This window comes from Herbaspirillum sp. (genome assembly GCF_017744395.1).
GTDB lineage: Bacteria > Pseudomonadota > Gammaproteobacteria > Burkholderiales > Burkholderiaceae_D > Herbaspirillum.
Genome location: NZ_JAGIBI010000001.1, coordinates 1 through 56545 on the forward strand (window position 1 = coordinate 1; position 56545 = coordinate 56545).

The 56545-nt window shown below is 63.4% G+C and carries 54 protein-coding genes, 1 tRNA gene and 1 pseudogene (1 of these 56 cut by a window edge); 41 read left to right on the plus strand and 15 right to left on the minus strand.

All coding sequences use genetic code 11. The features are described from left to right. From J7548_RS00005 to J7548_RS00030, 6 genes and pseudogenes are all read left to right on the plus strand, one after another. Positions 1-309: pseudogene (locus J7548_RS00005) on the plus strand (ketol-acid reductoisomerase); the annotation flags it as partial. A gap of 250 nt (positions 310-559) precedes the next feature. After that, the gene (locus J7548_RS00010; RefSeq protein ID WP_290968554.1) at positions 560-1330 is read left to right on the plus strand and encodes an SIMPL domain-containing protein; all 771 of its coding nucleotides are present in this window, start codon (positions 560-562) and stop codon (positions 1328-1330) included. 117 nt (positions 1331-1447) lie between these two features. Further along, complete coding sequence (locus tag J7548_RS00015; protein WP_290968557.1) at positions 1448-1969, plus strand: vesicle formation protein; 522 nt, start codon at positions 1448-1450, stop codon at positions 1967-1969. Positions 1970-2148: 179 nt separating this feature from the next. Further along, positions 2149-2793, plus strand: coding sequence for a phosphatidylserine decarboxylase (locus J7548_RS00020; RefSeq protein WP_290968560.1), 645 nt, complete (start codon positions 2149-2151; stop codon positions 2791-2793). Positions 2794-2870: 77 nt separating this feature from the next. After that, positions 2871-3737, plus strand: coding sequence for a CDP-diacylglycerol--serine O-phosphatidyltransferase (gene pssA, locus J7548_RS00025; RefSeq protein ID WP_290968563.1), 867 nt, complete (start codon positions 2871-2873; stop codon positions 3735-3737). Between the two features lie 190 nt (positions 3738-3927). Further along, positions 3928-4413, plus strand: coding sequence for a hypothetical protein (locus tag J7548_RS00030; RefSeq protein ID WP_290968566.1), 486 nt, complete (start codon positions 3928-3930; stop codon positions 4411-4413). A 15-nt stretch (positions 4414-4428) separates the two neighbouring features. Here J7548_RS00030 and J7548_RS00035 read toward each other — a convergent pair whose 3' ends face one another. From J7548_RS00035 to J7548_RS00045, 3 genes are all read right to left on the minus strand, one after another. Beyond that, positions 4429-5154, minus strand: coding sequence for an alpha/beta hydrolase (locus J7548_RS00035; protein ID WP_290968569.1), 726 nt, complete (start codon positions 5152-5154; stop codon positions 4429-4431). Positions 5155-5156: 2 nt separating this feature from the next. Continuing rightward, positions 5157-6662 carry a sensor domain-containing diguanylate cyclase gene (locus J7548_RS00040; protein WP_290968572.1) on the minus strand — a complete coding sequence of 502 codons (1506 nt, stop codon included), beginning with the start codon at positions 6660-6662 and terminating at the stop codon, positions 5157-5159. A 162-nt stretch (positions 6663-6824) separates the two neighbouring features. Continuing rightward, complete coding sequence (locus J7548_RS00045) at positions 6825-7190, minus strand: hypothetical protein (RefSeq protein WP_290968576.1); 366 nt, start codon at positions 7188-7190, stop codon at positions 6825-6827. A 175-nt stretch (positions 7191-7365) separates the two neighbouring features. Here J7548_RS00045 and J7548_RS00050 point away from each other — a divergent pair, with 175 nt between their 5' ends. Continuing rightward, positions 7366-8892, plus strand: coding sequence for a PLP-dependent aminotransferase family protein (locus J7548_RS00050; RefSeq protein WP_290968580.1), 1527 nt, complete (start codon positions 7366-7368; stop codon positions 8890-8892). Between the two features lie 136 nt (positions 8893-9028). Continuing rightward, positions 9029-10378, plus strand: a complete 1350-nt coding sequence (locus J7548_RS00055; RefSeq protein WP_290968583.1) for a tetratricopeptide repeat protein — start codon at positions 9029-9031, stop codon at positions 10376-10378. Between the two features lie 30 nt (positions 10379-10408). Here J7548_RS00055 and J7548_RS00060 read toward each other — a convergent pair whose 3' ends face one another. Beyond that, positions 10409-11329, minus strand: a complete 921-nt coding sequence (locus J7548_RS00060) for a sugar kinase (protein ID WP_290968586.1) — start codon at positions 11327-11329, stop codon at positions 10409-10411. A gap of 26 nt (positions 11330-11355) precedes the next feature. Then, positions 11356-12648: an amino acid deaminase gene (locus J7548_RS00065; RefSeq protein WP_290968589.1), complete on the minus strand. Its 1293-nt coding sequence runs from the start codon at positions 12646-12648 to the stop codon at positions 11356-11358. A gap of 106 nt (positions 12649-12754) precedes the next feature. Between J7548_RS00065 and J7548_RS00070 the strand changes: the two genes are divergently transcribed. The 4 genes from J7548_RS00070 to J7548_RS00085 all read left to right on the plus strand — a co-directional run bounded on the left by J7548_RS00070 (position 12755) and on the right by J7548_RS00085 (position 17098). Then, positions 12755-13639, plus strand: a complete 885-nt coding sequence (locus tag J7548_RS00070) for a MurR/RpiR family transcriptional regulator (protein WP_290968594.1) — start codon at positions 12755-12757, stop codon at positions 13637-13639. Between the two features lies 1 nt (position 13640). Next, positions 13641-15128: a D-aminoacylase gene (locus J7548_RS00075; protein WP_290968597.1), complete on the plus strand. Its 1488-nt coding sequence runs from the start codon at positions 13641-13643 to the stop codon at positions 15126-15128. A gap of 99 nt (positions 15129-15227) precedes the next feature. Further along, complete coding sequence (locus J7548_RS00080) at positions 15228-15611, plus strand: RidA family protein (protein ID WP_290968600.1); 384 nt, start codon at positions 15228-15230, stop codon at positions 15609-15611. A gap of 134 nt (positions 15612-15745) precedes the next feature. Next, positions 15746-17098, plus strand: a complete 1353-nt coding sequence (locus J7548_RS00085) for a GntP family permease (RefSeq protein ID WP_290968603.1) — start codon at positions 15746-15748, stop codon at positions 17096-17098. A 96-nt stretch (positions 17099-17194) separates the two neighbouring features. Here J7548_RS00085 and J7548_RS00090 read toward each other — a convergent pair whose 3' ends face one another. After that, positions 17195-17719 (minus strand): hypothetical protein, encoded by a 525-nt coding sequence (locus J7548_RS00090; protein WP_290968606.1) that lies wholly within the window; start codon positions 17717-17719, stop codon positions 17195-17197. A 202-nt stretch (positions 17720-17921) separates the two neighbouring features. On the opposite strand from J7548_RS00090, the gene rpsO reads away from it, so the two are divergent. From rpsO to J7548_RS00105, 3 genes are all read left to right on the plus strand, one after another. Beyond that, the gene (gene rpsO, locus J7548_RS00095) at positions 17922-18191 is read left to right on the plus strand and encodes a 30S ribosomal protein S15 (RefSeq protein WP_290968609.1); all 270 of its coding nucleotides are present in this window, start codon (positions 17922-17924) and stop codon (positions 18189-18191) included. Positions 18192-18422: 231 nt separating this feature from the next. Beyond that, positions 18423-20561, plus strand: a complete 2139-nt coding sequence (pnp, locus tag J7548_RS00100) for a polyribonucleotide nucleotidyltransferase (RefSeq protein WP_290968612.1) — start codon at positions 18423-18425, stop codon at positions 20559-20561. A 269-nt stretch (positions 20562-20830) separates the two neighbouring features. Further along, complete coding sequence (locus J7548_RS00105; protein ID WP_290968614.1) at positions 20831-22120, plus strand: NAD(P)/FAD-dependent oxidoreductase; 1290 nt, start codon at positions 20831-20833, stop codon at positions 22118-22120. Between the two features lie 116 nt (positions 22121-22236). Here J7548_RS00105 and J7548_RS00110 read toward each other — a convergent pair whose 3' ends face one another. From J7548_RS00110 to pxpB, 7 genes are all read right to left on the minus strand, one after another. Continuing rightward, entirely contained in the window at positions 22237-23184 is a 948-nt protein-coding gene (locus J7548_RS00110; RefSeq protein ID WP_290968616.1) for an EAL domain-containing protein, read from the minus strand. A 293-nt stretch (positions 23185-23477) separates the two neighbouring features. Then, positions 23478-24479, minus strand: a complete 1002-nt coding sequence (locus J7548_RS00115; protein ID WP_290968619.1) for a DUF2891 domain-containing protein — start codon at positions 24477-24479, stop codon at positions 23478-23480. A 72-nt stretch (positions 24480-24551) separates the two neighbouring features. Then, entirely contained in the window at positions 24552-25538 is a 987-nt protein-coding gene (locus J7548_RS00120; protein ID WP_290968621.1) for a DUF979 domain-containing protein, read from the minus strand. After that, positions 25535-26263, minus strand: a complete 729-nt coding sequence (locus tag J7548_RS00125; RefSeq protein ID WP_290968624.1) for a DUF969 domain-containing protein — start codon at positions 26261-26263, stop codon at positions 25535-25537. The genes J7548_RS00120 and J7548_RS00125 overlap by 4 nt, the downstream gene beginning before the upstream one ends. Positions 26264-26453: 190 nt before the next feature. Next, positions 26454-27194, minus strand: coding sequence for a 5-oxoprolinase subunit PxpA (gene pxpA / locus J7548_RS00130; RefSeq protein ID WP_290968626.1), 741 nt, complete (start codon positions 27192-27194; stop codon positions 26454-26456). 20 nt (positions 27195-27214) lie between these two features. Then, positions 27215-28249: a biotin-dependent carboxyltransferase family protein gene (locus J7548_RS00135; protein WP_290968629.1), complete on the minus strand. Its 1035-nt coding sequence runs from the start codon at positions 28247-28249 to the stop codon at positions 27215-27217. After that, on the minus strand, positions 28246-28899 hold the full coding sequence (gene pxpB / locus J7548_RS00140) for a 5-oxoprolinase subunit PxpB (RefSeq protein WP_290968632.1): 654 nt from the start codon (positions 28897-28899) through the stop codon (positions 28246-28248). The genes J7548_RS00135 and pxpB overlap by 4 nt, the downstream gene beginning before the upstream one ends. Before the next feature lie 170 nt (positions 28900-29069). Here pxpB and J7548_RS00145 point away from each other — a divergent pair, with 170 nt between their 5' ends. From J7548_RS00145 to J7548_RS00245, 21 genes are all read left to right on the plus strand, one after another. Then, entirely contained in the window at positions 29070-29633 is a 564-nt protein-coding gene (locus J7548_RS00145) for a winged helix DNA-binding protein (protein ID WP_290968635.1), read from the plus strand. A 28-nt stretch (positions 29634-29661) separates the two neighbouring features. Then, a complete protein-coding gene (locus J7548_RS00150; protein ID WP_290968638.1) occupies positions 29662-30639 on the plus strand; it encodes an NAD(P)H-quinone oxidoreductase in 978 nt (325 codons plus the stop codon). A gap of 106 nt (positions 30640-30745) precedes the next feature. Beyond that, positions 30746-31495 (plus strand): triose-phosphate isomerase, encoded by a 750-nt coding sequence (tpiA, locus tag J7548_RS00155; protein ID WP_290968641.1) that lies wholly within the window; start codon positions 30746-30748, stop codon positions 31493-31495. An 81-nt stretch (positions 31496-31576) separates the two neighbouring features. Beyond that, positions 31577-31945, plus strand: coding sequence for a preprotein translocase subunit SecG (secG, locus tag J7548_RS00160; RefSeq protein ID WP_290968644.1), 369 nt, complete (start codon positions 31577-31579; stop codon positions 31943-31945). Between the two features lie 109 nt (positions 31946-32054). Beyond that, positions 32055-32139 (plus strand) — tRNA-Leu (locus J7548_RS00165). A 118-nt stretch (positions 32140-32257) separates the two neighbouring features. Further along, positions 32258-32617, plus strand: coding sequence for an NADH-quinone oxidoreductase subunit A (locus J7548_RS00170; protein WP_290968647.1), 360 nt, complete (start codon positions 32258-32260; stop codon positions 32615-32617). Positions 32618-32620: 3 nt separating this feature from the next. Next, positions 32621-33097 (plus strand): NADH-quinone oxidoreductase subunit B, encoded by a 477-nt coding sequence (locus J7548_RS00175; RefSeq protein WP_006712940.1) that lies wholly within the window; start codon positions 32621-32623, stop codon positions 33095-33097. A 9-nt stretch (positions 33098-33106) separates the two neighbouring features. Beyond that, complete coding sequence (locus J7548_RS00180) at positions 33107-33703, plus strand: NADH-quinone oxidoreductase subunit C (RefSeq protein WP_290968688.1); 597 nt, start codon at positions 33107-33109, stop codon at positions 33701-33703. Then, entirely contained in the window at positions 33703-34956 is a 1254-nt protein-coding gene (locus J7548_RS00185) for an NADH-quinone oxidoreductase subunit D (RefSeq protein WP_290968691.1), read from the plus strand. The genes J7548_RS00180 and J7548_RS00185 overlap by 1 nt, the downstream gene beginning before the upstream one ends. A 105-nt stretch (positions 34957-35061) precedes the next feature. Next, on the plus strand, positions 35062-35553 hold the full coding sequence (gene nuoE, locus J7548_RS00190; RefSeq protein WP_290968694.1) for an NADH-quinone oxidoreductase subunit NuoE: 492 nt from the start codon (positions 35062-35064) through the stop codon (positions 35551-35553). After that, a complete protein-coding gene (gene nuoF / locus J7548_RS00195; RefSeq protein WP_290968697.1) occupies positions 35550-36845 on the plus strand; it encodes an NADH-quinone oxidoreductase subunit NuoF in 1296 nt (431 codons plus the stop codon). Before nuoE ends, nuoF begins: the two co-directional genes overlap by 4 nt. An 81-nt stretch (positions 36846-36926) precedes the next feature. After that, positions 36927-39254, plus strand: a complete 2328-nt coding sequence (nuoG, locus tag J7548_RS00200) for an NADH-quinone oxidoreductase subunit NuoG (protein ID WP_290968699.1) — start codon at positions 36927-36929, stop codon at positions 39252-39254. After that, positions 39254-40324, plus strand: a complete 1071-nt coding sequence (gene nuoH, locus J7548_RS00205) for an NADH-quinone oxidoreductase subunit NuoH (protein ID WP_290968701.1) — start codon at positions 39254-39256, stop codon at positions 40322-40324. The genes nuoG and nuoH overlap by 1 nt, the downstream gene beginning before the upstream one ends. 21 nt (positions 40325-40345) lie before the next feature. Further along, positions 40346-40834, plus strand: coding sequence for an NADH-quinone oxidoreductase subunit NuoI (gene nuoI / locus J7548_RS00210; protein ID WP_050468350.1), 489 nt, complete (start codon positions 40346-40348; stop codon positions 40832-40834). A gap of 130 nt (positions 40835-40964) precedes the next feature. Then, entirely contained in the window at positions 40965-41621 is a 657-nt protein-coding gene (locus J7548_RS00215; RefSeq protein WP_290968708.1) for an NADH-quinone oxidoreductase subunit J, read from the plus strand. 18 nt (positions 41622-41639) lie between these two features. Beyond that, entirely contained in the window at positions 41640-41948 is a 309-nt protein-coding gene (gene nuoK / locus J7548_RS00220) for an NADH-quinone oxidoreductase subunit NuoK (RefSeq protein ID WP_290968710.1), read from the plus strand. A 104-nt stretch (positions 41949-42052) separates the two neighbouring features. Next, positions 42053-44134 (plus strand): NADH-quinone oxidoreductase subunit L, encoded by a 2082-nt coding sequence (gene nuoL, locus J7548_RS00225; RefSeq protein ID WP_290968714.1) that lies wholly within the window; start codon positions 42053-42055, stop codon positions 44132-44134. A 20-nt stretch (positions 44135-44154) separates the two neighbouring features. Next, positions 44155-45645 carry an NADH-quinone oxidoreductase subunit M gene (locus J7548_RS00230; protein WP_290968722.1) on the plus strand — a complete coding sequence of 497 codons (1491 nt, stop codon included), beginning with the start codon at positions 44155-44157 and terminating at the stop codon, positions 45643-45645. 174 nt (positions 45646-45819) lie between these two features. Beyond that, positions 45820-47328 (plus strand): NADH-quinone oxidoreductase subunit NuoN, encoded by a 1509-nt coding sequence (gene nuoN, locus J7548_RS00235; protein WP_290968724.1) that lies wholly within the window; start codon positions 45820-45822, stop codon positions 47326-47328. A gap of 13 nt (positions 47329-47341) precedes the next feature. After that, complete coding sequence (locus tag J7548_RS00240) at positions 47342-47656, plus strand: DUF2818 family protein (RefSeq protein ID WP_290968726.1); 315 nt, start codon at positions 47342-47344, stop codon at positions 47654-47656. 99 nt (positions 47657-47755) lie between these two features. Next, positions 47756-48325, plus strand: coding sequence for an NUDIX hydrolase (locus J7548_RS00245; RefSeq protein ID WP_290968728.1), 570 nt, complete (start codon positions 47756-47758; stop codon positions 48323-48325). An 87-nt stretch (positions 48326-48412) separates the two neighbouring features. Here the strand turns inward: J7548_RS00245 and J7548_RS00250 are convergent, their stop codons facing one another. Together J7548_RS00250 and J7548_RS00255 are read right to left on the minus strand one after the other, a co-directional pair. After that, positions 48413-49231: an alpha/beta fold hydrolase gene (locus J7548_RS00250; protein WP_290968731.1), complete on the minus strand. Its 819-nt coding sequence runs from the start codon at positions 49229-49231 to the stop codon at positions 48413-48415. 146 nt (positions 49232-49377) lie between these two features. Then, entirely contained in the window at positions 49378-51054 is a 1677-nt protein-coding gene (locus J7548_RS00255; protein WP_290968737.1) for an electron transfer flavoprotein-ubiquinone oxidoreductase, read from the minus strand. A 361-nt stretch (positions 51055-51415) separates the two neighbouring features. On the opposite strand from J7548_RS00255, the gene J7548_RS00260 reads away from it, so the two are divergent. The 5 genes from J7548_RS00260 to J7548_RS00280 all read left to right on the plus strand — a co-directional run. Next, complete coding sequence (locus J7548_RS00260; RefSeq protein ID WP_290968740.1) at positions 51416-51859, plus strand: thioesterase family protein; 444 nt, start codon at positions 51416-51418, stop codon at positions 51857-51859. 138 nt (positions 51860-51997) lie between these two features. After that, a complete protein-coding gene (locus J7548_RS00265; protein ID WP_290968741.1) occupies positions 51998-53149 on the plus strand; it encodes an ABC transporter substrate-binding protein in 1152 nt (383 codons plus the stop codon). A 188-nt stretch (positions 53150-53337) separates the two neighbouring features. Next, on the plus strand, positions 53338-54228 hold the full coding sequence (locus J7548_RS00270; RefSeq protein ID WP_290968743.1) for a branched-chain amino acid ABC transporter permease: 891 nt from the start codon (positions 53338-53340) through the stop codon (positions 54226-54228). Between the two features lie 4 nt (positions 54229-54232). After that, positions 54233-56209, plus strand: coding sequence for a branched-chain amino acid ABC transporter ATP-binding protein/permease (locus J7548_RS00275; protein ID WP_290968744.1), 1977 nt, complete (start codon positions 54233-54235; stop codon positions 56207-56209). Positions 56210-56211: 2 nt separating this feature from the next. After that, positions 56212-56545, plus strand: the 5' portion of a protein-coding gene (locus tag J7548_RS00280) for an ABC transporter ATP-binding protein (RefSeq protein WP_290968746.1). The gene runs 395 nt beyond the window's last position; 334 of the gene's 729 nt are visible here — the first part of the coding sequence; the start codon lies at positions 56212-56214; the stop codon falls past the right edge of the window.

A 56545-nucleotide genomic window follows, 5' to 3' on the forward strand; every position in this document is an offset into this window, starting at 1 on the left:
CTGATCTACGAAGGCGGCATCGCCAACATGAACTACTCGATCTCGAACAACGCGGAGTACGGCGAATACGTGACCGGCCCGCGCATCATCAACGAAGAGAGCAAGAAGGTCATGAAGCAGGTGCTGACAGACATCCAGACCGGCGAATACGCCAAGAGCTTCATCCTGGAAAACAAGGCCGGCGCGCCGACCCTGCTGTCGCGTCGCCGTATCAACGCCGAGCACCAGATCGAAGTCGTGGGCGAGAAGCTGCGCGCCATGATGCCCTGGATCAAGGCCAACAAGCTGGTTGACCAGACCAAGAACTAAGATTGGTGATTGGTTTAGTCGCAGTACAAAGAAAAGGACGCTTCGGCGTCCTTTTTCTTTTTTGCGCAGAACCAGAACGATAGGCGCGCACGGATGCCGTGTTCGATGGCATCCTCCCTATTTGTAGTTACGCCTTGTTGCACAAGAAGCAAGAACTAAATCCCGCCTGATGCCATCGAAGTGCCGGGATCGTCGCTGCAACATGGCAGCATGCAAAGCCCACTTCACTAACAACACCAAGCGAGGACATATGACACCTACCCGCAAACTGATGCTCGGCGCAGCGCTGGCCACCGCCTGTATCGCCGCCCAGGCGCAGGCCATCCAGACCACCGGCAGCATGGTGGTGGTGCCGGCCACCGGCGAGCTGAGCGTACCCAACGACCAGGCGCGCGCGACGCTGCAGGTCGAGGAACAGGACAAGGACAAAACCGTCGCCGCTTCGCGCGTGAACCAGAAAATGAAGCAAGGCATCGATATCCTCAAGCGCCAGGATCCGCAGGCCACGCTCAAGAGCTACGGCTACTACACCTACGCCGTCTATGCCGAACCGCAGCCGGTGACGCCGCAGCAGCCGCACGTCGCCCCCAAGGCGCGTCCCATCGTAGGCTGGCGCGTCGGCCAGTACCTGGAGATGACGACGCAGAACCTGGCCAACCTGCCCAAGACGGTCGCATCGGCGCAGAGCCTGCTGAACCTGAACGGCCTGCAGTTCGGCCTGAGCCCGGCCGCCACCAAGAAGCTGGACGCGGCGCTGTTCGACGCCACCTACAAGAACCTGGAAGAGCGTATCGGCTTCATCGCCGGTTCCATGCACCGTTCGCCGTCGGATGCGGTGCTGGAAACGCTGGACTTCGAAGGTTCCGGCAACTACGCGGCCAATGAGCGGGCGATGCCCAAGGCGGCGATGATGATGCGTTCGGACATGGCGCCGGAAGCGGCATCGGTGGCCGAACCCAGCTTCGAGCCGGGCGAGTCCACGGTCAGCATGCGCCTGGTCGGCAAGGTGCGCTTCAAATAAGAGGGAAGAGGGCGCGGCGCCGCTCATTTTTTGCCTCGCCGCGACCGGCGAGGCGCCATGGAAAGAGAGGCTATAATCGGCCTCTTTTCCGTTTTTAAGGCCCCACTCATGCGGGTAATGAAAAATCTCGCCGTGTTCATGGCAACCGGCCTGCTCTCCATCGGGATGGCGCGGGCCGATATCTGCGCGGACCTGGGCGCCATCCACACGCAGTCGCAATCGCATTTCGACGGCTGGAAAAAGGAGGGTGCGGAAGGCGCCGCCGGGAAGGAATACGATTCCAACTTCCTGCTGGACGGCGCGCGCAGTTGCGCCATCAGCCGCGACTCCGCCGGCTATTCCTGCATCTGGCGCTTCGCCACGCCGGCCGAGCTGGGCCAGGCCTACCAGCGCATGGTGGGCGAGATCAAGGCATGCCAGCCGTTGCTGAAGCAGGCGCCGGGCATCATCAGCGACAAGCCCGAGGAGCGCATCCAGGGCAATCTCCGGCGCACCATGGAAGTGACCGGTTTCGACTACGGCGACGCGGGAGTGGTCGTGATGCTGGGGCAGATGCAGATCACCAGCATCCAGTCCGGCACCAACGTGTCGCGCAATGAGCTCAAATTCTCCTTCGTCAGGGCCGCGGCACGTCCCTGATGCCCCTGAACGGCCTGCGGCCATGCATTTGCGGGCCGATTTCTCCCAAACAGCGGCAAATCCGGGCGCAAAGCCAGTTCTTTGCGCCCGCGGAGGCTGCATTTCGTTGCATTTGGCAGGGGCTGGACTAGAATAAGCACGCTTTTACTTTTGAAATTTCCGCGATCACTGGAGCAACGTTGAACAATAACCACTATCCCCACCCCATTATCGCCCGTGAAGGCTGGCCGTTCCTGACGATCGCCGTCGTGGTCGCATTGCTGGCGACCTTCTATTGCGGCATCTGGTCGCTGCCCCTGTGGATCATCGCGCTGTTCGTGCTGCAATTCTTCCGCGATCCGCCGCGCGTGATCCCGCAGCAAGCCAATGCCGTGCTGTCGCCTGCCGATGGCCGCATCGTGGTGGTGGCGCGCGCCCATGATCCCTATACCGACCGCGAAGCGCTGAAGATCAGCGTGTTCATGAACGTGTTCAATGTCCACTCCAACCGTGCGCCTGTGGATGGCAAGATCGAAACCGTGCAGTATTTCCCCGGCAAGTTCGTCAATGCCGACCTCGACAAGGCATCGCTGGAAAACGAGCGCAACGCGCTGGCCATCACCACCACCGACGGCCACAGCGTGACCTGCGTGCAGGTCGCGGGCCTGATCGCGCGCCGCATCCTGTGCTACGTGAAGGCCGGCGATACGCTGGCGCGCGGGCAGCGCTACGGTTTCATCCGCTTCGGTTCGCGCGTGGACGTGTACCTGCCGCTGAGCGCCACTCCCAAGGTCACCGTCGGCGAAAAGGTCTCGGCCACCGAAACCATCCTGGCCGAACTCTGAGCGCCGGCGCGCTGATCGCTGTGCGCGGGGAAAACTGTCCCCGCGCGGTTTTCTGCAATATCAAACGATAGACATCAATGGCAACTTTCCGACGACGCAAAGCCAAAGGCGGCATTCCTTTCCCCAAATCCCTGCGCGGGCCCAAGGCCTATTCCGCGCAGTCGGATGAGCCGGGGCAGGGCGTGGTGCGCCGCCGGTCGCGTGGCATCTACCTGTTGCCCAATGCGTTCACCACCGCCGCCTTGTTCTGCGGCTTCTACGCCATCGTGATGGCGATGAACCTCAAGTTCGACTACGCCTCCATCGCCATCTTCGTGGCCATGGTGCTGGACAGCCTGGACGGCCGCGTGGCGCGCATGACCAATACCCAGAGTGAGTTCGGCGCGCAATACGACAGCCTGTCCGACATGGTGTCGTTCGGCGCCGCGCCGGCGCTGGTGGTGTACGAATGGTCATTGCGCGGCATGGGCAAGCTCGGCTGGCTCGCCGCGTTCGTGTATTGCGTGGGCGGCGCACTGCGGCTGGCGCGTTTCAATACCAACATCGCCGTGGTCGACAAGCGTTACTTCCAGGGCTTGCCCAGCCCGGCGGCGGCGGCGCTGGTGGCCGGCTTCGTTTGGCTGATGGACGACCTGCGCTTCGCCGGCACCGACCTCAGCTGGACGGCCTGGGCCATCACCCTGTATGCCGGCATCACCATGGTCACCAATGTGCCGTTCTACAGCTTCAAGGACCTCAACTTCCGCAAGCCGGTGCCGTTCATCGCGGCCCTCTTGGTGGTGGTCCTGCTGGTGGTGATTTCCAGCGACCCGTCCAAGGTGCTGTTCGGCCTGTTCGTGCTGTATGGCCTGTCGGGCTACGCGATCTATATCTGGCGCCGGGTGAAGGGCAAGCCGGTCAGCATCGTCCAGACCGAGGATGAGCATGGAGACGACAGCCGTTAAGAACCTGGTCATGCTCCCCGAAAACGCCCGCTTTGCCGGGCGTTTTTTGTTGGGCGGCAACGGCGGCATCCGGACGGGCCTCAGGCCTTGTTAAGCTGTTCGATTTTTCCTAGAATTTTGCAAGGGTGCCGGTGCTTTCCCATACCATACCGGCAACAGACCTGAGACGCTTTCCGCATCGCTGATCCACATGGCCATCGATACTTCGCTCAATACGCTCGGCAGCCTGGCCGCCTACGACGGTTCGGGCAGCCAGGGCAGTGCTTCCGTAGCCGCGGTCGATAATCCGGTAGCGGTGCAGCAGGCGGTCGCATTGACCTCCGAGGCATCGATCGTCGTCAGCCTGGGCAATTCGATCGGCGTCAATGGGCTGGTCTACAATGCCGCGGGCGTATTCGACAGCATCGTCGAGGCCGGCACGGCCCAGGACGCTCCCGCCGACACGACCCAGAACCAGGCCACGCAATCCCTGGACCAGGGCATACTTTCCGGCGTGGCGTCGCCGCCTACCGCTCCTGGCATCTATAACGGCAGCGGTGAATTCACCGGGCTGGGCACCGGCCTCACTTCGCAACTGAGCGCGCTGCTCAAATCCAATCCGGGCATGACCGACAGCATCGTCGGCGATCTCGTCACCCAGGGCATCGTCGGTTCGCTGTTCTCCGCGACGGCCTGAGCGTTTCCCTCTGCGCTAATCTGCAATCAGCCGGGCGAGCAATTCGCGCAAGGAGGCGTCTTGCGCGCAACGTTCGCTGACGCGGTGATCGATGCCGGGCAATTCGACGATGCGGCATTGTTCGGCCGTATGCGCATTGGCGGCTATCAGTTCCGAGACTTCCTTTGGAATGACCTGGTCGTCGCTGGCCCGGATTAGCGTGATGCGGCCGCGATAGCCGCGGATCTGCGCCAGCGTGTCGGCATCGCGCCAGCTATCGGGGCGGCGCAGCGCGGCGCTGAAGCCGGGGCCGAAGGGGATGTCGAATGCGGCGCCATCGTAGATGGCGCCGACGATGGTCACCAGGTGCGCGATCCGGTTTTCCGGACGGCAGGCCAGGCGCATGGCGATCTCGCCGCTCATGCTCACGCCCACGACCGTGCGCGGCGCTTCGGTGAAACGGTCCAGCGCGGCCTGGGCTTCATCCATGCGTTTGGCCAGGGAGTTGGGCGCCAGCGCGGTGCTGCCGCCATGTCCGGAAAAATCGATGGCGGCGCTGGCGCATCCCCGCAAGGCCAGCGCCTGCCGGAGCGGCCGCTGGCGCTCCCGGGTGCTTTGTCCTGCGCCGTGCAGGAACAGGATGCGCGCCGGGCCGCAGCCGTTTGCGGTGGTGATGTCGCCGGCCAGCGTTTCCGCGCCGGCCGGCAGATCGAAATCGTCCCTGATGATGCGATTGGCGTCGCCGGCCGCTGTCACAGGCATGCTCAGTCCAGCGGGTGGCGGCGTTCCAGGCCGGGGGTGTTGGCGTAGTACTGGCGCTTGGCTTCGTACATCAGCGTATCGGCGCGCTGCACGACGTTTTCCAGGCGCTCTCCCGGCATGGCCGTCACCGCGCCCATCGACAGGCTCAGGGTGACGCCGGAATAGAACTGGTTGTTGAGATCGGTCAGCGTCTGGATCTGCTCGATCAGCGCGGCGCAGCCGCGTTCGTCGGTGGCCGGCAGCAGGATGGCGAATTCGTCGCCCCCGGTACGCGCCACGCTGCCCGGGCGTTCCACCGCCTTGCCCAGCACTTCGCCCACGCGGCGCAGCAAGGCATCGCCGGCGGCGTGGCCGAGCTCGTCGTTGACCTCCTTCAAGCCGTTCAGGTCAGCCACGATCACGCTCACCGGGAAGGGACCCTTGCGCTCCAGCCGGTTCAGTTCGTCGACCATGTAGGCGCGGTTGTACAGCTTGGTCAGTTCGTCATGCTTGCCGAGGAACTCCAGGTAGGCTTCGGCCTTCTTGCGCGCGGTGATGTCGGTCAGCGCCACCAGCACCAGTCCCCAGCTATCCTCGTAGCCGGGGAAGACCGAGAATTGCAGGTGCACGTGCAACTGGTCGCCGTTGAGCGAATAGTTCACCACTTCACGCTGGTGGAACAGGTTGCCGTTCCACAGCTCGATCAACTGTTCGTTGAAATGCTGGTGCATGTCGTCGCGGAAGATGTCGGACAGGCGCGACAGCAGCGTCGCCTTGTCCGGCGCGCTGAACATGGAGAGCGTTTGCAGGTTGACGTCGATGACCCGGATTTCCTGCATGCAGCGTTCCACGAATTCCGGATGGACATCGGTGAAGGTGCGGAAATCGGTGATGCCGATGCGTTGCAGGTCATTGAACAGGCGCTTGACCTGGCTGAAGTCTTCCACCCACAGCGAGATAGGCGAATACTCGAACAGGCCGCGCGCATAGTTTTCGCTGCGCGAGAGTTTCTTGCGCGCGGTTTCACGTTCGGTGACGTTCTCGATGGCCAGCAGGATGTAGTCCCAGCTCTCTTCGCTGCCGGGCATGATGCGCCCGCTTAGCTGGATGTCCAGCCGCTTGCCGCCCAACGTGTAGTTGACCGTGTAGCTGGAGAAATTCTGCTTGCCTTCCCACAACTGCACCAATTCGTCGATGAAGGTGTCGATCATGTCGTCGCGGAACACCTTGTCGAGGTTGGCGACCAGGTGTTCCAGGTCGTTCGCCTCGTACCACTCCAGCGTGCGGCGGTTGACGTCGACCACGCGGATCTGGCGCGCGCAGGCCTGCGCGCGCGCCGGGTCTTCCTTCAGGTAGGCCCGCAAATCGACCACGCCTTGCGCGCGCCATTCGTCGAACAGGCGCTTCATGCCGCTGTAGTCCTCTTTCCAGAGGGAGACGGGGGTCAGGTCGAAGGTTTCCTGCTCGGACAATGCCTGGGCAGGTTTGCTGGAGGCCGGGGACGAATTGGAGAGATGGTTGTTTTGCATAACACTTCATCTTTTTGATGTTGATCGAAGTGTAATGGTTTTACTGAAGTTTCTGCAGTAACTTCAGGTGCTGGATCAAAGTATTTGCACAAAAACAGGTCATCGGAAGCGTGGCGCCGGCAGGAGTTGGCGACGGGAAATGTTTCCCCGCCGCCTGCGATGTCACCGGCCGGCAGGCGCGGCGCGCTGCCGCCACTGCAACAGCCGCTTGCATGCCGCCAGCAAACTCTCTGGCCAGGAAGGCGCTTGCGGTTGCAGGCACAGGACTTCGCCTCCTTGCGGCGCGGTGATTTCGACCCAGCCGGCATGCTCGATGCCCATGGCTTGCCCATCGCCCAGGTCGCTGCGCTGTTCGACCAACTGATCGCATATCCATTGCGGCGCCTGGAGGATTCGCGCCGAGGGGGCGTGGCAGACCAGCAGGCTGCCACCGGGCAGCCACACCTGCATGGTCTGGCCGCTCGCCAGCCGGACGGTTTGGCTGGCCGGCAGGGTGTCGGATGTCGGGGCTTGCCAGGGGCTTTGCATGATGGTTCTCCGTCTGTTGGGTATGCCTTGCAGTCTATGGAGAGCCGCAAAAGCGCAACAGGCACAGGCAAAAACAGACTGCGCCGTAACAGGCAGGGAATTTTGAATCTGTTATCGTATTTTTTCGAATACTCTGTATCTGTTCCGGTTTTTGCCGCAAGAACATGATGCTGTTATGGATACCAGCCTACTTATTCCCGCCCCTGCCGATACCCTGCCTTCGCCGGCCATGACGCCCGCTGCCGCCGATCCCGACGCCGGCGCCATCCGCATGCCGCTGTACCGCAAGCTGGCCGAACACTACCAGGGCGCGATACAGGACGGCACTCTGGTGGCGGGCGACCGCATGCCGTCGGTGCGCGACCTGATGCGCCAGCACCAGGTCAGCCTGTCGACCGCCCTGCAGACCCTGCGCCATATGGAAGAGGGCGGCTGGCTGGAGGCGCGGCCCCGTTCCGGCTACTTCGTGCGCCAGCCGCGCCGTTCGGCGATCCGTCCGGTGCAAGAGCCCAAGAGCCTGATGGCGATCGATCCGGCCCAATATGCCGGCATCCATGAAAAGGTTTCCAAGTACATCGCGCAGCGCCAGAAGGGCGCGCCCCGCATCGATCTTTCCGGCATGACCTGCGCGCCCGAGCTGTATGCCGTCGATACCTTGAAGCAGGCCGCCATGCGCGCCTTGCGCGACCGTCCCGAGCTGCTCACCAGCGCCATGCCGCACAACGGCAACCAGGTGTTCCGGCAAGTGGTGGCGCGCCGCGCGCTCAACGCCGGCATGCGCATCGACGCCGACGAGGTGGTGGTCACCCACGGCTGCATCGAAGCCCTCAACCTCGCGCTGCGCGCCGTCGCCGGCCCCGGCGACACCATCGCAGTGGAGTCGCCGACCTACTTCGGCCTGCTGCAGGCGCTGGAGAACCTGGGCATGCGCGCGCTGGAGATTCCCACCAGCCCGCATACGGGGATCTCGGTCGAGGCGCTGGAACTGGCGGTGCGCACCTACGGCAACATCAAGGCCGTGGTGGTGGTGCCCAACCTGCAAAACCCGCTCGGCTGCATCATGCCCGAGGCCAACAAGGACAAGCTGGTGCGCCTGTGCGAAGAACTGCGCCTGCCGCTGATCGAGGACGATGCCTACACCGAGCTGGCCGACGGCAATGTCGCGCCTTCCACCCTCAAGAGCCGCGACCGCAGCGGCAATGTGATCTATTGCGTCTCGCTCAACAAGGTGCTGGCACCGGGCATGCGTTTGGGCTGGATGAACGGCGGCCGCTGGCATGAGCGGGTGATGATGCTCAAGTTCACCCATACCCGCGCCAACGAGGAGTGGACCCAGATCACCGCCGCCGATTTCATGGCCAGTCCGGGTTACGACCGCCACTTGCGGCGCTTGCGCGGACTGCTCAAGGAACAGCGCGAGCGCATGGCCGAATCGATCGCCGCCTATTTCCCGGAAGGCACGCGCCTGACCGTGCCCAACGGCGGCGTCGGCATGTGGGTGGAACTGCCGCAGCAGGTGTGTTCGCAGCGCCTGTTCGAGCAGGCGCTGGCGGAGGGCGTCGGGGTGTCGCCCGGGGCGATTTTTTCCAATTCCAACCGCTACGGGCATTTCCTGCGGATTTGCTGTGGCCATCCCTTCACGCGCGAACTGGATCAGGCCCTGCGCCAGCTGGGGCGGATCGGGCATAGCCTGGCGGCTTGACCGGCCGCCGGGACATTTCTGCTTCATTGCCGCTTGCGCCGCCGGCCGGAAGGGCTTTACATGAGTAAAGGCAGTGTAAAGAAGCTGTACACTAGTGCAACTTGAACAACATCACTGCCATCGATCGGAATTCCTGATGCAATCTCATGAGTCGCTTTCTGGCGGCAGCCCGGCGCAATCGGCCGCGCTGCAGCAGGCCATCGATACCCACATGGCGGGACGCCTGGACGAAGCGGCCGCCATCTACGAGGCGGTGCTGGAGCAGGATCCGATCCAGCCGGTCGCGCTGCATTACTTCGGCATCTACCTGCACCAGGTCGGGCGGCACGAGGAAGCCGTCGAAAAGCTGATGCTGTCCTGCGCCCTGGAATCCGAGGATGCCGGCTGGCAAAACGACCTCGGCAATGTGCTGTTCGCGCTTGGCCGCTTCGACGAGGCCGAGCAGGCCTACGGCGATGCGCTGGCCGTCGCGCCCGGCGACCACATGGTCTGGAACAACCTGGGCGCGGCCTTGCTGCAGCAGGGCAAGGTGGAAGAAGCCACGCAATCTTTCCTGCGCGCGGTCGGGATCGCTCCCGACTTCGCCCCGGCCTTGCAGCACCTGGGCGGCATCTATGAAGCCGCCGGCGACAAGATGCAGGCATCCCATTACCAATGCCGCGCTTACGTGCTGCCGCCGCTGGAGGGCAAGTCCAAGCAGATGCTGGGGATCTCCTTCTATTTTCTCGGCCGCCAGCAGGAAGCCGCGCAGGCTTACCGCGAGTGGCTGGCCGAAGAGCCGGACAACCCGATCGCGGCCCACATGCTGGCCGCATGCTCGCAACTGGATGTGCCCGCGCGCGCGTCGGACCGTTACGTCGAGTCGCATTTCGACCACTATGCCGAGACCTTCGAATCCAACCTGCTGGAAAGCCTGGGCTATCGCGGCCCCAGCCTGATCGCCGAGGGCCTGGCCCTGGTGGCGCAGCCGGCGCGCCAGTTCGAGGCGCTCGACATCGGTTGCGGCACCGGCCTGTGCGGCCCTTACCTGGCGCCGTTCGCGCATACGATCACCGGCGTCGACCTGGCCGGCAAGATGCTGGAGAAGGCGAAGTCGGACCGGCAATACTCCCGCCTGGAAAAGGCCGAGATCGGCGACTACTTGAGCCGCCATCCCTTGTGCTGCGACCTGATGACGGCGGCCGACACCATGATCTACTTCGGCGACCTCAGCGCCGTGTTCGGCCAGGTCGCCGGCGCGCTGCGCCCGGGCGGCTATTACATCTTCACGGTGGAGGCGCTCACGCCGCAGGACGCGGCGCCGTCAGGCTTTTGCCTGCACGCCAGCGGACGCTACCGGCACAGCCGCGACTATGTGCGGCGGCACCTGCAAGAGAACGGGATGGAAGTGGTGCACGACAGCGACCAGATCCTGCGCGAGGAAATCCGGCAATCGGTGGCGGGGATGTTGTTCGTTGCGAAGCGTACCGCGCAGGCGGCCGGCTGAAGCGGCCGCCTGCAGGTGATGCGGTAGATATCAAGCGGCCGTCAGGGCCGCTTCGACTTTCCGGCGGAAGGGTATCGGCTCGACCGCGCCGTAGCCGGTGGTCGACAGCGCCGCCGCCACATTGGCGTAACGCGCCGCGCTGAAGGGATCGCGCCCGGCCACCAGTTCCGCCACGAAGGCGCCGCCGAAGCAGTCGCCGGCGCCGGTGGCGTCCAGCGCCTGCACCGGGTAGGGCGCCACCATGCGGCGTTCGTCGGGAGTGGCGACATAGCAGCCTTCGCTGCCCAGCTTGAAGGCTACCAGCTTGACGCCGTACGCCAGCAACTGGTCGACGATGGCGTCGCGGTCTTCCAGGCCGGTCAGCATGGAGACGTCTTCCCAGCTCGGCAGGCAGATGTCGCACAGCTTGAACGCTTCGACCATCTTTTCGCGGGCGTGCTCCAGCGGCCACAGGCGCAGCCGCAGGTTGGTGTCCAGCGAAGTCAGTACGCCGTGCCGGCGCGCATGCGCCATCGCCGCCAGGCCGCTGTCGCATGCGCTTTCGCTGATGGCCAGGCTGATGCCCGACAGGTGCAGCACGCGGGCGCCGGCGATGGCGTCCAGCGGCAATTGCTGCGGCGTGTAGCGGCTGGCGGCGGAACCGGCGCGCCGGTAGTGGAAGTGGTGGCCGGCCTCGTCATGGGTGACGAAGTAGATGCCGGTCGAGCCGTCGGCGACGACGCTGACATGCTCGGTAGCCACTTGTTCGGCCCGCCACAGTTCCAGCAGGTTCTGGCCGAAATGGTCGTCGCCGACCGCGCTGATGTAGGCGGTGTCGGCGCCCTGGCGGGCGGCGGCGATGGCGAAGTTGGAGGTGTCGCCGCCAAAGCCTTCCAGGTAATTGCGCGGTTGGGAAATGCTCTGGTTGAATTCCACCATGGCTTCGCCGTAGGCGAGGATCTTGTTGCTCATGTTCTTGGCTCGGCTGGTACGGATGCTCAGAAGAAGGTCTGGACGATGTCGATCACGTCGAACTTGCCGTCCACCACCGCCAGGTGGCGCCACTTGTCGAAAGTCAGGCAAGGGTGCGAGATGTCGAAGGCGATCATGTCGCCGACCTTGATGTCGTCGCCGGCGGTAATCTTCAGGTAGGCGTGCTGATCCATCATGCCGGTCACTTCCCAGTGCGCCGGCGAAGCCGACGGCTGGCTGTCGGCGCCCGGGCGGAAGCGCGCCACCGGCAGCGGCAGGCCGGCGTCGAAGGCAGCGTCGCGCTTGCCCAGCGCGATGATGGCCTTGTCGGTTTCCGGGATCGATTGCACGTAGGCCCACAGTTGCAGCGCCGGCTGCAACTGGCTGCGCATGCTGTGCGCGACCGGGTTGCGCACCTGGATCTGCGCCTGCGCGGCGCGGTAGATGCCGACGTCGTGCGTCAGGTAGCAGCCGGGGCGCAGCACCACGTCCAGCGGCACGCCGATGTCGGCCTGGGCGAACTCTTCGGCCACCACGTCGTACCAGGCCGAACCGGCGCCGGTCAGCACCGCCGGGCCGCGCGCCACGCGGCGCGCCAGCAGGCCTTGTTGCGCCAGCTGTTTGGCGCAGGCCACCGCGCGTTGCAGGAAGCGGCGGATGTCCACCTCTTCCTTGAGCACGCCTTCATACACTTCCACGCCGGCCAGCGCGATGCTGTCCCAGCGCTTGACGGCTTCCAGCACCGAGGCTTGTTGCGCATCGTCGCGCACGCCGGTGCGCCCGCCCGTGGGCCCCAGTTCCAGCAGCACGTTCAGGGTTTGCTTGCGATCGGCGAAGAAGCGGCCGAGCTGGTCGACCAGGTCAGCCGAGTCCACCAGGCAAAAGAATTCGAAAGAGGGATCGGCCAGCAATTCGGAAATGATCGCCATGTTGCGCTTGCCCACCAGCTGGTTGGCCATGATCACGCGGCGCACGCCGTGGCGGTAGGCCGCCAGGGTCTGGTGCGCGGTGGCCAGGGTGATGCCCCAGGCGCCGGTATCGAGCTGGCGCTTGAACAGCTTGGGCGCCATGGTGGTCTTGCCGTGCGGCGCCAGCTTCACCTTGTACTGGCCGACGAAATCCTGCATCCATTTGAGATTGTGGGCGATCTTTTCCTCGTACAGGACGGCGGCCGGCAGGCTGATGTCCTCGTTGAGCAGGTTCCACTTGACCGCGCCGGCCTGTTGCGGCGCCAGCGGTTGTTCCAGCACGCCCAGGCCCTTGTTCACAGGGTCGATGATGCCGGTCTGATAAGCAATTTGGTAGTTTGTATCATTCATCGCAATTGTTCCTGTAAAAATTGGATTGACGTAATAATACCCTTGAATTTACTATGTTTCGAACGTGTTAGTAAATAACATAAATAATTTAGGGAAAACTGCCCCCATGGCGCACACTTTCGATATCGTCTCCCGCATCAGCGAGCGCAGCAGCACCTTGCGCCTGGCCGAGCAAAAGGTGGCCGAAGCCATCCTGGGCGACTTGTCGTCGGCGGCCAGCGCCAGTATCGGCGAACTGGCGGCCAAGGCCGGCGTGTCTGTCGCCAGTGTGACGCGTTTTGCCAAGGCCATGGGCTGCCGCGACGTGCGCGAATTCAAGTTCCTGCTGGCGCAGGCGGTGGCGGTGGGGCAGCGCTTTTTCGACGGCGCCCGCGACGCGCCCGCCGCGCAGCCGCCGGAGCTGGCCGATGTGGTCTACAACGATATCCACGCGGTGTTGAAGCTCAACCGCGCCATGCTCAACCCGGACATGCTGGTGGCCGCCGCCGGCCTGTTGCGCGATGCCCGCATGATCTACTGCTTCGGCATGGGCGGCGGCTCCACCATGATGTCCGACGAGGCGCGCTACCGCCTGGTGCGCCTGGGGCGCCCGGTGGCGACCTATCACGACGCCATCCTGCAGAAGATGGTAGCGGCCACGCTGGACAAGAACGACGTGCTGCTGGTGTTCTCGACCACCGGCAACGTGCCGGAGTTGCTGGCCAATTGCGAGGTGGCGCGCGAATATGGCGTCAAGGTGATCGCCATCACCGCGCTCGGTTCGCCGCTGGCAAAACTGGCCGATGTGTTGCTGCCGATCAAGACGCTGGAAACCGACCTGATTTTCAAGCCGTCCTCATCACGCTATGCCATGATGGTGACGCTCGATATGCTGGTGCTGGAGTTGGCCCTGCTGCAGAAAGAGAGCAGCCAGGAACGCCTGCGCCGGTTGAAGTACGTTCTCGACACGCATCGCGGCGGGGGCGATCGCCACCAGCCGCTGGGAGACTGACATGACCTTCGCCAATTCCGCAGCCGCCGCCGGCCGTTGCGACACGCTGATCCGCAATGCACTCATCATCGACGGTTCCGGCGCCGAGCCTGTCGCCGCCGACGTGGCCGTGGCCGACGGCCGCATCGCCGCCATCGGCCAGCTCTCCGGCTGGCAGGCCGAGGAAGTGATCGACGCCACCGGCCGCGTGCTGTCGCCGGGCTTCATCGATGTCCACACGCATGACGACACCAACGTCATCCGCACACCCGAAATGTTCCCCAAGCTGTCGCAGGGCGTGACCACCGTGGTGGTCGGCAACTGCGGCATCAGCGCCGCGCCGGTGACGCTGAAGGGCGATCCTCCCGATCCGATGAACCTGCTGGGCAAGTCGGAAGCCTTCCATTACCCGACCTTCGCCAGCTACGTCGAAGCGATCGGCGCGGCGCGGCCTTCGATCAACGTGGCCGCGCTGGTAGGGCACACCGCCTTGCGCAGCAACCACATGGACCGCCTCGACCGCGCCGCCAGCGAGCAGGAGATCGCCGGCATGCGCGCGCAATTGCGCGAGGCGCTGGAGCATGGCGCGCTGGGCCTGTCCACCGGCCTGGCCTACGGCAACGCGATCAATGCGCCCACGACCGAAGTGCTGGCGCTGGCCGAGCCGCTGGCCGAGTTCGGCGCCATGTACGCGACCCACCTGCGCAGCGAATTCGCCGACATCCTCGAGGCGATGGATGAGGCATTCCGCATCGGCAAGCATTCGCGCGTGCCAGTGGTGATCTCGCACCTGAAATGCGCCGGGGTCGAGAACTGGGGCCGCAGCGGCGAAGTGCTGCAGGCGCTGGAACTGGCGGGCAAGCACCAGCATGTCGGCTGCGACTGCTATCCCTATACCGCCAGCTCGTCCACCCTGGACTTGAAGCAGGTCACCGACGCCTACGATATCCAGGTCACCTGGTCCGATCCGCATCCGGAGCAGGGCGGCAAGATGTTGAAGCAGATCGCCGCCGAATGGCAGGTCGACCTGCATACCGCCGCCGGCCGCCTGATGCCGGCCGGCGCCGTCTACCACTGCATGTCGGATGACGACGTCAACCGCATCCTGTCGCACCCGGCCACCGTGGTCGGTTCCGACGGCCTGCCCAACGATCCGCTGCCGCACCCGCGCCTGTGGGGCGCCTTCCCGCGCGTGCTGGGCTATTACAGCCGCGAGCAGAAGCTGTTCTCGCTGGCGGCGGCGGTGCGCAAGATGACCGGCCTGTCGGCCGAGCGTTTCGGCCTGCACGAGCGCGGCCTGGTGCGCGAGGGCTATTGGGCCGACCTGGTGCTGTTCGACGCCGACACCGTGCGCGACGCCGCCAGCTTCACCGACCCGATGCAGCCGGCGCACGGCATCGATGCCGTGTGGGTCAACGGCCGACTGGCGTATCGCGGCAGCGACAAGAAAGCCACCGGCCATCGCGCCGGACGCTTCCTGGCCCGCCAGCCAAGCGCGGCCGCGGCCTGAATCCGGAAGAGATAAAGCAAGAACATCAAGAACACCAAGACCAACCAGGAACGGAATGCCCTGCCAGGCGCATTCATTTTTTAGAGTAAAGGAGCAGTAATGAGCATTCAACGATATGGCGTGGAAGGCGGCAGCGGTACCGGCGGCCAGCATTTGCCGTTCGCCCGCGCAGTGGCGGCCGACGGCTGGCTGTACGTGTCGGGCCAGGTGGCGATGGTCAATGGCGAGGTGATCGACGGCGGTATCGTCGCGCAGTCGCACCAGGCCATCCAGAACGTGCTGGCGATCCTGAAGGAAGCCGGCTACGGCCCGGAACACGTGGTGCGCTGCGGCGTCTGGCTGGACGATCCGCGCGACTTCCAGTCCTTCAACAAGGTGTTCAAGGAATACTTCGGCGCCAATCCGCCGGCGCGCGCCTGTGTGGTGTCGAGCATGGTGGTGGATTGCAAGGTCGAAGTCGATTGCGTGGCGTTCAAGCGCTGATCGGCAGCGGACCGATGGCGAAGCGGACTCGGGACGCTTCGCATCAGATGCAGATGAGTTGGAGATGTAAATAAAGAGCCGGCAGGGGAGCAATACGCCGGCAGGTGTTTTTACCTTCAGAAGAGGAGAGCCACATGGAGGCTGTACAAGGAACCGCGCTATTGGTGTACGCACTGGTAGCGGTGATCGCGCTGATCGTGCTGATCGCAAAATTCAAGATGAACCCGTTCATCGTCCTGATCGTCGTGTCGCTGGTGCTGGGCCTGTCCGTGGGCATGCCGATGGGCAATATCGTCAAGGCCTTCGAAACGGGCGTCGGCAACGCGCTGGGGCATATTGCGCTGGTGGTGGGCCTGGGTACGATGCTGGGCAAGATGATGGCCGAGTCGGGCGGCGCCGAGCGCATCGCCAATACGATGATCAAGGCCTTCGGCGAGAAGAACGTGCACTGGGCGATGATGGTCGTGGCCTTCATCGTCGGCTTGCCGGTGTTCTTCGAAGTCGGTTTCGTACTGCTGGTGCCGATCGCCTTCAACGTGGCCAAGCGCACCGGCACCAACATGGTGCTGGTGGGCATCCCGATGGTGGCCGGCCTGTCCGTGGTGCACGGCCTGATCCCGCCGCACCCGGCGGCGCTGCTGGCGGTGACCGCCTATAGCGCCGATATCGGCCGCACCATCCTGTACGCGCTGATCGTCGGCATCCCGACCGCCATCATCGCCGGCCCGATCTTCGGCAAGCTGATTTCCAAGGTGGTCATTCCCAACCCGGACAACCCGCTGATCGCGCAATTCGTCGAAGAGCACAAGGAAGGCCGCCAACTGCCGGGCTTCGGCATCACGCTGTTCACCATCCTGTTGCCGGTGGTGCTGATGCTGATCGGCAGCTGGGCCGACCTGTTCTTCGCGCCGAAGAGCTTCGCCAACGACTTCCTGCGCCTGATTGGCAACTCGGTGATCGCGCTGCTGATCGCCACCCTGGTCAGCTTCTGGACCTTCGGCCGTGCGCGCGGTTTCAACGCCGACCAGATCCTGAAGTTCTCCAACGAGTGCCTGGCGCCGATCGCCAGCATTACCCTGGTGGTGGGCGCGGGCGCCGGCTTCGGCCGGATCCTGATGGATGGCGGCGTGTCCAAGGCCATCGTCGGCATCGCCACCGATGCGCACCTGTCGCCGCTGCTGCTGGGCTGGTTCGTGGCGGCGCTGATCCGCGTGGCGACCGGTTCCGCGACCGTGGCGATGACTACCGCCTGCGGCATCGTGGCGCCGATCGTCGCGAGCGTCCCGGGCACCCGTCCCGAACTGATGGTGCTGGCCACCGGCGCCGGTTCGCTGATCCTGTCGCACGTCAACGACGGCGGTTTCTGGCTGGTCAAGGAATACTTCAACATGACCGTGCCGCAAACCTTCAAGACCTGGACCGTGATGGAGACCCTGGTGTCGGTCGTGGCGCTGCTGTTCACGCTGGCGCTGGCGACCGTGCTCTGACCGCAGGCTGTTAGCAAGAAAAAATGCCGTCCGGCGCAAGCCGGGCGGCATTTTTGTTTTGGCGCGTATCGACGGCGCTGCGGCCGGAAATCGAAATCAGAACCGGAAGCGCGAATCGTCGAAGCGCGGATCGGGGCCGTTCTCGACCTTCTGCACGATGCCTTCGTCGTTGAAATACACGGTCATCTGCGAATTCCACACGCCGCTTTCCTTGAAGCCGTAATTCCATGCCTCGAAGGGAATGCGCGCATAGCGGGTGATCTCGGTCGGCCGGCCGACGCGGTTCAGCACGTCTTGTTTGGTGTCCTGCTTGACCCTGATGGCCTGGAAGTTCTGGAGCGTCCACACTTGCTCATAGGAAACCAGCCGATGGTCGGGGCCGATGCGCGCCATGTACTGGTATTGGCCGAAGGCGCCGGCGGCGTATTCGAACAGGCGGGTATTGCCATCCTGATACACATTGGTCGGCGCCCCGAGGCGCGCCAGAACCTGCTCTTCAGGCTCGCCGGGCGCGACCGGCGGCTGGAACAGGGAAGCGCATCCGCCCAGCAGCGAAGCGGCGGCGAGAGCGGCGGCCAGCATCAGGCGCGGGCGGCGGGACAGGGAAAATCGGGTGTGCATTGCGGGATATCCTGGGTTTGTTGCCATTCCGGCAGCATGGTACGCCGGAGAATGTTCAAATAGAAGCTTGTAAGTGTTTGAATAAGCGGGTTTTTGCTATATACTCTCGCGTCTGGTCGTTTTGGCCGGAATTCAATTTTTGTTCACGGTATGCAGGGCCGCGCATCGTCGCTCCGCACACCGCTTGTGAAAGGTAAATAGCATGTCCATCGAAAAAGCAGCCAAGGCTGCCATTATCTCCGAAAACGCCCGTGGCACGAACGACACCGGTTCTCCTGAAGTCCAGGTTGCGCTGCTGACCGCACGCATCAACGACCTGAACGGCCACTTCAAGGAACACACCAAGGATCACCACTCCCGCCGCGGCCTGATCAAGATGGTTAACCGTCGCAAGAGCCTGCTGTCCTACCTGAAGGGCAAGGACGCCGACCGTTACCGCGCACTGATCGAAAAACTCGGTCTGCGTAAGTAATTTGACTCCGCGTTTCCATCCGGTTTCCGGGTCATAGCAAAAATGCCTGCGTCACTTGTTGACGCGGGCATTTTGTTTTTTGCGATTCCGCAGTTGTAGCGATTCTGTAAGTTGCCGGTGTTGCCGGCAACTGTGGTGAGGTGAACGACAGCGCCTGAAAATCTGTCGGCAAAAGGATGCCGCGCACCGTGGACACAGTCGGGGCGGGCTCCATAAAAGAAAGGAAATACCGTGTTTAATAAAGTGACCAAGACCTTCCAGTACGGCCAGCATCAAGTCACGCTGGAAACCGGCGAAATCGCTCGCCAGGCCTCCGGCGCCGTGCTGGTGTCGGTGGAAGACACCGTCATCCTGGCGACCGTCGTGGCGAAGAAGGATGCCAAGCCCGGCCAGGACTTCTTCCCGCTGACCGTCGACTACATCGAAAAGACCTACGCGGCCGGCCGTATCCCCGGCGGTTTCTTCAAGCGCGAAGGCAAGCCTTCGGAAAAGGAAACCCTGACCTCGCGCCTGATCGACCGTCCGATCCGCCCGCTGTTCCCGGAAGGCTACCTCAACGAAGTGCAGGTGATCGTGCACGTGCTGTCGGTCAACCCTGAAATCGACCCGGACATCCCCGCGATGATCGGCGCCTCGGCTGCGCTGTCGATCGCCGGCATCCCGTTCGCAGGCCCGGTGGGCGCTGCGCGCGTGGCTTACATCGACGGCCAGTACGTCCTGAACCCGACCCAGACCCAGCTGAAGTCCTCGCAGCTGGACCTGGTGGTGGCCGGTACCGAAGCCGCCGTGCTGATGGTGGAATCCGAAGCCGAGCAACTGTCCGAAGAAGTGATGCTGGGCGCGGTCGTGTTCGGCCACGAGCAGTCCAAGGCCGTCATCAACGCCATCCATGAACTGGTGCGCGACGGCGGCAAGCCGGAAGTGCAATGGACCGCCCCGGCCAAGAACGAAGCGCTGATCTCGCGCGTGTCGCAACTGGCCGAAGGCCCGCTGCGCGAAGCCTACCAGACCAAGGACAAGCAAGCCCGCACCGAGAAGCTCAAGACCGTCTCGGCGCAAGTCAACGAAGCGCTGGTGGCCGAAGCCGCATCGAACGGCACCGTTGCCGCCGACGCCGCTGAAGTCGGTTCGATCCTGTTCGACCTGGAAGCCAAGATCGTGCGTTCGCAGATCCTGGAAGGCGAGCCGCGCATCGACGGCCGCGACACCCGCACCGTGCGTCCGATCTCGATCCGTACCGGCGTGCTGCCGCGTACCCACGGCTCGGCCCTGTTCACCCGCGGCGAAACCCAGGCGCTGGTCGTGGCCACGCTGGGCACCGCGCGCGACGAGCAGAAGATCGACGGCCTGCTGGGCGAGTACACCGACCGCTTCATGCTCCACTACAACATGCCCCCGTTCGCCACCGGCGAAACCGGCCGCGTCGGCACCCCGAAGCGCCGCGAAATCGGCCACGGCCGCCTGGCCAAGCGCGCGCTGATCGCCGCGCTGCCGGCTGCAGACGAGTTCAGCTACTCGGTGCGCCTGGTCTCCGAAATCACCGAATCCAACGGCTCCTCGTCGATGGCGTCGGTGTGCGGCGGCTGCCTGGCGCTGATGGATGCCGGCGTGCCGATGAAGGCGCACGTGGCCGGTATCGCCATGGGCCTGATCAAGGAAGGCAACAAGTTCGCCGTCCTGACCGACATCCTGGGCGATGAAGACCACCTGGGCGACATGGACTTCAAGGTGGCCGGTACTGCCGAAGGCATCACCGCGCTGCAGATGGACATCAAGATTCAGGGCATCACCAAGGAAATCATGCAGGTCGCGCTGGAGCAGGCCAAGGAAGGCCGCCAGCACATCCTGGCCAAGATGCAGGAAGCCGTTCCCGCGGGCCGTGGCGAGCTGTCCGACTTCGCGCCGCGCCTGATCACCATCAAGATCAACCCCGAGAAGATCCGTGACGTGATCGGCAAGGGCGGCGCCGTGATCCGCGCGCTGACCGAAGAGACCGGCACCCAGATCGACATCAGCGACGAAGGCGTGGTCACCATCGCTTCCGTCGACGCATCGGCCGGCCAGGAAGCCAAGCGCCGCATCGAAGAGCTGACCGCTTCGGTCGAAGTGGGCAAGGTCTACGAAGGCACCGTGCTGAAGCTGCTGGACTTCGGCGCCATCGTCCAGGTCCTGCCGGGCAAGGACGGCCTGCTGCACATCAGCCAGATCGCCAACGAGCGCGTCAACGCCGTGGCCGACTACCTGAAGGAAGGCCAGCAAGTGCGCGTCAAGGTCCTGGAGACCGATGACCGCGGACGCCTGAAGCTGTCGATGAAGGCTGCGCAAGCGGAAGAGGCGCCGGAAGCGGCCGCTTCGAACGAAGCCCAGTAATACCGGTTTGCGATGTGCCCGGCTTCGATGCCGGACGCTTGCGATACCAGAAAATCCCCCGTGGCCGAAAGGCTGCGGGGGATTTTTCTTTGGGCCCATAAAAATCGCGGGATGCTTCCGGGCCGGATTTGTGCGATTCTGTCGGTTGGCATCGCGGGCGATCTGATTGCCGGGCGATGCCGGCTCATCCGAATAGAGAGTAGGAGACATCACCGCCGTTGAGTATTCAGCGGATCGGTATAAAACTATTTACTTTTGAAAGGAAGGCAATGTCCCACGTCGTCATCATCGGCTGCGGTTTCGGCGGACTGGCCGCCGCCCGTGAACTGGCGGGCGCTGACGTTCGCATCACCATGATCGATCGCAGCAACCACCACCTGTTCCAGCCGCTGCTGTACCAGGTCGCCACCGCCGGCTTGTCCGCTCCCGCCATCAGCGCGCCGATCCGCAACATCCTGGCGGGCCAGCGCAATGTCACCACGCTGATGGCCGATGTGATTTCCATTGATGTGAATGGCAAGTCGGTCTTGCTGGAAGACGGCACGCGCATCGGCTACGACTACCTGATCGTGGCGGCCGGCTCCACCCACAGCTATTTCGGCCGCGACGACTGGGCTGGCCTGGCACCCGGCTTGAAAACGCTGGAAGACGCTTTCGACATCCGTCGCCGCATCCTGATGGCGTTCGAATACGCCGAGCGCGAGAGCGATGCGCGCCGCCGCCAGGAATGGCTGACCTTCACCGTCATCGGCGGCGGCGCCACCGGCGTCGAGATGGCCGGTACCCTGGTCGAGATCGCGCGCCATACGCTGCGCGGCGAGTTCCGCAACATCGATCCGCATTCGGCGCGGGTGGTACTGATCGAAGGTTCGGACCGCATCCTCGGCGCCTATCCGCCCGACCTCTCGGAGAAAGCGCGCGAGCAACTGCAAAAGCTGGGCGTGGATGTGCGCACCGGCAGCCGTGTGATACACATTGATGAGCAGTGCGTGCGCTATGCCAATTTCGATGGCGAGCAGACGCTGGCCTCGCGCACCGTGATCTGGTCGGCCGGCGTGGCGGCTTCGCCGCTGGGCAAATCGCTGGGTGTCGAACTGGACCGCGCCGGCCGCGTGCCGGTGTCGCCCGAACTGAACATTGCCGGGCATGACGACGTTTATGTGATCGGCGACCTGGCAGCGGCCCAGTCGGACGGCAAGCCGGTGCCGGGAGTGTCGCCGGCGGCCAAGCAGATGGGGCGGGTGGCGGCGCGCAACATCAAGAACCGCATCGCCAACCGGCCGCTGGAAAGTTTCAGGTACCGGGACTACGGCTCATTGGCCACTATCGGCCGCAAGGCGGCCATCGCCATGGTGGGCAAGTTCAAGTTCTCGGGGTTTCCGGCGTGGCTGTTCTGGCTGTTCGTGCACGTGTATTTCCTGATTGGCTTCCGTAACCGCATCATGGTGATGAGTGACTGGGCTTGGGCTTACCTGACCTTCAAGCGCAGCGCGCGGGTGATTTCCAGCACCATGCACGGGCAACCGGAGACGTCGGACAAGAAGACGCCGCTCGGATAGGCGCCTGTCCGGCGTCCGTCGGTAAAGGCAAAGGCCCTCGTGCTGCATATGCAAACACGAGGGCCTTTGCCTTTCGCTTCCGTTTCATTTTTCTATCCAGCCCAAGAGGGAGTGCATTACGCGTACAACCTTACTTTCCAATCGGAGGCGGCGTGCTTGCCAGCGTTCTTGGCGTAGGTGTCCTGTATCAACGAGGCCTTGGTGCGCATGTTGGACTTGACCCGCAGCACATGATCGGACAAGCCCTGCAAATGCAGGGACGGACGCGCGATCAAGTAGCCTTGCACGCCGGCCGCGCCTGCGCCTAGCGCCGCTTCCAGCTTGGCGGCGGTATCGATGCCTTCCATCACCACGCTCGCGCCGCGATCCTTGCACGCGCTCGCCATGTCGCGCAGCAGTTGCAGCGGCAGTTCGCCGTCGGCGGACTCTTCCAGCACGGACTTGTCGAACTTGACGATGTCGGCGTGCACCTTGTCCAGGATAGCCAGCGAACCGGGCTCCTTGCCGATATCGTCCAGTGCAATGCGAACGCCCAGCAATTGCAGGTGCTGGATGAGCGCCAGCGCGCTTTCTTCTTTGGGAAAGGTGCTGGTTTCCGTGATTTCGATCACCAGCCGCTGCGTCAGATCGGGACGATCCTCGAGATGCGCCATCAGTTCGCTCCACCAGCCGGTGATTACAAAGGAGCGGGCCGAGACATTGCAACCCAGGCTCAGCGTTTCGCTGTCAGCCAGCGCGCCCAGGGTGGTCCACAGCATGCTGCGGTCGAGGCGGTCCACCAGGTCCAGGCGTTCCAGCGCCTGGATCGCATCCGGCACGCTGTAGTCGCCATGCGCGGCTTCAGGGCCCAGGCGTCGCAGCAGGCATTCGTGGTACATCGACGAGCCGGCGTCGGCGGATCCGTCCGTGGCGACCGGCTGGAAGGCCACCGCCAGCTTGTTCAGGCGGAGATCGGCCAGCAGGCGGTTGGCTAAAAGTACGTCTTCCCGGAAGCCCTGGCCGGAAACGCCGGTCATGGTTTGCTGGAGGATATCGCCGACATTTTTTTCGCTGTTGTTCCACATGATTGCTGGCTCCTGTTCTTGTTTCACTTATTGCCGTGAAGCGGGTTGGCTACACAGCAAATTCAGTATAGGAATTCAGGCGGATTTACCGTATCTGACAAGAACGAAGTGTTTTGCAAATCCTGTGGGACTAGTACTAAATCGCTTTTTGAAGGAAGCGTTGGCGAGCGAATATCCGTGTAAAACGGGCGCGCATTGGGGATTCGAAGGGGGAGAGGGGGAGGAAGCAGCAGCCCAGACGCAATGATCCTGGGCCGCTGCTTCAGGCGCGGCAGGAGGGGCCGCGCACGGCTTCAGCCTTCCAGCGCCAGCAGGGCGAAGCTTGCCAGCCAGTGGCCGCCGCTGTAGTGGCTGCCGACCACGTGGTCGAGCGAAGCGGCGATATGGCGCTCGGCCGCGGCGCCGATGGCCGCGCGCGCCGGATGGTCGGCGTGCAGGTTGCGCAGGATGTGTTTCAGGCACCAGGCGCGCGACAGGTTCAGGCCGTCCAGGTGGGCGATCTTGGGATCGGTGCGGTCGGACACGTGGGCCGGCTGCATGATCTGCGTGATGTCGGCGATGCGCGGCAGGTATTGGTCGAACCAGGCCTGGAAGCTGGCCGGCAGCACCTTGGTCATCAGCAGCGCTTCGGTCAGCGCGCCCGAGATGTATTCGTCGCCGCCCGGCTCGTAGTGCGCGGGGTAGTCGGTGTCGTTGCCGTAGTAACGTTTGGCGGCGTCGACGATGGCGGTTTCGAGTTCGCCGTCCTGGACATGGCGTGCCTGATCCAGCGACAAGGCCAGCGCGAATGCCGTGTTGTAGTGGGTGCCGACGCGGATCGGGTAGGTCAGCTTGGACAGGTAGTCGAGCAGGCGGCGGCGGATTTCGGCGGTCAGCGGCTGCATCGCTGCGCGCCATGCGGCCGCGTGCGGCAGGGACGACTGCGCCAGTTCCTGGTCCAGCGCCAGGATCCAGCCGAAGCCATAGGGGCGCTCGAAGGAGGCGCGGCCGCCGATGCGGAAATACTCGGTCTCGCGCTCCATCAGTTCGGGTGTGAAATGCTCGTCGAAGATGGCGGTGATGTCGGCTATGGCCGGCAGTTCCGGATAGAGGCGCGCGCAGCGCAGCAGCAGCCAGTAGCCGTGCACCGCCGAATGCCAGTCGTAGCAGCCGTAGAACACCGGATGCATGGCGCGCGGAGACAGCACGTCGTGGTCGCCGTTGAGCACGTGCATGATGTGGTTGGGATATTCCTGGCGCAGGTAGGCCAGCGGCATGCGGGCGAAGGCTTCGGCCTGTTGGATGTTCAGTTGCATGAGGGGACTCCTTGAAACGGCCGTGACCGCTGCTGAGCGATCACGGCGAGGACGCTGCCGGAATGTCCGGGATCAGCGGAAAGCGAGGAAGTACATCAGGAACACGTTGACGGTCAGCAGCGTGAGCGCGGTCGGGATCTGCACCTTGATCACCTGGTACTTGTTCTTCAGTTCAAGCAGCGCGGCCGGCACGATGTTGTAGTTGGCCGCCATCGGCGTCATCAGCGTGCCGCAGTAGCCCGAGTACATGCCGATGGCCACCAGCGGCGCCGGGTCGGCGTGGTGCCCCAGGATCAGGAAAGGCAGGGCGATGCCCGCGCTCATCACCGGAAAGGCGGCGAAGGCGTTGCCCATCACCATGGTGAACAGCGCCATGCCGACGCAGTAGATCACCACCACCAGGAAGCGGTTGTCCGGGTTGACGAACAGGCTCACCACCTGCTGCACCGAGTTGCCGGTCTTGGCGGCGACGAACACGCCGCCCAGCATGGCCAGCATCAGCGGCAGGATCGCGGCCCAGCCGATCGAGTCCACCAGGCGGCGCGACTGGCGCACCGCTTGCAGCGGCGTACCGCGGGTCAGCGCCCAGCCGGCTGTCAGCGCGCAGACACAGGCCACGCACAGCGCCGCCAGCGTCAGTTGCTTCTGGTCGAGCAGGAACATGCCGCCTACCGAGACGCCCTTGAGCAGCACGGTGCAGGCCACCGTCACCACCGGGATCAGCACGGCCGGGAAGAACAGCCAGTTGCCCAGGCGTTTGGAAGAGGCCACGCGCTCCTCATGGCTGGACGTGGCGTAGCTGCCCATGGAGAGCATGCCGGTGCCGGCGATGAGCGAGATGATGATGACGGTGGCGCCGATGATGCGGTGGGCCATCGACTTGCCCAGGCCTTCGACCAGCAGGTCGCCGAACAGGAACACGGCGCCGAACAGGAACCAGAACAGGGCGGTGGTGAGGCGCTTGGGGTTGCCCTTGTCGCGCAGGGTCATGCCGACCAGCAGCATGACGATGATGCCGATCAGGTAGTAGATGCGGTTGATGGTGATGAGCGTCGTCATGCCGGCACCTTCGATGTGTTGGATTGGGTGGCTTTCCATGCGTCGACGTCGCGGCGGATAGAGGCGTCGAGGCGGGTCAGGCGGAACATGTGGATCACCAGCGCGGACAGCGCGGTGGGGATCGCCCACAGGCCGATGTGCAGCGGTTCGATGTTGGTGATGCCGTTTTCCTTGAGGAAGGCGTCCATCAGCAGCACCGCGCCGAAGGCGATGAAGATGTCCTCGCCGAAGAACACGGCGATGTTGTCGCAGGCCGCCGAATGCGCCTTGATCTTGTCGCGGATGTGCTGCGGCAGGTCATCGCCGTAGGCGTTCACCGCCGCGCCTTCAGCCATCGGCGCCAGCAGCGGGCGCACGGTCTGCGCCTGGCCGCCGAGGTAGATCAGGCCCAGCGCCGCGGTGCCTTCGCGCACCACGAAGTACAGCATCAGGATGCGCGCCGAGGTGGCACTGGCGATGCCGGAGATCCACGCTTGCGCACGCTCCTTGAGTCCGTAATGTTCCAGCAGGCCGATGATCGGCAGGATCAGCAGGAAGGTCGCCAGCGAGCGGCTGTTGACGAATTTCTCGCCGAAGGTCTCCAGCAGCATGCCGAAGTCCATGCCTACGGCGAGGCCGGTGGAAAGGCCGGCGACGGTCACCACCAGCAGCGGGTTGAAACGTAACGCAAAGCCGGCCACGACGATCGGTATCCCGATCAGCGGCAGCAGAGTCGTGCTATCCATGAAAAGTCTCCCTTAAATAAGAAGGATGAAAATGCGGCGGTTGCAAGGCGCGTGCCATGCCACCGTTTGATGCCGTGCGAGCACGGCATGCGGCCTCTTTTTGGGCTTCATTGTGATTACTGCTTACTGCGGAAACTGCGAGTTGCGACGGTTGGCAACGGTAATGAAAACAATCGGTCCGGGGGCGTGCTTACGCGACGGCGCGCACCGCGATGCGCGCATCGTGCAGGCGCGCACGGATCTGGCGCGCGAAGTCCAGCGCATGCGGCCCATCTCCGTGCAGGCAGACGGTCTGGGCGTTGACGCTGACGATGCTGCCGTCGATCGCCTTGACCTGCTTGTCCATCACCAGCGACAGGGTCTGCGCGATCGCCTCTTCATCGCTTTCGATCATCGCGCCCGGCTTGCTGCGGGCCACCAGGCTGCCGTCGGCTTCATAGGCGCGGTCGGCGAATACCTCTTCCACCGCATTGAGGTCGGCGTGGCGCGCGGCGGCGATCAGTTCGCTGCCGGCCAGGCCCACCAGGCTGAGTTCGGGATTGAAGGTGCGCACGGCGGCGCAGATGGCGTTGGCCAGCACGGCATCCTTGGCCGCCTGGTTGTACAGCGCGCCATGCGGCTTGACGTGCGTCATGCGGCCGCCTTCGGCGCGCACGATGGCGTCCAGCGCGCCGAGCTGGTACAGCATGCCGGCGAAGATTTCCTCGGGCGGCAATTGCATGGCGCTGCGGCCGAAATTCTCGCGGTCGGGGAAGCTGGGGTGGGCGCCGATGGCGACATGGTTCTGGATCGCCCAGCGCACGCTGCGGCGCATGGTGGCGGCATCGCCCGCATGCCAGCCGCAGGCGATGTTGGCGGAGCTGACCAGGGTCAGCAATTGTTCGTCGGTGTCGCAGCCTTCACCCAGGTCTGCGTTGAGGTCGATATGCATGGCGTGTCCTTTGTATGCGCTTATTTTCGGTAAAGCGTGGCGCGCGACCAGTCCAGTGCGGCGACCGTGGCGCGGATGGAGTCCAGATAGCGTTGCTGTTCTTCCCAGGCCGCCAGCGCATCGGGCAGGGTACAGGGTTCCAGGCGCAGCGTGGCGTTGAGCGGCGCCTGCGCCAGCTTCCACAGGTCGGCGCCGATCACCACGCCGATCTTGGGATAGCCGCCGGTGGTCTGGGCGTCGCCCAGCAGGATGATCGGCTGGCCCGAGGGCGGCACCTGGATCGTGCCCGGCACCACGCCGTGGGAGAGCATGTCGCGGCCGTGCTTGCGCTTGAGTTCGGCGCCTTCCAGCCGGTAGCCCATGCGGTTGCTGTTGGGCGTGACGCGCCATGCGTGTTCCCACAGCGCCTGGCGCGCGGCATTGGTGAACTGTTCGAATTCGGGGCCGGGCAAGACGCGCAGCGTGACGTGGCTGCTGCTGTCGCCGGCGTGCATGCCCAGGCCGCTCCAGCGCGGCGAACGCACGCCGAAGGCGGGGCCGCCGACGCTTGCCGCGGCTTGTTGCGCATCGCCCAGCGGCAGGCGGTCGCCACGGCGCAAGGCGCGTCCCTGGTGGCCGCCGAAGTGCGCTTTCAGGTCGGTGCTGCGCGAGCCGAGCACCGGCGGCACGTCGATGCCGCCGGCCACCGCCAGGTAGGTGCGCATGCTTTGGCGCGGCGCCTGGCCGGGTGCTTCTGGCGCGCCGATGCCGAGCTTGAGGATCTGGCCGGCGCGTACCGGCAGGCTCCAGCAGGCGGCCACCGGCTTGCCGTCGAGCGTGGCGCCGATGTCGTCGCCGCCCAGCGCGATGCGGGTATCCGTTTTGAACCTGATTTCGCAGGCGCCCATGGTGATTTCGATGCCGGCGGCGCCGACCGGATTGCCGACCAGCAGGTTGGCCGTCGACAGCGCCAGCGGATTGAGCGCGCCGCCCGGATGGATGCCGAGCCGGCGATAGCCGGGCCGGCCCAGGTCTTGTACCGAGGCCAGCATGCCGGGTTGGAGGATGTCGATCATGAGACCACCCGTTCCACGGTGAAGCGCACGCGGTCTCCGGGACGCAGCAGCGTCGGCGGGTTGTGCGCGGGATCGAACAGGGGCAGGGAAGTGCGGCCCAGCAATTGCCAGCCGCCGGGCGATGCCAGCGGATAGATGCCGGTCTGCTCGCCGCCGATGCCGACCGAGCCGGCCGGGATCGAGACCCGCGGTTCGGCGTGGCGCGGCGTGGCCAGCTCCGGCGCCAGGCCGCCCATATAGGCGAAGCCGGGCATGAAGCCGATGAAGTACACCACGTATTGGCCGCCGCTGTGGCGCTTGACCACTTCTTCGGGGGAGAGGCCGGTATGGCGCGCCACCGCTTCCAGGTCGGGGCCGTCGGCGCCGCCGTACACCACCGGGATCTCGACCGTGCGGCCTTCGGTGCCGCTGGCCTGCAATTGCGGCCAGAGTTTGCCGATGCGCAGGCTCAGCGCGTCGAAGTCGGCGACCGGGCTCTTGAGGATCAGCGTCAGGTTGTTCATGCCCGGGACCACTTCCGCGACTTCGTCCCAGGCATCGGCCAGTTCCGCCAGGGCCCAGATGCGCTGCTGTTGCGTAAGGGTGGCCGGCGCCGGCAGGCTGCATAGCAGCGCGCTGTCGCCCAGCGGATGAATCTGAGGTCCTTGCATGTGTCTCTTGCCTCGTTGGTTTTTGTATCCAGGAGATACGAATACGATACTGCGCTACATTTCCCGGGATATTACAGTTCAAGCAAAATATAAACAATATGTAGATAAATTATTTGTTTCTCCTTGCGATATAGTGCTGTCATTACGACGTTCTTTGCCGGATAACACTTATGGAAAACGAGACCCACACACCGGACCAGCTTGCCTCCGGACAAGCTGCCCATCATCACCAGCCCACCAAGATCGTGTCTTCCCAGCACCTGGTATCGGAGCGCAGCGCCGAGCTTTCCGAGCTGGAATACGCGCTGATCATGTCCGGCAACGCCTTCAACCGCTGGATGGTGCGTTGCATGGCGGCCGCCGGGGCCAAGGACATGACGGCCATCGAAGTCTCGCTGCTGCACCACGTCAACCACCGCGAGCGCAAGAAAAAGCTGGCCGACATCTGTTTTGTGCTTAACGTCGAAGATACCCATGTGGTCACCTATGCGTTGAAGAAGCTGGTCAAGGCCGGTTACGTCAAGAGCGAGAAGGCGGGCAAGGAGCTGTTGTTTTCAGCGACCCAGGCCGGGCAGGACTTGTGCATGAAATACCGTGAGGTGCGCGAGCGCTGTCTCATCGAGATCCAGGCTGAGAGCGGGATTCCCAACCAGGCCATCGGCGAGGCGGCGCAGCTGTTGCGCAATGCCTCCGGGTTGTACGACACGGCGGCGCGCGCCGCCGCTTCGTTATAACCACTACCACTATAGAAAAGGATAGGACATGCGGGCGATTGAAATTAAGGAATATGGCGGCCCCGAGGTCTTGCAGCTGTGCGAGCGACCGATGCCGCAGCTCAAGCAGGGCGAGGTGCTGATCAAGGTGCATGCGGCCGGGGTGAACCGGCCCGATGTGTTCCAGCGCATGGGCAACTATCCGGTGCCGCCGGGCGCTTCGGACTTGCCGGGGCTGGAGGTGGCGGGAGAGATCGTCGACGGCGACCTCGCCGGCAGCGGCTTCAGCAAGGGCGACCTGGTGTGCGCACTGGTGCAGGGCGGCGGCTATGCCGAGTATTGCGCCGCGCCGCTGGCGCAGTGCCTGCCGGTGCCCAAGGGCTTGAGCGCGCTGGAAGCGGCGGCGCTGCCGGAAAATTATTTCACCGTCTGGAGCAACGTATTCGATCGTGGCGCCCTGGCTGAAGGTGAGACCTTGCTGGTGCAGGGCGGCTCTTCCGGGATCGGCGTGACTGCGATCCAGATTGCCAGGGCGCTCGGGCATCGCGTGTTCGCGACCGCCGGCAGCGCCGAGAAGTGCGCGGCATGCGAGGCATTGGGCGCCGAGCGGGCGATCAATTACAAGACCGAGGATTTCGAGGCGGTAGCCAAGGAACTCACCGGCGGCAAGGGCGTCGACGTCATCCTCGACATGGTCGGGGGCGATTACCTGCCGCGCGAAATCAAGGCGCTGGCCGACGACGGCCGCCTGGTCTTCATCGCCCAGCTGGGCGGCAGCAAGGGGCAGCTGGACATGGGGCAGGTGATGCGGCGGCGCCTGACCATCACGGGATCGACGCTGCGCCCGCGCCCGGTGAGCTTCAAGGCGGCGATCGCCGCCAGCCTGCGCGCGCGCGTCTGGCCGCTGATCGAGGCCGGCAAGATCAAGCCGGTCATCCACCACACCTTCCCGCTGGAGCAGGCCGCGCAGGCGCACGCCATGATGGAAAGCAGCGCGCACATCGGCAAGATCATGCTGCAGCTGTAATCCGCGCCGATGTGCTGTGCCAGGGATGGCGCGGTTTGACCGCCTTTGCGCCAACCGGCTACAATACGAGGTTATCCAAATTGAAGACCGATCTCGTCAGAACACTATGCGGCGCAAACTTGTAGCAGGTAACTGGAAAATGAACGGCAGCCTGGCTGCCAACGCGGCCCTGGTTGCCGGCATCAAGGAAGGCCTGTCCGCGCAGGCGTGCGACGTCGCCGTTTGCGTCCCCGCGCCGTACCTGGCGCAGGTGCAGGCGGCGGTTGCCGGTTCCGGCATCGCCCTGGGCGCGCAAGACGTTTCCGCGCATGCGGCGGGCGCCTATACCGGCGAGGTGTCGGCGGACATGCTGGGCGAGTTCGGCTGCCGCTACGCCATCGTCGGCCACTCCGAGCGCCGCGCCTATCATGGCGAGTCCGATGCCGCCGTGGCGGCCAAGACGGTCGCCGCGCTCAAGGCCGGGCTGGTGCCGGTGGTGTGCGTCGGCGAAACGCTGGAGCAGCGCGAGGCGGGCAAGACCAATGATGTGGTGGGCGGCCAGTTGGACGTGGTGCTGGCGGCATTGGATGCGGCCGACGTCGCGCGCATCGTGGTGGCTTACGAACCGGTGTGGGCGATCGGCACCGGCAAGACGGCGACGCCGGAAATGGCGCAGGAAGTGCACGCCATGCTGCGCGCGCGCCTGGCGGCCAAGAGTGCCGAGGCTGCGGCCAAGGTGCGCATCCTGTACGGCGGCAGCATGAAGCCGGACAATGCGGTGCAATTGCTGGCGATGGCCGACATCGACGGCGGCCTGATCGGCGGCGCGGCATTGAAGGCGGCGGATTTTCTGGCAATCGTTCAGGCTGCTGCCTGAGCTGTAAAGGGTTTGTCAGCCGGAGGCGAGATACTTCCGGCGGGCGGTTGAAATATCAAGAGTGAGAGTGGATAGTCTGAAATGAATACTTTGTCTTTGGTTGTGGTTGTGGTTCAAGTGCTGGCGGCGCTGGCGATCATCGGTCTGGTGCTGCTGCAGCACGGCAAGGGCGCCGACATGGGCGCGGCGTTCGGTTCCGGCGCTTCCGGTAGCTTGTTCGGCGCAACCGGTTCGTCGAACTTCCTGTCGAAGTCGACCGCCGTGGCTGCCGCGATCTTCTTCGTGGCGACGCTGGGCCTGGCGTTCATCGGCAACCACCACGTGTCGCAGAGCGGCGGCGTGATGGACAACCTGCCGGCGCCTGCGGCGTCGCAAGCTGCTCCTGCGGTGCCCGCCGCTCCGGCGGATGCGGCCAAGCCTGCTGACCAGTCGAGCCAGATTCCGAAATAAGCTTTTGCGGATTCTGAAACAATGACCGAATAAGCATAGAAGAATCGCTGTTTTTGGTCGATTGTGCATTGAACAAGAGTAACAAAAGCAGGTACAATAGCAGTCTCAGGCCGACGTGGTGAAATTGGTAGACACGCTATCTTGAGGGGGTAGTGGCGAAAGCTGTACGAGTTCGAGTCTCGTCGTCGGCACCATAGAAATGAATCAAAAGCCAGCGAGGGTCCACGGCCTGAGCTGGCTTTTTGTCGAGGAAGTTTCTGATTGATATTGAGAATCATTCCCATCGATTAAAACCAACGTAAACGGCCAATCGTGAACCTCGAAAATTACTTCCCAGTCCTCCTGTTTATTCTCATTGGCATCGGCGTCGGTGTCGCACCCCAGCTCCTGGGGCGTCTGCTTGGCCCTCACAAGCCGGACGTGCAAAAAACATCTCCTTACGAGTGCGGTTTCGAAGCGTTTGAAGACGCGCGAATGAAATTCGACGTACGCTATTACCTGATCGCCATCCTGTTCATCCTGTTCGATCTGGAAACCGCGTTCTTCTTCCCCTGGGGCGTGTCGGTGCGTGAGCTGGGCTGGGCTGGTTTCATCACGATGATGGTCTTCATCGCTGAATTTGTTGTCGGGTTTTGGTACATCTGGAAAAAGGGTGCCCTGGATTGGGAGTAAGCCATGTCTATTGAAGGCGTATTGAATGAGGGGTTTGTTACCACCTCGCTGGATAAGGTAATCAACTGGACCCGTACCGGTTCCCTGTGGCCCATGACCTTTGGTCTGGCCTGCTGCGCGGTTGAAATGATGCACGTCGGCGCTTCGCGTTACGACCTCGACCGCTTCGGCGCCGTGTTCCGCCCGTCGCCGCGCCAGTCCGACCTGATGATCGTGGCCGGCACGCTGTGCAACAAGATGGCGCCGGCGCTGCGCAAGGTCTACGACCAGATGCCCGAGCCGCGCTGGGTCATTTCGATGGGCTCGTGCGCCAACGGCGGCGGCTACTATCACTATTCCTACTCGGTGGTGCGCGGCTGCGACCGCATCGTCCCGGTCGACGTCTATGTGCCGGGCTGTCCGCCGACGGCTGAAGCGCTGCTGTACGGCGTGATCCAGCTGCAGAACAAGATCAAGCGCACCAACACCATTGCGCGCTAAGAGGGCAGCATGACGACAAAATTGGAAACTCTCGAAGCAGCCCTGCGTAACGCGCTTGGAGGGTATCTTCAGAACCTGACGGTGGCGCTCGGTGAAATCACCGTGGTGGTCAAGGCCGCCGACTACCTCTCCGCCATGCGCGTCCTGCGCGACCATGCGGATACCCGTTTCGAACAACTGATCGACCTGTGCGGCGTCGACTATTCGACCTATGGCGACGGCGCCTGGGACGGCCCGCGCTTCGCCGCGGTGTCGCACCTGATGTCGATTTCGCACAACTGGCGCGTGCGCGTGCGCGTGTTCGCGCCGGACGACGACCTGCCCATTGTGGCCTCGGTCTCCAGCATCTGGAACGCGGCCGGCTGGTACGAGCGCGAAGCGTTCGACTTCTACGGCATCCTGTTCGAAGGCCACGACGACCTGCGCCGCATCCTGACCGACTACGGCTTCATCGGCCACCCGTTCCGCAAGGACTTCCCGGTGTCGGGCTATGTCGAAATGCGCTATGACGCCGAGCAAAAGCGCGTGATCTATCAACCCGTGACGATTGAGCCGCGCGAGATCACCCCGCGCGTCATCCGTGAAGAAAACTACGGGATCAAATAATGGCTGAGATTAAAAACTACACGCTGAACTTCGGTCCGCAGCACCCGGCAGCGCACGGCGTGCTGCGCCTGGTGCTGGAGCTGGACGGTGAAGTCATCCAGCGCGCCGACCCGCACATCGGCCTGCTGCACCGCGCCACCGAGAAGCTGGCCGAGCAGAAGACCTACCTGCAGTCCGTGCCCTACATGGATCGCCTGGACTACGTCTCGATGATGTGCAACGAGCACGGCTACGTGATGGCCATCGAGCGCCTGCTGGGCATCGAAGTGCCGTTGCGCGCGCAGTACATCCGCGTGATGTTCGACGAAATCACCCGCCTGCTGAACCACCTGATGTGGATCGGCGCGCACGCGCTGGACGTGGGCGCGATGGGCGTGCTGCTGTACGCCTTCCGCGAGCGCGAAGACCTGATGGACTGCTACGAGGCTGTCTCCGGCGCCCGTATGCACGCGGCCTACTACCGTCCGGGCGGCGTCTACCGCGACCTGCCGGACGCTATGCCGCAGTACAAGGCATCGATCGTCCGCAATGAGCGCGCCATCCGCGCCCTGAACGAAAACCGCCAGGGCTCGCTGCTGGACTTCATCGAAGACTTCACCAACCGTTTCCCGACTTACGTCGACGAATATGAAACCCTGCTGACCGACAACCGCATCTGGAAACAGCGCCTGGTCGGCGTCGGCGTGGTGTCGCCGGAACGCGCTTTGCAGATGGGCTTCTCCGGCCCCATGCTGCGCGGCTCGGGCATCGAATGGGACCTGCGCAAGAAGCAGCCGTACGAAGTGTACGACCTGTTGGACTTCGACATCCCGGTCGGCAAGAACGGCGACTGCTACGACCGCTACCTGGTGCGCGTGGCCGAAATGCGCCAGTCCAACCGCATCATCAAGCAGTGCGTGGAATGGCTGCGCAACAACCCGGGTCCGGTGATCACCGACAACCACAAGGTTGCGCCGCCGAAGCGGACGGACATGAAGTCCAACATGGAAGACCTGATCCACCACTTCAAGCTGTTTACCGAAGGCTTCCGCGTGCCGGCGGGCGAGGCGTATGCCGCCGTCGAGCATCCGAAGGGCGAGTTCGGCATCTACCTGGTGTCGGACGGCGCCAACAAGCCTTACCGCCTGAAGATCCGCGCACCGGGCTTCGCCCACCTGCAGGCCCTGAACGAAATGGCCAAGGGCCACATGATCGCCGATGCCGTCACCATCATCGGCACGCAGGACATCGTGTTCGGTGAAATCGACCGCTGATGTCGAAAGAGTAAAAAAGTAAGTAATAGGCGGGCTTCTGCTAAAAGCTGAGGCCCGTCCGGTTTGGGGAATATCCAATAAAACCGCGCGTAAGTCCGCGCATGGATGGCCAACGCTATGCTGTTAAGTCAAGAAGCTCTCAAGAAAATCGATCGCGAACTCGCGAAATATCCGGCTGACCAGCGCCAGTCCGCGGTCATGTCCGCGCTGCGCATCGCCCAGGTGGAACACGGCTGGCTGCCCGCCGAGCTGCAGCAGGAAATCGCCGATTACATCGGCATGCCTGCGGTCGCGGTGCAGGAAGTCGCCACCTTCTACAACATGTTCAACACCAGCCCGGTGGGCAAGCACAAGATCACCGTGTGCACCAACCTGCCGTGCCTGCTGTCGGGCGGCGAGCGCGCCGCGCACCACCTGAAGCACAAGCTGGGCGTGGGCTACAAGGAAACGACGGCGGACGGCCAGTTCACCGTGATGGAAGGCGAGTGCATGGGCGCCTGTGGCGACGCGCCGGTCATGCTGGTCGATAACCACCGCATGTGCAGCTGGATGTCGAACGAAAAGATCGACGCGCTGCTGGAGGAACTGAAGAAATGACTTGCCTGCACGACCGCCACATCAAACCGCTGATCCTCGCCGGCCTGAACGGCGAGAACTGGCATCTCGAAGACTACGTCAAGCGCGGCGGCTACGAGTCGTTGAAGCGCATCCTCACCGAAAAGATCGCCCCTGAGCAGGTCATCGCCGACCTCAAGGCGTCCGGCCTGCGCGGCCGCGGCGGCGCGGGTTTCCCGACCGGCCTGAAGTGGAGCTTCATGCCGCGCCAGTTCCCGGGCCAGAAATACCTCGTCTGCAACACCGACGAAGGCGAACCGGGCACCTTCAAGGACCGCGACATCATCCGCTACAACCCGCACGCGCTGATCGAAGGCATGATCATCGGCGGCTACGCGATGGGCATCACCGTCGGCTACAACTACATCCACGGCGAGATCTTCTCCGCCTACGAGCGTTTTGAAGAGGCGCTGGAAGAGGCGCGCGCCGCCGGCTTCCTGGGCGACAACATCCTGGGTTCGGGCGTCAACTTCCAGTTGCACGCGCACCACGGCTACGGCGCCTACATCTGCGGCGAGGAAACCGCGCTCTTGGAATCGCTGGAAGGCAAGAAGGGCCAGCCGCGCTTCAAGCCGCCGTTCCCGGCCAGCTTCGGCCTGTACGGCAAGCCGACCACCATTAACAACACCGAAACGTTCGCGGCCGTGCCGTTCATTTTCCAGGTCGGCCCGCAGGCCTACGCCGAGATGGGCAAGCCGAACAACGGCGGCACCAAGATCTTCTCGATCTCGGGCGACGTCGAGCGTCCGGGCAACTACGAAATCCCGCTGGGCACGCCGTTCTCGACCCTGCTGGAACTGGCCGGCGGCATGCGCGGCGGCAAGAAGATCAAGGCGGTCATCCCCGGCGGCTCGTCCGCTCCGGTGATCCGCGGCGACGTCATGATGGACACCACGATGGACTACGACGCCATCGCCAAGGCCGGCTCGATGCTGGGTTCGGGCGCGGTCATCGTGATGGACGAGACGCGCTGCATGGTCAAGTCGCTGCTGCGCCTGTCCTATTTCTACTACGAAGAATCCTGCGGCCAGTGCACGCCGTGCCGCGAAGGCACCGGCTGGATGTACCGCATGGTCGAGCGTATCGAAAACGGCCACGGCAAGCTGGAAGACCTGGACGTGCTGAACTCGGTGGCCGACAACATCCAGGGCCGCACGATCTGCGCGCTGGGCGATGCGGCGGCGATGCCGGTGCGCGCCTTCGTGAAGAATTTCCGCGAAGAGTTCGAATACCACATCGAGCACAAACACTGCCTGGTTCCGGCATACATCTGAAGAACAGGGCAGGGGATGCCCGGCAGCGTAACAAGCCGCCGGGCGTCATTAGCAAAGAATATTTAGCTTGGGCAAACAGCCATGGTTGAAATCGAAATAGACGGCAAAAAAGTTGAAGTGCAAGAAGGCAGCATGGTCATGGATGCTGCCAACAAGCTTGGCACTTACATCCCTCACTTTTGCTATCACAAGAAACTGTCCATCGCGGCCAACTGCCGCATGTGCCTGGTCGAGGTCGAGAAGGCCCCGAAGCCGCTGCCTGCCTGCGCCACTCCGGTCACCGCCGGCATGATCGTGCGCAGCGCCAGCGAGAAGGCGGTCAAGGCCCAGAAGGGCGTGATGGAATTCCTGCTGATCAATCACCCGCTGGATTGCCCGATCTGCGACCAGGGCGGCGAGTGCCAGCTGCAGGACCTGGCGGTCGGCTACGGCGGCTCGACCTCGCGCTACGAAGAAGAAAAGCGCGTGGTGGAACCGAAGAGCGTCGGCCCGCTGATTTCCATGAAGGAAATGAACCGCTGCATCCACTGCACCCGTTGCGTGCGCTTCGGCCAGGAAGTGGCCGGCGTGATGGAACTGGGCATGCTGGGCCGCGGCGAGCATTCCGAGATCACCACCTTCGTTGGCAAGACCGTCGACTCCGAACTGTCGGGCAACATGATCGACCTGTGCCCGGTCGGCGCGCTGACCTCCAAGCCGTTCCGCTACAGCGCCCGCACCTGGGAACTGTCGCGCCGCAAGTCGGTGAGCCCGCACGACAGCGTCGGCGCCAACCTGATCGTCCAGGTCAAGGGCGGCAAGGTCATGCGCGTGCTGCCGTTCGAGAACGAAGAAGTCAACGAATGCTGGATCTCCGACAAGGACCGCTTCGCCTATGAAGCGCTGGACAGCGAAGAGCGCCTGACCAAGCCGATGCTCAAGCAAGACGGCAAGTGGCAGGAAGTGGACTGGCAGACCGCGCTGGAATATGTCGCGCACGGCCTGCGCAACATCCGCCACGAACACGGCGCCGATTCCATCGCCGCGCTGGGCACCCCGTATTCCACGCTGGAAGAGTTGTCGCTGCTGCAAAAGCTGGTGCGCGGCATCGGTTCGGACAACGTCGACTTCCGCCTGCGCCAGTCGGACTTCGCGCTGGACGGCCAGATCAAGCCGTGGCTGGGCATGTCCATCGTCGAATTCTCCGAGCTGAACCGCGTGTTCGTGATCGGCTCCTTCCTGCGCAAGGACCATCCGCTGCTGGCCGCGCGCCTGCGCCAGTCGGCCAAGAGCGGCGCCAAGATCAGCGTGCTGCACGCCACCGACGACGACCTGCTGATGCCGGTCGCCAACAAGATCGTGGCAGCGCCTTCCGCATGGCTGGCCGCATTGGACGAAGTCGCCGTCGCCGTGGCTGAGGCCAAGGGCGTCGCCGCTCCCGCCGCATTCGCCGGCGTGAGCGCTTCCGAAGCCGCCAAGGCGACCGCCGCCAGCCTGCTGTCGGGCGAGTCCAAGGGCGTGTTCCTGGGCAACGCTGCCGTCCAGCATCCGCAAGCGTCGCAACTGCACGCCGCCGCGCAATGGATCGCCGAACAGACCGGCGCCAAGCTGGGCGTGCTGACCGAAGGCGGCAACGCCGTCGGCGGCTACCTGGCCAACGCCGTGCCGGCCGCGGGCAAGGGCGCCAACGCGCTGGCCGCATTCGCACAGCCGCGCAAGGCCTACCTGCTGCTCAACGCCGAGCCGGAACTGGACAGCTACAACCCGCAAGCCGCGCGCGCCGCGCTGAACCAGGCCGAGATGGTCGTGGTTATGTCGGCCTACAAGCATGGCGCCGACTACGCCGACGTGCTGCTGCCGATCGCGCCGTTCACCGAAACCGCCGGCACCTTCGTCAACGCCGAAGGCCGTGCGCAAAGCTTCAACGGCACCGTCAAGCCGGCCGGCGATGCGCGTCCGGGCTGGAAGGTCCTGCGCGTGCTGGGCAACCTGCTGGAACTGGAAAACTTCGAGTACGACACCGCCGAATCCATCCGCGACGAACTGCTGGGCAAGGAAACCGACCTGTCGGCCCGCCTGAACAACAGCGCATCGCTGCAACCGCAAGCGGCAGCCGCCGCTGCCGGTTCGCTGGAACGCGTGGCCGATGTGCCGATCTACTTCGCCGATGCGATCGCCCGCCGTTCGCAGCCGCTGCAGGAAACCGCCGACGGCCAGGCGCCCAAGGCATGGCTGTCGGCCGCGCTGGCCGCCAAGCTGGGCATCGCAGCAGGTGACCGTGTCAACGTAAAACAAGGCCAGGGCAGCGCCGTGCTGACTGCTGCCGTCGATAAGAAACTGCCGGAAAACGTGGTGCGCGTCGCAGCCAGCCACGCTTCGACTTCTGCCTTGGGCGGCATGTTCGGCGCAATCGTCGTGGAGAAAGCGTAATGGATCACCTGATCGCCCAAATCAATAGCGCCGGCCCGGCCCTGCTGGGGCCGTACCTGTTCACCTTCGTGTGGACGCTGGTCAAGATCCTGGTGGTGATGGTGCCGCTGCTGATCTGCGTGGCCTACATGACCTACTGGGAACGCAAGCTGATCGGCTGGATGCACGTGCGCCTGGGCCCCAACCGCGTGGGTCCGGCCGGCCTGCTGCAGCCGATCGCCGACGCCGTCAAGCTGATCTTCAAGGAAATCTCGACCCCGTCCAAGGCCAACAAGGTGCTGTTTTACCTGGCCCCGGTGATGACCATCATGCCGGCGCTGGCCGCCTGGGCCGTGGTGCCGTTCTCGCCCGAGCACGTGCTGGCGAATGTGAACGCCGGCCTGCTGTACCTGATGGCCATCACCTCGATGGAAGTCTACGGCGTCATCATCGCCGGCTGGGCCTCCAACTCGAAGTACGCGTTCCTGGGCGCCATGCGCGCCTCGGCGCAGATGGTGTCGTATGAAATCAGCATGGGCTTCTGCCTGGTGGTGGTGCTGATGGTGTCGGGCAGCCTGAACATGACCGATATCGTGCTGGGCCAGACCCGCGGCCACTTCGCCGACATGGGCCTGAACTTCCTGTCGTGGAACTGGCTGCCGCTGCTGCCGATCTTCGTGATCTACCTGGTTTCCGGCATCGCCGAAACCAACCGCCACCCGTTCGACGTGGTGGAGGGCGAATCCGAAATCGTGGCCGGCCACATGATCGAATACTCGGGCATGTCGTTCGCGATGTTCTTCCTGGCCGAATACGCCAGCATGATCCTGATCTCGATCCTGTGCAGCCTGCTGTTCTTCGGCGGCTGGTCGTCCCCGGTCGCGGCGCTGGACTTCATCCCGGGATGGATCTGGCTGGGCGCGAAGACTTTCTTCTTCCTGTCGCTGTACGTATGGGTGCGCGCTTCGTTCCCGCGCTACCGCTATGACCAGATCATGCGCCTGGGCTGGAAGGTATTCATTCCGCTGACGCTGGTCTGGCTGGTCGTGGTGGCCGTCTGGATGCAGACGCCGTGGAATATCTGGAAATAAGATTGAAGGCTGAGGCTAAACATGGAAGCTATTAAGGATTTTTTCGGCAGCCTGATGCTTCGGGAGCTGTTCAAGGGCTTGGCCCTGACCGGGCGCTACCTGTTCAAACGCAAGATCACGGTGCAGTTCCCTGAAGAAAAGACGCCGCAGTCGCCGCGTTTCCGCGGCCTGCACGCGCTGCGCCGCTACCCGAACGGCGAAGAGCGCTGCATCGCCTGCAAGCTGTGCGAAGCGGTGTGCCCGGCGATGGCCATCACCATCGAATCGGAGCAGCGCGCCGACGGCTCGCGCCGCACCACCCGTTACGACATCGACCTGACCAAGTGCATCTTCTGCGGTTTCTGCGAAGAATCCTGCCCGGTCGACTCGATCGTCGAAACGCACATCCTGGAATACCACGGTGAAAAGCGGGGCGACCTGTACTACACCAAGGAAATGCTGCTGGCAGTGGGCGACCGTTACGAAAACGAAATCGCCGCAGCCCGTACCGCGGACGCGGCGTATCGCTGATCCGGACGGCCTCCGGCGACGGGGGCCGGTTGTGGCAAGAGTGGAATGCGTGCATCGGTAACCGATGTATTGCGATGGAACCCGGCGCTGCCGCGGTTCCGGTGCTGACTGAACCAACTTCTGGTTGATTATGGAATTTAAAACTGTCTTGTTCTACGTGTTCTCGGTGATCCTCGTGATCGCCGCGGTGCGCGTCATCACGGCCCGCAACCCGGTGCATGCGGCCCTGTTCCTGGTGCTGTCGTTCTTCTCGGCAGCCGGCATCTGGATGCTGCTCAAGGCCGAGTTCCTGGCCATCGTGCTGGTGCTGGTCTACGTCGGGGCGGTGATGGTGCTGTTCCTGTTCGTGGTGATGATGCTGGACATCAACATGGACAAGATGCGCGAAGGCTTCTGGGCCTACTTCCCGCTGGCCGCCACCATCGGCGTGATCATCGTGCTGGAAATGGCCGCCGTGCTGCTGCGCAGCTTCTGGACTTCCGATTCGCAGGTGCCGGCCGCGTCCGACACCATCGGCCAGACCAAGCCGCTGGGCAAGCTGATCTACACCGAATATGTCTACGCGTTTGAAATCGCCGCCGTGATCCTGCTGGTGGCGATCGTCGCCGCCGTCGCGCTGACCTTGCGCAAGCGCAAGGACACCAAGTACTTCGACCCGGCCAAGGCGGTCAAGGTCAAGGCTTCGGACCGCGTGCGCTTGGTCAGCATGAAGGCCGAATCGACCCGCAACAATGGCGCCGAAGGCGCTGCCGGCGGCGATGCCCCGGCGTCCGGACAACAATCTTAAGAAGGGCGGGAAGACAACATGGCAATTACGCTCTCTCACTACCTGATCCTCGGCGCGATCCTGTTCGCGACCTCGATCGTCGGTATTTTCCTGAACCGCAAGAACATCATCGTGCTGCTGATGGCGATCGAACTGATGCTGCTGGCGGTCAACATGAACTTCATTGCTTTCTCGCATTACCTCGGTGATGCGGCCGGACAGATTTTCGTGTTCTTCATCCTGACCGTGGCGGCGGCTGAATCCGCGATCGGTCTGGCGATTCTGGTGGTGCTGTTCCGCAACCTGGATACCATCAACGTCGAAGATCTGGACAGCCTCAAGGGCTGACGGAGCGGGTGCAGGTCGCAGCTCGAAGTTCGATTCAAATTCATTTAAAGATGGGAGGCCCCGCGGCAGCAGAGCGGGGCAGCCAATAAGCGATAAGGTTCATCATGGCGGGGCAACTTAACCCACATCTTCTTCTTGCCGTACCTCTGGCGCCGTTGGCGGGTTCCGCCATCGCCGGCCTCCTCGGTACCAAATTCTTCGGCAACGTGGTCGGCCGCAAGGTGTCGCATACCGCGACCATCCTGGGTGTGCTGATTGCGACCATCATCTCGTTCCAGACGCTGCTGGCGGTGCTGGACGGCGCCACCTACAACGGTACGCTGTACAACTGGATGACGGTGGCCGGCCTGAAGCTGGAAGTCGGTTTCATGATCGACAGCCTGACCGCCATGATGATGTGCGTGGTGACCTTCGTCTCGCTGATGGTCCACATCTACACCATCGGCTACATGAAGGACGACGACGGCTACAACCGCTTCTTCTCCTACATCTCGCTGTTCACCTTCTCGATGCTCATGCTGGTCATGAGCAACAACTTCCTGCAGCTGTTCTTCGGCTGGGAAGCGGTGGGCCTGGTGTCCTACCTGCTGATCGGTTTCTGGTATACCCGCCCGACCGCGATCAAGGCCAACATGAAGGCCTTCCTGGTCAACCGCGTCGGCGACTTCGGCTTCATCCTGGGCATCGGCCTGCTGCTGGCCTATGCCGGTTCGATGAACTACAACGAAGTGTTCGCCAAGCGCGCCGAACTGGCGCAGCTGACCCTGCCGGGCACCGACTGGATGCTGCTGACCGTGGCCTGCATCTGCCTGTTCGTCGGCGCCATGGGCAAGTCGGCCCAGTTCCCGCTGCACGTCTGGCTGCCTGACTCGATGGAAGGCCCGACCCCGATTTCCGCGCTGATCCACGCCGCGACCATGGTGACCGCCGGCATCTTCATGGTGACCCGCATGTCGCCGCTGTTCGAGCTGTCGGACACCGCGCTGTCCTTCATCCTGGTGATCGGCGCCATCACCGCGCTGTTCATGGGCTTCCTGGGCACCATGCAGAATGACATCAAGCGCGTGGTGGCTTACTCGACGCTGTCGCAGCTGGGCTACATGACCGTCGCGCTGGGCGCCTCGGCCTACTCGGTCGCCGTGTTCCACCTGATGACCCACGCCTTCTTCAAGGCGCTGCTGTTCCTGGGCGCCGGTTCGGTCATCATCGGCATGCACCACGACCAGGACATGCGCAACATGGGCGGCCTGCGCAAGTACATGCCCATTACCTGGATCACCTCGCTGCTGGGTTCGCTGGCCCTGATCGGCACGCCGTTCTTCTCGGGCTTCTACTCCAAGGATTCGATCATCGAAGCCGCCGCCGAGTCGCACCTGGCCGGTTCCGGTTTCGCCTACTTCGCCGTGCTGGCCTCGGTGTTCGTGACCGCGTTCTACTCGTTCCGTATGTACTTCATGGTGTTCCATGGCGAGGAGCGTTTCGGCAAGGCGCACGGCCATGACGACCACCACGCGCCGGCCGCGGCCCATGCCGCCCACGACGACCATGCGCATGACGACCACGGCCACGACGAGCACCACCACGGCCTGGCCCCGGGCCAGAAGCCGCACGAGTCGCCGCTGGTGGTGACCCTGCCGCTGGTGCTGCTGGCCATCCCCTCGGTCATCATCGGCTTCTTCGCGATCGCCCCGATGCTGTATGGCGACTTCTTCAAGGGCGTGATCTTCTTCGGCGAAAACCACAAGGTCATGGAAGAGCTGGCGCACGAGTTCCACGGCCCGGTCGCCATGGTGACCCATGCCTTCACCAGCGCGCCGCTGTGGCTGGCGATCGCCGGCGTGGCCGTGGCTTACTACTGCTACATGATCAACCCGCGCGTGCCGGCCTGGGTCAAGGAAAAGTTCAGCCTGATCTACACGATCCTGGACAACAAGTACTACATGGACAAGTTCAATGAGATCGTGTTCGCCGGCGGCGCGCGCCTGCTGGGCAGCGGCCTGTCGACCGTGGGTGACCGCGGCCTCATCGACGGCCTGTTCGTCAACGGCAGCGCCAAGGTGGTCGGCTGGTTCTCGAAATTCACGCGTCTCTGGCAGTCCGGCTACATCTATCACTATGCGTTCGTGATGATCATCGGCGTGCTGGGCTTCCTGGTGTGGTTCATGCCGTTCCCGTTTGGCAAATAAGCTGTAAGAAGATAACAACCATGATGCAGTCAACTTTTCCCATCCTGAGCCTTGCGATCTGGGTCCCGATCGTCTTCGGTATCCTCGTTCTGGCCGTCGGCCGCGACAGCAATCCGGGCCTGGCCCGCTGGCTGGCGCTGTTCGGCTCGCTGGTCGGACTGGTCGTTACCTTTCCCCTGATCCAGCATTTCGACCCGGCGGCGCACGGCTACCAGTTCGTCGAGAAGACGCCCTGGATCGACCGCTTCAATATCGCCTACTTCCTCGGCCTGGACGGCATCTCGCTGTGGTTCGTGCCGCTGACCGCCTTCATCACGGTGCTCGTGGTGCTGGCCGGCTGGAAGGTGATCGAAAAGCGCGTCGGCCAGTACATGGGCGCCTTCCTGATCCTGTCGGGCATCATGATCGGCGTGTTCTCGGCGCTGGACGCGATGCTGTTCTACGTCTTCTTCGAAGCGACCCTGATCCCGATGTTCATCATCGTGGGCGTGTGGGGCGGCGACAACCGCGTGTACGCGGCCTTTAAGCTGTTCCTGTACACGCTGCTGGGTTCGCTCCTGATGCTGGTCGCGCTGATCTACCTGTACTTCGTCTCGGGCGGCAGCTTCGACATCCCGACCTGGCACCAGCTGCCGCTGTCGATGCTGGAGCAGAAGATCCTGTTCTTCGCCTTCCTGGCCGCCTTCGCGGTGAAGGTGCCGATGTGGCCGGTGCACACCTGGCTGCCGGATGCCCACGTGCAGGCGCCGACTGGCGGCTCGATCGTGCTGGCCGCGATCATGCTGAAGCTGGGCGCCTACGGTTTCCTGCGCTTCTCGCTGCCGATCCTGCCTGACGCCAGCCATGCGTTGTCCGGCTTCATGATCTTCCTGTCGCTGGTGGCAGTGATCTACATCGGCCTGGTGGCCCTGGTGCAGCAGGACATGAAGAAACTGGTCGCCTACTCGTCGATCGCGCACATGGGTTTCGTGACCCTGGGCTTCTTCATGTTCAACGACCTGGCAGTGCAGGGCGGCATCGCGCAGATGATCTCGCACGGCTTCGTGTCCGGCGCGATGTTCATGTGCATCGGCGTGCTGTACGACCAGATGCATACCCGCGAGATCTCGCAGTACGGCGGCGTGGTCAACAAGATGCCCCGCTTCGCCTTCTTCTTCATCCTGTTCTCGCTGGCCAACTGCGGCCTGCCGGCCACTTCCGGTTTCGTCGGCGAATTCATGGTGATCCTGGGCGCCGTCAAGTTCAACTTCTGGATCGGCCTGCTGGCCGCCACCGCCCTGATCCTGGGCGCGGCCTACTCGCTGTGGCTGGCCAAGCGCGTGATCTTCGGCGCCGTGACCAACCACCACGTGGCGGAGCTGGTCGACCTCAACAAGCGCGAATTCCTGATCCTCGGCTTGCTGGCGATCGCCACCATGGTCATGGGCCTGTATCCGGCGATCATCACCGACAGCATCCAGACTTCGGTGACCGACCTGCTGCAGCACGTTGCGGTATCCAAGATCAACTGATCTTGACGATGAAAGGGTGGGGCGCCGGCATGGGCTCCACCGGTTGGGTAGTAAGAGCAAGAGACAAGCCGGCGCAGCATGCCGGCCAAGCGAAGCGATAGTCCGGCTGCAAGCAGCGTAACTAGCGGACCGGTACGCCGACGAAACGAGCGGACGAACACAAGCGGTAACTAAATGAACAACATTAATCTGATCCCTGTCTATCCGGAAATATTTCTGCTGATCGCCACCTCGGCGATCCTGCTGATCGATATGTTCCTGCCGGAAGCCAAGCGCGTCGTCACCTACCTGCTGTCGCTGGCGACGCTGGTGGTCTGCGCGGTGCTGACCATCGGCGACCTCAACGGCGGCGCGACGGTCTACACCTTCAACAACATGTTCGTCTCCGACCCGCTGTCGAACCTGCTGAAGCTGTTCACCTACCTGGGCGTCGGCGTGACCTTGGTCTATTCGCGCCAATACAATACCCAGCGCGGCATCACCGGCGGCCACCTCGGCGGCGAATACTACGCCCTGGCGCTGTTCGCGCTGCTGGGCCAGATGATCATGATCTCCGGCAACAGCTTCCTGTCCATCTACCTGGGCCTGGAACTGATGTCGCTGTCGCTGTACGCGCTGGTCGCCCTGCGCCGCGACCACGCCGCGGCCACCGAAGCCGGCATGAAGTACTTCATCCTGGGCGCACTGGCGTCGGGCTTCCTGCTGTACGGCATTTCGATGCTGTACGGCGCCACCGGCGGCTCGCTGGAACTGAATGAAGTGTTCCGCGCCATCGTCTCGGGCACCGTCGACCGCACCGTGCTGGTGTTCGGTATCGTGTTCGTGGTGGCCGGCCTGGCCTTCAAGCTGGGCGCCGTGCCGTTCCACATGTGGGTGCCGGACGTCTACCAAGGTTCGCCGACTCCCGTCACGCTGCTGCTGGGCGCGGCACCCAAGCTGGCGACCTTCGCCATTACCTTCCGCCTGCTGGTCGAAGGCATGCTGCCGCTGGCGGTGGACTGGCAGCAGATGCTGATGGTGCTGGCCGTGCTGTCGATCATCCTGGGCAACGTCACCGCGATCGCGCAAAGCAACATCAAGCGCATGCTGGCCTATTCGACCATCTCGCACATGGGCTTCATGCTGCTGGGCATGATGTCGGGCGTGGTGGACGGCAACCTGTTCTCGGCCGTCAACGCCTACAGCTCGTCGATGTTCTATGCGGTCAGCTACGTGATCACCACGCTGGGCACCTTCGGCGTCATCATCCTGCTCTCGCGCTCCGGTTTCGAAGCAGACACGATCGAAGACTTCAAGGGCCTGAACCAGCGCAGCCCGTGGTTCGCCGCGGTCATGATGATCCTGATGTTCTCCCTGGCAGGCATCCCGCCGCTGGTCGGCTTCTACGCCAAGCTGTCGGTGCTGCAGGCCGTGCTGGGCACCGGCCAGATCTGGCTGGCCGTGCTGGCCGTGGTGTTCTCGCTGATCGGCGCGTTCTACTACATCCGCGTGGTCAAGGTCATGTACTTCGACGACCCGGCCGACAACAGCAAGATCGTCGCCACTCCCGATATGCGCCTGGTGCTGAGCCTCAACGGCATCGCCGCGCTGGCGCTGGGCCTGTGGCCGGGCCACCTGATGGATGCCTGCACCAACGCCATCGTGACCACCCTGGCCACTTTCCTGAGCAAGGTCGTGGCATAAGCACGGGGAAACAGTGAACGTTTCCCTGTTCAGTTGGATCGTGATCCTGTTGGCCGCTTTTGCGGCCAATTTGCCTTTCTTCAACCAGCAGCTTTTCGGGTTGCTGCCGCTGAGCAAGGACGCGGCCTACGTCAAGCCGATCTGGATCCGCCTGGCCGAACTGGTGGTCCTGTATTTCGTGGTCGTGCTGGTGGCGCGTTTCCTCGAAGCCGGCATCGGCAACGTCTTCTCCCAGGGCTGGGAATTTTATGCGATCACCGGCTGTCTGTTCCTGGTGCTCGCTTATCCCGGCTTCGTGCTGCGCTACCTGCGCAAGAAGCACGGCTGATCCAGCCATGCGCGGCCATCCGCCCCGGAAGGCCGCCGTTTCGCCGCCGCTCCGGCTTCATGCCCACTTTTCTTCTATTTCCGATCTCGCGAGCCCACTATGGATGCACACCTGAGAGAAACGCAAAAGGACTCCCGGCAGGTCTATGACGGCCATTTCCTGAAAGTGCAGTGCGACACGGTGACCTTGCCCGACGGCAAGGAGACCGTGCGCGAATATATCAAGCACCCCGGCGCGGTGACCATCCTGCCGCTGTTCGACGACGGCACCGTGCTGATGGAGCGGCAATTCCGCTATCCCTTGCAGCGCGTCTTCATCGAGTTCCCGGCCGGGAAGATCGATCCGGGCGAGGATGAACTGGCCTGCGCCAAGCGCGAACTGCTGGAAGAAACCGGCTATACCGCCACCGACTGGCAGCATATCTGCACCATCCACAACGCCATCGCCTATGCCGACGAACGCCTGGAACTGTACGTGGCGCGTGGCTTGAAGGAAGGAGAGCGCAAGCTGGACGAGGGCGAATTCCTCGATATCTACAAGGCGCCGCTGACGGAGCTGATCGAACAGGTGCGCAACGGCCAGATCACCGACGTCAAGACCGTGATCGGCACCTTCTGGCTGGAGAAGATCGTCAGCGGGCAGTGGAGTCCGACGTCGCTTGCCGCGTGATGCGGTGACGGCACCGTATCGCTCATCGTTCCAGTGAAAGAAGGCCGGCAATGCCGGCCTTCTTCGCATCTTGCCAGTCGGTTCTCCTCAATCGGCGCCAAGCTTTTTCAGCATCGCTCCCACCTGGTCCAGCACCAGCGGGGAACGGAATGAACTGTTATGGTCGGCACCGTCGATCGGCACGAAACCGATGTCGATGCCGCGCGCTTTCACCTTGTCCACATACGCTTTTGCCACGGCAGGATAGGTATTGCTGTCGTCGGTGCCGGTCATCGCCACTATAAGCGTCCCCGGCGCGATCTTGTCCAGCCACTTCGAAGGATCTTCGCTGCGAAGCCATGCGGAGCGGCCACGCAAGCGGCGCCAGTAATTGATGTCGCAGGGGCAGCCCACCAGTATCGCGCCCTGCGCCAGGGCCGGCATCATTCCCAGCAGGTTGGCGGAGGTGGCGGCGCCGCCGGAATGGCCGACCAGGATGGTCTTGTCCGGATGGTAGCGCTGTTGCAGATGCTCGACGGCCGCACCGACCTCGCGCATGTTTTCGGGCGTGTAGCTGTCCGCGCGGTCATGGTTGTTGCCGCTGGATGCCGTGCCGTTGTCGGCCGGATAGCCGGGCCGCACCAACGCTACGCTGACTATCTTGTCCGAGCCGAATTCCTGGGCCGTTTGCCTGGCGAGCGGGATGTGATAGACCGCCGGGCCACCCGAGGAAACATCGCCATGCAGCCATACCACCAGCGCCTTGGGGGCCGGACTGCCGGTGGCGCCGAAGGCGCGCACCTGCAGGCATTCGTTGATGCCGGTCACCGAGTTGGCATCGTCCTGCGCGCAAGGGGCGGCGAGGGCGGCGGCAGATGTGAATGCGCATGCCAGCAGCAAGACATGCGCCAGGATATTTTTCTTCATGTTTCCCTCCGGCGTTGGCGTGATCTTGTTGTCGCTGCCGGAGATATGTCACGGTCCGGCTGAGCCGGATTATAGCCAGTAAGCGCCGCCGTCAATGAAAAAGCCGCATCGAAGATGCGGCTTTTGTCAGCGCGGGGATGGGCGCGTCACATGCCCGAGTAGTTCGGCCCGCCGCCGCCTTCCGGCGTCACCCACACGATGTTCTGCGTAGGATCCTTGATGTCGCAGGTCTTGCAGTGCACGCAGTTCTGCGCGTTGATCTGCAGGCGGTCGCTGTTGTCTTCGTTCTTGACGAACTCGTACACGCCCGCCGGGCAGTAGCGCGATTCCGGCCCGGCGTACTGCGCCAGGTTGATCCGCACCGGCACGTTCTTGTCCTTCAGGGTCAGGTGCGCGGGCTGGTCTTCGCCGTGGTTGGTGTTGGAGATGAACACCGACGACAGGCGGTCGAAGGTCAGCTTGCCGTCCGGCTTCGGATAGGCGATCGGCGCATAGTTGGCGGCCGGCTTCAGGCATTCGTGGTCGGCATGCGCATGGTGCATGGTCCATGGCGCCTTGCCGCCGAACAGCACCTGGTCGATGCCCACCAGCAGCGTGCCGGTGAGCAGCCCCTTGCTCATCGATGGCTTGAAGTTGCGCGCCTTGTGCAATTCCTCCTTCAGCCACGATTGCTCGAAGGCGGCCGGGTAGGCGGCCAGTTCGTCGCCCTGGCGGTTTTCGTTGAGCGCGTTGAAGGCGGCCTCGGCCGCCATCATGCCGCTCTTGATCGCGGCGTGGCTGCCCTTGATGCGGGAGGCGTTCAGGAAGCCGGCGTCGCATCCGATCAGGGCGCCGCCCGGGAACACCAGCTTGGGCAGCGACTGGATGCCGCCGGCGGTGATGGCGCGCGCGCCGTACGAAATGCGTTTGCCGCCTTCGAAGAACTTGCGGATCTCCGGATGGGTCTTGTAGCGCTGGAATTCCTCGAACGGCGACAGGTAGGGGTTCTGGTAGGCCAGGCCCACTACGTAGCCGACCGCGACCTGGTTGTTTTCCAGGTGGTACAGGAAGGAGCCGCCGTAGGTGTCGTTGGCCAGCGGCCAGCCGGCGGTGTGCACCACCAGGCCGGGCTGGTGCAGTTCCGGCTTGATTTCCCACAGCTCCTTGATGCCGATGGCGTAGGTCTGCGGATCGCGGCCGTCGTCCAGCTTGTACTTGGCGATCAGTTGCTTGCCCAGGTGGCCGCGCGCGCCTTCGGCGAAGAAGGTGTACTTGGCGTGCAGTTCCATGCCCAGCTGGAATTCGGCAGTCGGCTCGCCTTCCTTGTTGATGCCCATGTTGCCGGTGGCCACGCCCTTGACCGAGCCGTCCTCGTTATACAGCACCTCGGCCGCCGGGAAGCCGGCGAACACTTCCACGCCCAGGGCTTCGGCCTGCTGGCCCAGCCAGCGGGTGACGTTGGACAGCGAGACCACATAGTTGCCATGGTTCTGGAAACAGGCTGGCAGCAGCCAGGACGGGGTCTTGTAGGCTTTGCTGGCGGAGAGGAAAAGGAAACGGTCTTCGGTGACCGGGGTGTTCAGCGGCGCGCCTTGCTCTTTCCAGTCCGGGATCAGCTCGCTCAGCGCGCGCGGATCCATCACCGCGCCGGACAGGATGTGGGCGCCCACTTCGCTGCCTTTTTCCAGCACGCAGACCGACACTTCCTTGCCCGATTGCGCGGCCAGCTGTTTCAGGCGGATCGCCGCCGACAAGCCGGCCGGGCCGCCGCCCACCACCACCACGTCGTATTCCATCGCTTCGCGTGGGCCGTATTGTTCAAGCAAGTCTTGAGATGAAGTCATGGGTGTCCCGTAATTATATGAATCGCATTTTTTCGAACGATCGTGCTATTGTTCAGTATTTTTCGCAGGAACGCTAGTGGGTAAAGGCGTTTTTTTATGCATCCAGTAAATCCGCTTCCTGGCGCCGGCGTGGCTGCGGGAGCTGCGCCGGATGTGTTTTCCGGCAATGCCGCGTATTTTATTGGATTTTGTATCCGCCACTTATACCGATATGGTGTGAATTGATAACAATAGCTTATGCAATGCCGCCCGGGCGCGGAGGAGAGGGAAGACGGCGGCGGCAGAATGCAGCTGCTGCTTTGCCCCGCCAGATGAAAAGAATTTCACTGATGGATGAACCGAACGATAGAAAGGAAAGCGCATGACAAGCCACGCAAACGCCGCCGCAGCAAGGGCGGAGCAAGGAAAACTGCTGCATACGTCGAAACAGGACATCCGCTGGGGCGACATGGACGCCCTCGGCCATGTCAACAACACCGTCTACTTCCGCTTCATGGAACAGTGCCGCATCGAATGGCTGGATGTCGCCTGCGGCCCCACGATCGCCGCCGACCAGGGCCCGGTCATCGTCAATGCGCACTGCAACTTCCGGCGCCAGATGAAGTACCCGGCCAGCATCGCGGTAGAGATGCATGCGGGCGCGCTGGGGCGCACGAGTGTGGAAACTACGTATGTCATCCGCGACGCAGCCATCCCGGAGATCATTTATGCTGATGGCGCTGCGAAAATAGTGTGGGTTGATTTCGGGAAAGAAAAATCGACGGCGCTGCCCGACGCGTTGCGACAGCTCCTGACAGGGTTGTAAGTTTCGAGAAAGGAAACTGCGACAGAATCGCCCCGACACTCCCGCGCGAACCGCCAGAAGAGCGGAGGGAGTAGGTTCCAAAAACGCTTGGCCCGCCAAAAGCTGGGCCAGCCGACAATTAAATTCCTGGAGGAAGACATGACATACAAGACCCAAGCCTTGGTAGCCGCCGCATTGATGACATTGGCGATGTCGTCGCAGGCTGCCGACCCCATCAAGATCGGCGTATCCGGCCCCTACACCGGCGGCTCCGCGCCCATGGGCGCTTCCATGCGCGACGGCGTCAAGCTGGCCGTGGCCGAGATCAACGCCCAGGGCGGCCTGCTGGGCCGCCAGCTGCAACTGGTCGAGCGCGACGACGAAGCCAAGAACGAGCGCGGCGTGCAGATCGCCCAGGAACTGATCAACAAGGAAAAGGTGGTCGCCACCGTCGGCTTCATCAACACCGGCGTGGCGCTGGCATCGCAGCGCTTCTACCAGGAAGCCAAGATCCCCGTGATCAACAACGTCGCCACCGGCAGCGTGATCACCAAGCAGTTCGAGAAAGAGAAGGACAACTACATCTTCCGCACCTCGGCCTCCGACCAGATCCAGGCCAAGATGATCGCCGATGAAGCGGTCGACAAGCAGAAGTTCACCAAGGTCGCGATCCTGGCCGACTCCACCAACTATGGCCAGCTCGGCCGTGAAGACCTGGAGAAGATGCTGGCCGCCAAGAAGATCACCCCGGTCGCCGTCGAGAAGTACAACATCAAGGACGTCGACATGACCGCGCAACTGCTGAAGTCCAAGCAGGGCGGCGCCCAGGTCGTGCTGACCTACGGCATCGGCCCCGAGCTGGCGCAGATCGCCAACGGCATGGAAAAGCTGAACTGGCACGTGCCCATCATCGGCAGCTGGCCGCTGTCGATGGGCAACTTCATCGACAACTCCGGCAAGAACGGCAACGGCGCCCGCATGCCGCAGACCTTCATCCAGGACGGCAACACGCCCAAGCGCAAGGCCTTCATCGAGGCTTACCAGAAGGCCTACAAGGTTGACCGCATGCCCTCGGCCGTCTCGGCCGCCCAAGGCTACGACTCGATCCTGCTGCTGGCCGCCGCCATCAAGCAAGCCAACAGCACCGACGGCGAGAAGGTCCGCGCCGCGCTGGAAAACCTGAACACCAAGGTCGAAGGCGTGGTCACCACCTATGACAAGCCGTTCAGCCACAGCGACCACGAAGCCATCAAGCCGGGCACCGTCGTGATGGGCGAGGTCAAGAACGGCCGCGTCGTCCTCGGCAAATAAACCTAGCGGACGTTTGTTCGTATTGTTTTAAATTGAAGAGGCCAGTCCTTGCGATCCGGGGACTGGCCTTTTTCGCACGACCTGTTGGCGTAACTTCAACATCAGGGCAGTGCCGCCGCTGCTTCGGATGAAAGCAGTACCGCAGCTCAATGCCGCCATCCGGCGGCAGCCGCTTCTTGGGAAACACAATGGATATCCTGTTACAGCTAGTCTTTTCCGGCATCGCGCTAGGCATGATCTACGCCGTGATCGCCTTCGGCTACCAGCTCACCTTCGCCACTTCCGGCACGCTGAACTTCGGCCAGGGCGAAGCCCTGATGCTGGGCGCGCTGGTCGGCCTCTCCGTGGTCGGCAACATCCACGGCGGGCCTTACCTCAACTATTGGCTGATGATCCCCATCGTCCTCGTATTCGGCGCGCTGCAAGGCATGTTCGTCGAATGGATCGGCGTGCGCCCGGCCATCAAGATCAAGTCCGAATTCGGCTGGATCATGTCCACCATCGCGCTGGCCATCATCTTCAAGAACGTCGCCGAGAACATCTGGGGCAAGGACGACCTGCCGTTCCCGATGCCGATCTCCGGCACCCCGTTCCAGATCTTCGGCGCCAACGTGCAGCCGATGCAGGTGCTGGTGGTGGTGGGCGCCTTGCTGATCATGGCCGCGGTCGAGCTGTTCAACCGCAAGTCGATCTACGGCAAGGCGGTGGTCGCCACCTCCAACGACCGCGACGCCGCAGGCCTCATGGGCATCAACACCAGCCTGGTGATCACCTTCTCGTACGCGCTGTCGTCGGCGACCGCCGCGTTCGCCGGCGTGCTGGTGGCGCCGCTGACCCTGACCGGCGCCACCATGGGCGCGGCGCTGGGCCTGAAGGCTTTCGCCGTGGCCATCATCGGCGGCCTGACCTCGGGCATGGGCGCCATTGTCGGCGGCCTGATCCTGGGCATCGCCGAAACCGTCACCGGCTTCTACATCTCCACCGGCTACAAGGAAGTCCCGGGGCTGCTGCTCCTGCTGCTTGTGCTGGCTGTCAAACCTGCAGGCCTGTTCGGCAAAACTGCGATCAAGAAGGTCTGAAGCGATGAACAAGAAAATCCTATTGCTCTCCCTGCTGGGCATCGTTGCGCTGGCCGGCATTCCCCTGGTGGTGCATAACCCGTATTACTTGCACCTGGTCGAAACCATCCTGATCTACGCCATCCTGCTGTTCGGGCTGGACATCGTGGTCGGCTACACCGGCCAGGTATCGCTGGGCCACGCCGGCCTGTTCGGCATCGGCTCGTACACCGCCGGCGTGCTGTTCTTCAAGCTCGGCCTGCCGTTCGTGCTGGCGGTTCCGGCCGCCATCGCGGTCACGGCGGTGTTCGGCGCCATCCTCGCGCTGCCCGCGCTGCGCGTGACCGGCCCGTACCTGGCGATGGTCACGCTGGCCTTCGGCACCATCATCCAGATCCTGATCAACGAGATGACCTTCCTCACCGAAGGCCCGATGGGCATCAAGGTCGCCAAGCCGTTCATCGGCGGCGAGAAGATGAACGAGGTGCAATTCTTCTACGTGGTCGCGATCCTCACCGTGCTCGCCATGGGCGTGGTTCATCGCATCCTCAAGTCCAACCTCGGCCGCGCCTTCCAGGCGCTGCGCGACAGCCCGATCGCATCGGACTGCATGGGCGTGTCGGTGTACCGCTACAAGGTCTACGCCTTCATCATCAGCGCCGCGCTGGCCGGCCTCTCGGGCGCCCTGTACGCGTATTCGGAAGAGTACATCTCGCCCAATACCTACAACTTCGAGCTCACCATCCTGTTCCTGCTGGCGGTGATCATGGGCGGCCGCAAGTCGCGCATCGGCTCGCTTATCGGCGCGCTGATCGTGGTCATGCTGCCCAGCCTGCTGTCGGACATCGAACTGTTCCGCAAGATCGCCACCGCGCTGGCAGTGGTTGTGGTGGGCGGCTCGGCGGTGGCCGTGGCAAAGAAGACCAACACCGTGCGCGGTTCCGTCGTGCCGGTGGCGGCCACCGTCGCCATGGCGGCGTTCTCGTACAAGCTGGAAAACATCACCGACTGGCGCCTGACCATCTTCGGCCTGATGACCCTGTTTGTGGTCTACTACCTGCAGGACGGCATCGTCGGCTTCTGCCGCAACCTGTTCGGCCGCGTGCTGACCAAGCGCGTCCCCATCGCCCAGCAGATCGCCGGCGACAAGGAACAAGCGGTCATCACCACCGACTCGGTCAAGGATGCCGGCGCGACGCTGCTGAAGGTTAACCAGATCCTGATGCAGTTCGGCGGCCTGAAGGCGTTGAACAAGGTCGACCTCGACGTCAAGAAGGGCACCGTGCACGGCCTGATCGGCCCCAACGGTTCCGGCAAGAGCACCATGATGAACGTGCTGACCGGCATCTACCGTCCCACCGACGGCCAGGTCGAATACGACGGCCGCCAGATCTCCGGCAACACCCCGTCCACCATCGCCCTGGGCGGCGTGGCGCGCACCTTCCAGAACGTCCAGCTGTTCGGTGAAATGACCGCCACGGAAAACGTGCTGGTCGGCCTGCACCACACCTTCGCCAGCAACGTGCTCGACGTCATGGTCAACACCCCGTGCTATGCGCGCGAAGAACGTGCCGCGCGCGAACGCGCCGCCGCCATCCTGGAGTTCGTCGGCCTGGCCGACCTCGCCAACGAGGAAGCGCGCAACCTGCCGTACGGCAAGCAGCGCCTGCTGGAAATCGGCCGCGCGCTGGGCCTGAACCCGAGCCTCCTGCTGCTGGACGAACCGGCCGCCGGCCTGACCGCGCCCGACATCAAGGACCTGGTCGCCATCATCCGCAAGATCCGCGAAGCCGGCATCACCATCATCCTGATCGAGCACCACATGGACGTGGTCATGTCGATCTGCGACACCGTCACCGTGCTCGACTTCGGCCAGAAGATCGCCGAAGGCAAGCCGGCGCAAGTGCAGGCCGACCCGAAGGTGATCGAAGCCTATCTCGGCGGCAGCGCGGGCGACGCACCCGGCGGCCACGACCACCAACCGACACCTGCAGGAGCCTGAACATGCTGACCATTTCCAACCTGCACGCCGCCTACGGCAAGGTCGAAGTGCTGCACGGCATTTCGCTCGACGTCCCCAAGGGCAAGGTGGTGACCCTGATCGGCTCCAACGGCGCCGGCAAGACCACCACCATGCGCGCCATCTCAGGCATGCTCAAACCCAAGGGCGGCGAAGTCACCCTCGACGGCAAGAACATCACCGGCCTGGACTCGCACAAGATCGCCCGTTTCGGCCTGGCGCATTCGCCCGAAGGCCGGCGCGTGTTCGCCACCATGAGCGTGACCGACAACCTGCTCCTGGGGGCCTTCCCGCGCTTCACCCGCGCCCGCCCCAAGG

What these genes read in the sequence shown, in the direction of transcription:
- J7548_RS00110 (WP_290968616.1), bottom strand. Translation starts at nt 23,184, where the DNA reads ATGTGGAACAACAGCGAAAAAAATGTCGGCGATATCCTCCAGCAAACC.
- J7548_RS00260 (WP_290968740.1), top strand. Translation starts at nt 51,416, where the DNA reads ATGACAAGCCACGCAAACGCCGCCGCAGCAAGGGCGGAGCAAGGAAAA.
- J7548_RS00145 (WP_290968635.1), top strand. Translation starts at nt 29,070, where the DNA reads ATGGAAAACGAGACCCACACACCGGACCAGCTTGCCTCCGGACAAGCT.
- J7548_RS00115 (WP_290968619.1), bottom strand. Translation starts at nt 24,479, where the DNA reads ATGCAACTGAACATCCAACAGGCCGAAGCCTTCGCCCGCATGCCGCTG.
- J7548_RS00255 (WP_290968737.1), bottom strand. Translation starts at nt 51,054, where the DNA reads ATGACTTCATCTCAAGACTTGCTTGAACAATACGGCCCACGCGAAGCG.
- J7548_RS00075 (WP_290968597.1), top strand. Translation starts at nt 13,641, where the DNA reads ATGACCTTCGCCAATTCCGCAGCCGCCGCCGGCCGTTGCGACACGCTG.
- J7548_RS00055 (WP_290968583.1), top strand. Translation starts at nt 9,029, where the DNA reads ATGCAATCTCATGAGTCGCTTTCTGGCGGCAGCCCGGCGCAATCGGCC.
- pssA (WP_290968563.1), top strand. Translation starts at nt 2,871, where the DNA reads ATGGCAACTTTCCGACGACGCAAAGCCAAAGGCGGCATTCCTTTCCCC.
- J7548_RS00015 (WP_290968557.1), top strand. Translation starts at nt 1,448, where the DNA reads ATGAAAAATCTCGCCGTGTTCATGGCAACCGGCCTGCTCTCCATCGGG.
- J7548_RS00150 (WP_290968638.1), top strand. Translation starts at nt 29,662, where the DNA reads ATGCGGGCGATTGAAATTAAGGAATATGGCGGCCCCGAGGTCTTGCAG.
- J7548_RS00105 (WP_290968614.1), top strand. Translation starts at nt 20,831, where the DNA reads ATGTCCCACGTCGTCATCATCGGCTGCGGTTTCGGCGGACTGGCCGCC.
- J7548_RS00045 (WP_290968576.1), bottom strand. Translation starts at nt 7,190, where the DNA reads ATGCAAAGCCCCTGGCAAGCCCCGACATCCGACACCCTGCCGGCCAGC.
- J7548_RS00085 (WP_290968603.1), top strand. Translation starts at nt 15,746, where the DNA reads ATGGAGGCTGTACAAGGAACCGCGCTATTGGTGTACGCACTGGTAGCG.
- secG (WP_290968644.1), top strand. Translation starts at nt 31,577, where the DNA reads ATGAATACTTTGTCTTTGGTTGTGGTTGTGGTTCAAGTGCTGGCGGCG.
- J7548_RS00265 (WP_290968741.1), top strand. Translation starts at nt 51,998, where the DNA reads ATGACATACAAGACCCAAGCCTTGGTAGCCGCCGCATTGATGACATTG.
- J7548_RS00010 (WP_290968554.1), top strand. Translation starts at nt 560, where the DNA reads ATGACACCTACCCGCAAACTGATGCTCGGCGCAGCGCTGGCCACCGCC.
- J7548_RS00090 (WP_290968606.1), bottom strand. Translation starts at nt 17,719, where the DNA reads ATGCACACCCGATTTTCCCTGTCCCGCCGCCCGCGCCTGATGCTGGCC.
- J7548_RS00050 (WP_290968580.1), top strand. Translation starts at nt 7,366, where the DNA reads ATGGATACCAGCCTACTTATTCCCGCCCCTGCCGATACCCTGCCTTCG.
- J7548_RS00275 (WP_290968744.1), top strand. Translation starts at nt 54,233, where the DNA reads ATGAACAAGAAAATCCTATTGCTCTCCCTGCTGGGCATCGTTGCGCTG.
- J7548_RS00030 (WP_290968566.1), top strand. Translation starts at nt 3,928, where the DNA reads ATGGCCATCGATACTTCGCTCAATACGCTCGGCAGCCTGGCCGCCTAC.
- J7548_RS00180 (WP_290968688.1), top strand. Translation starts at nt 33,107, where the DNA reads ATGACGACAAAATTGGAAACTCTCGAAGCAGCCCTGCGTAACGCGCTT.
- J7548_RS00270 (WP_290968743.1), top strand. Translation starts at nt 53,338, where the DNA reads ATGGATATCCTGTTACAGCTAGTCTTTTCCGGCATCGCGCTAGGCATG.
- J7548_RS00125 (WP_290968624.1), bottom strand. Translation starts at nt 26,263, where the DNA reads ATGGATAGCACGACTCTGCTGCCGCTGATCGGGATACCGATCGTCGTG.
- J7548_RS00135 (WP_290968629.1), bottom strand. Translation starts at nt 28,249, where the DNA reads ATGATCGACATCCTCCAACCCGGCATGCTGGCCTCGGTACAAGACCTG.
- pxpB (WP_290968632.1), bottom strand. Translation starts at nt 28,899, where the DNA reads ATGCAAGGACCTCAGATTCATCCGCTGGGCGACAGCGCGCTGCTATGC.
- J7548_RS00250 (WP_290968731.1), bottom strand. Translation starts at nt 49,231, where the DNA reads ATGAAGAAAAATATCCTGGCGCATGTCTTGCTGCTGGCATGCGCATTC.
- pxpA (WP_290968626.1), bottom strand. Translation starts at nt 27,194, where the DNA reads ATGCATATCGACCTCAACGCAGACCTGGGTGAAGGCTGCGACACCGAC.
- J7548_RS00185 (WP_290968691.1), top strand. Translation starts at nt 33,703, where the DNA reads ATGGCTGAGATTAAAAACTACACGCTGAACTTCGGTCCGCAGCACCCG.
- J7548_RS00080 (WP_290968600.1), top strand. Translation starts at nt 15,228, where the DNA reads ATGAGCATTCAACGATATGGCGTGGAAGGCGGCAGCGGTACCGGCGGC.
- J7548_RS00230 (WP_290968722.1), top strand. Translation starts at nt 44,155, where the DNA reads ATGATGCAGTCAACTTTTCCCATCCTGAGCCTTGCGATCTGGGTCCCG.
- J7548_RS00245 (WP_290968728.1), top strand. Translation starts at nt 47,756, where the DNA reads ATGGATGCACACCTGAGAGAAACGCAAAAGGACTCCCGGCAGGTCTAT.
- J7548_RS00040 (WP_290968572.1), bottom strand. Translation starts at nt 6,662, where the DNA reads ATGCAAAACAACCATCTCTCCAATTCGTCCCCGGCCTCCAGCAAACCT.
- nuoG (WP_290968699.1), top strand. Translation starts at nt 36,927, where the DNA reads ATGGTTGAAATCGAAATAGACGGCAAAAAAGTTGAAGTGCAAGAAGGC.
- nuoN (WP_290968724.1), top strand. Translation starts at nt 45,820, where the DNA reads ATGAACAACATTAATCTGATCCCTGTCTATCCGGAAATATTTCTGCTG.
- J7548_RS00175 (WP_006712940.1), top strand. Translation starts at nt 32,621, where the DNA reads ATGTCTATTGAAGGCGTATTGAATGAGGGGTTTGTTACCACCTCGCTG.
- J7548_RS00060 (WP_290968586.1), bottom strand. Translation starts at nt 11,329, where the DNA reads ATGAGCAACAAGATCCTCGCCTACGGCGAAGCCATGGTGGAATTCAAC.
- nuoK (WP_290968710.1), top strand. Translation starts at nt 41,640, where the DNA reads ATGGCAATTACGCTCTCTCACTACCTGATCCTCGGCGCGATCCTGTTC.
- nuoF (WP_290968697.1), top strand. Translation starts at nt 35,550, where the DNA reads ATGACTTGCCTGCACGACCGCCACATCAAACCGCTGATCCTCGCCGGC.
- nuoE (WP_290968694.1), top strand. Translation starts at nt 35,062, where the DNA reads ATGGCCAACGCTATGCTGTTAAGTCAAGAAGCTCTCAAGAAAATCGAT.
- rpsO (WP_290968609.1), top strand. Translation starts at nt 17,922, where the DNA reads ATGTCCATCGAAAAAGCAGCCAAGGCTGCCATTATCTCCGAAAACGCC.
- J7548_RS00065 (WP_290968589.1), bottom strand. Translation starts at nt 12,648, where the DNA reads ATGAATGATACAAACTACCAAATTGCTTATCAGACCGGCATCATCGAC.
- nuoL (WP_290968714.1), top strand. Translation starts at nt 42,053, where the DNA reads ATGGCGGGGCAACTTAACCCACATCTTCTTCTTGCCGTACCTCTGGCG.
- nuoI (WP_050468350.1), top strand. Translation starts at nt 40,346, where the DNA reads ATGGAAGCTATTAAGGATTTTTTCGGCAGCCTGATGCTTCGGGAGCTG.
- tpiA (WP_290968641.1), top strand. Translation starts at nt 30,746, where the DNA reads ATGCGGCGCAAACTTGTAGCAGGTAACTGGAAAATGAACGGCAGCCTG.
- J7548_RS00215 (WP_290968708.1), top strand. Translation starts at nt 40,965, where the DNA reads ATGGAATTTAAAACTGTCTTGTTCTACGTGTTCTCGGTGATCCTCGTG.
- J7548_RS00070 (WP_290968594.1), top strand. Translation starts at nt 12,755, where the DNA reads ATGGCGCACACTTTCGATATCGTCTCCCGCATCAGCGAGCGCAGCAGC.
- nuoH (WP_290968701.1), top strand. Translation starts at nt 39,254, where the DNA reads ATGGATCACCTGATCGCCCAAATCAATAGCGCCGGCCCGGCCCTGCTG.
- J7548_RS00120 (WP_290968621.1), bottom strand. Translation starts at nt 25,538, where the DNA reads ATGACGACGCTCATCACCATCAACCGCATCTACTACCTGATCGGCATC.
- J7548_RS00035 (WP_290968569.1), bottom strand. Translation starts at nt 5,154, where the DNA reads ATGCCTGTGACAGCGGCCGGCGACGCCAATCGCATCATCAGGGACGAT.